General features: G+C 59.0%; 61 protein-coding genes (2 of these 61 cut by a window edge). 30 read left to right on the top strand and 31 right to left on the bottom strand.

The annotated features are described in order from the left end of the window. Together ACRZ9X_RS08975 and ACRZ9X_RS08970 are read left to right on the top strand one after the other, a co-directional pair. Positions 1-320: the end of an IclR family transcriptional regulator gene (locus ACRZ9X_RS08975; RefSeq protein WP_480517924.1), read on the top strand. 484 nt of this gene lie to the left of the window's left edge; the window shows 320 of its 804 coding nt (coding positions 485-804); the start codon falls outside the window, past its left edge; the stop codon is at positions 318-320. An 8-nt stretch (positions 321-328) separates the two neighbouring features. After that, positions 329-1681 (top strand): aminotransferase class III-fold pyridoxal phosphate-dependent enzyme, encoded by a 1353-nt coding sequence (locus ACRZ9X_RS08970; protein WP_480517922.1) that lies wholly within the window; start codon positions 329-331, stop codon positions 1679-1681. Positions 1682-2062: 381 nt separating this feature from the next. On the opposite strand, the gene ACRZ9X_RS08965 is transcribed toward ACRZ9X_RS08970, so the two are convergent. The 4 genes from ACRZ9X_RS08965 to acnA all read right to left on the bottom strand — a co-directional run bounded on the left by ACRZ9X_RS08965 (position 2063) and on the right by acnA (position 7947). After that, positions 2063-2884, bottom strand: coding sequence for a citryl-CoA lyase (locus ACRZ9X_RS08965; protein WP_480517920.1), 822 nt, complete (start codon positions 2882-2884; stop codon positions 2063-2065). Next, positions 2881-4074, bottom strand: coding sequence for a CaiB/BaiF CoA transferase family protein (locus ACRZ9X_RS08960; protein ID WP_480517918.1), 1194 nt, complete (start codon positions 4072-4074; stop codon positions 2881-2883). The genes ACRZ9X_RS08965 and ACRZ9X_RS08960 overlap by 4 nt, the downstream gene beginning before the upstream one ends. Before the next feature lie 142 nt (positions 4075-4216). Further along, positions 4217-5368 (bottom strand): PrpF domain-containing protein, encoded by a 1152-nt coding sequence (locus ACRZ9X_RS08955; RefSeq protein ID WP_480517916.1) that lies wholly within the window; start codon positions 5366-5368, stop codon positions 4217-4219. Continuing rightward, positions 5368-7947, bottom strand: coding sequence for an aconitate hydratase AcnA (acnA, locus tag ACRZ9X_RS08950; protein WP_480517914.1), 2580 nt, complete (start codon positions 7945-7947; stop codon positions 5368-5370). Before acnA ends, ACRZ9X_RS08955 begins: the two co-directional genes overlap by 1 nt. A gap of 89 nt (positions 7948-8036) precedes the next feature. Between acnA and ACRZ9X_RS08945 the strand changes: the two genes are divergently transcribed. Both ACRZ9X_RS08945 and ACRZ9X_RS08940 read left to right on the top strand, forming a co-directional pair. After that, positions 8037-8708 (top strand): IclR family transcriptional regulator, encoded by a 672-nt coding sequence (locus ACRZ9X_RS08945; RefSeq protein ID WP_480517912.1) that lies wholly within the window; start codon positions 8037-8039, stop codon positions 8706-8708. 102 nt (positions 8709-8810) lie between these two features. After that, the gene (locus ACRZ9X_RS08940) at positions 8811-9686 is read left to right on the top strand and encodes an isocitrate lyase/PEP mutase family protein (RefSeq protein WP_480517910.1); all 876 of its coding nucleotides are present in this window, start codon (positions 8811-8813) and stop codon (positions 9684-9686) included. Positions 9687-9815: 129 nt separating this feature from the next. Here the strand turns inward: ACRZ9X_RS08940 and ACRZ9X_RS08935 are convergent, their stop codons facing one another. Continuing rightward, on the bottom strand, positions 9816-10085 hold the full coding sequence (locus ACRZ9X_RS08935; RefSeq protein WP_480517908.1) for a DUF2312 domain-containing protein: 270 nt from the start codon (positions 10083-10085) through the stop codon (positions 9816-9818). A gap of 166 nt (positions 10086-10251) precedes the next feature. Between ACRZ9X_RS08935 and ACRZ9X_RS08930 the strand changes: the two genes are divergently transcribed. Beyond that, entirely contained in the window at positions 10252-10470 is a 219-nt protein-coding gene (locus ACRZ9X_RS08930) for a hypothetical protein (RefSeq protein ID WP_480517906.1), read from the top strand. Between the two features lie 9 nt (positions 10471-10479). Here ACRZ9X_RS08930 and ACRZ9X_RS08925 read toward each other — a convergent pair whose 3' ends face one another. Then, a complete protein-coding gene (locus tag ACRZ9X_RS08925; RefSeq protein WP_480517904.1) occupies positions 10480-10695 on the bottom strand; it encodes a hypothetical protein in 216 nt (71 codons plus the stop codon). Between the two features lie 241 nt (positions 10696-10936). Here ACRZ9X_RS08925 and ACRZ9X_RS08920 point away from each other — a divergent pair, with 241 nt between their 5' ends. From ACRZ9X_RS08920 to ACRZ9X_RS08905, 4 genes are read left to right on the top strand one after another with little or no spacing between them, the layout of a single operon-like run. Next, positions 10937-11800, top strand: a complete 864-nt coding sequence (locus ACRZ9X_RS08920; RefSeq protein WP_480517902.1) for an MBL fold metallo-hydrolase — start codon at positions 10937-10939, stop codon at positions 11798-11800. A 31-nt stretch (positions 11801-11831) separates the two neighbouring features. Beyond that, positions 11832-12260, top strand: coding sequence for a YeeE/YedE family protein (locus ACRZ9X_RS08915; protein ID WP_480517900.1), 429 nt, complete (start codon positions 11832-11834; stop codon positions 12258-12260). Beyond that, positions 12260-12691 carry a DUF6691 family protein gene (locus tag ACRZ9X_RS08910; RefSeq protein ID WP_480517898.1) on the top strand — a complete coding sequence of 144 codons (432 nt, stop codon included), beginning with the start codon at positions 12260-12262 and terminating at the stop codon, positions 12689-12691. Before ACRZ9X_RS08915 ends, ACRZ9X_RS08910 begins: the two co-directional genes overlap by 1 nt. A gap of 9 nt (positions 12692-12700) precedes the next feature. Beyond that, entirely contained in the window at positions 12701-13132 is a 432-nt protein-coding gene (locus ACRZ9X_RS08905) for a protein tyrosine phosphatase family protein (protein ID WP_480517896.1), read from the top strand. Here the strand turns inward: ACRZ9X_RS08905 and ACRZ9X_RS08900 are convergent. From ACRZ9X_RS08900 to ACRZ9X_RS08880, 5 genes are all read right to left on the bottom strand, one after another. After that, positions 13129-14217, bottom strand: coding sequence for a FliM/FliN family flagellar motor switch protein (locus tag ACRZ9X_RS08900; RefSeq protein ID WP_480517894.1), 1089 nt, complete (start codon positions 14215-14217; stop codon positions 13129-13131). The two genes, ACRZ9X_RS08905 and ACRZ9X_RS08900, sit on opposite strands and share 4 nt — an antisense overlap. 74 nt (positions 14218-14291) lie before the next feature. After that, positions 14292-16973: an ATP-binding protein gene (locus ACRZ9X_RS08895; protein WP_480517892.1), complete on the bottom strand. Its 2682-nt coding sequence runs from the start codon at positions 16971-16973 to the stop codon at positions 14292-14294. Further along, positions 16961-17281 carry a hypothetical protein gene (locus tag ACRZ9X_RS08890; protein WP_480517890.1) on the bottom strand — a complete coding sequence of 107 codons (321 nt, stop codon included), beginning with the start codon at positions 17279-17281 and terminating at the stop codon, positions 16961-16963. Before ACRZ9X_RS08890 ends, ACRZ9X_RS08895 begins: the two co-directional genes overlap by 13 nt. Further along, complete coding sequence (locus ACRZ9X_RS08885) at positions 17278-17658, bottom strand: response regulator transcription factor (protein WP_480517888.1); 381 nt, start codon at positions 17656-17658, stop codon at positions 17278-17280. Before ACRZ9X_RS08885 ends, ACRZ9X_RS08890 begins: the two co-directional genes overlap by 4 nt. Before the next feature lie 78 nt (positions 17659-17736). Beyond that, positions 17737-19032, bottom strand: a complete 1296-nt coding sequence (locus ACRZ9X_RS08880; RefSeq protein ID WP_480517886.1) for a helix-turn-helix domain-containing protein — start codon at positions 19030-19032, stop codon at positions 17737-17739. A gap of 182 nt (positions 19033-19214) precedes the next feature. Here ACRZ9X_RS08880 and ACRZ9X_RS08875 point away from each other — a divergent pair, with 182 nt between their 5' ends. The 4 genes from ACRZ9X_RS08875 (at position 19215) to aat (ending at position 22445) form a co-directional block, all read left to right on the top strand. Next, positions 19215-19751 carry a helix-turn-helix transcriptional regulator gene (locus ACRZ9X_RS08875; protein WP_480517884.1) on the top strand — a complete coding sequence of 179 codons (537 nt, stop codon included), beginning with the start codon at positions 19215-19217 and terminating at the stop codon, positions 19749-19751. 150 nt (positions 19752-19901) lie between these two features. Continuing rightward, entirely contained in the window at positions 19902-20405 is a 504-nt protein-coding gene (accB, locus tag ACRZ9X_RS08870; RefSeq protein WP_480517882.1) for an acetyl-CoA carboxylase biotin carboxyl carrier protein, read from the top strand. Between the two features lie 9 nt (positions 20406-20414). Further along, positions 20415-21764 (top strand): acetyl-CoA carboxylase biotin carboxylase subunit, encoded by a 1350-nt coding sequence (accC, locus tag ACRZ9X_RS08865; RefSeq protein WP_480517880.1) that lies wholly within the window; start codon positions 20415-20417, stop codon positions 21762-21764. A gap of 48 nt (positions 21765-21812) precedes the next feature. Further along, entirely contained in the window at positions 21813-22445 is a 633-nt protein-coding gene (gene aat / locus ACRZ9X_RS08860) for a leucyl/phenylalanyl-tRNA--protein transferase (RefSeq protein ID WP_480517878.1), read from the top strand. Here aat and ACRZ9X_RS08855 read toward each other — a convergent pair. From ACRZ9X_RS08855 to ACRZ9X_RS08830, 6 genes are all read right to left on the bottom strand, one after another. After that, entirely contained in the window at positions 22400-22768 is a 369-nt protein-coding gene (locus tag ACRZ9X_RS08855) for a DUF2155 domain-containing protein (protein ID WP_480517876.1), read from the bottom strand. The two genes, aat and ACRZ9X_RS08855, sit on opposite strands and share 46 nt — an antisense overlap. Beyond that, the gene (gene mlaD, locus ACRZ9X_RS08850; RefSeq protein ID WP_480517874.1) at positions 22765-23217 is read right to left on the bottom strand and encodes an outer membrane lipid asymmetry maintenance protein MlaD; all 453 of its coding nucleotides are present in this window, start codon (positions 23215-23217) and stop codon (positions 22765-22767) included. Before mlaD ends, ACRZ9X_RS08855 begins: the two co-directional genes overlap by 4 nt. Positions 23218-23229: 12 nt before the next feature. Next, positions 23230-23613, bottom strand: coding sequence for an NADH:ubiquinone oxidoreductase subunit NDUFA12 (locus tag ACRZ9X_RS08845; protein ID WP_480517872.1), 384 nt, complete (start codon positions 23611-23613; stop codon positions 23230-23232). Between the two features lie 79 nt (positions 23614-23692). Further along, positions 23693-24055: a RidA family protein gene (locus ACRZ9X_RS08840; RefSeq protein ID WP_480517870.1), complete on the bottom strand. Its 363-nt coding sequence runs from the start codon at positions 24053-24055 to the stop codon at positions 23693-23695. Positions 24056-24248: 193 nt separating this feature from the next. Further along, complete coding sequence (clpX, locus tag ACRZ9X_RS08835; protein ID WP_480517868.1) at positions 24249-25508, bottom strand: ATP-dependent Clp protease ATP-binding subunit ClpX; 1260 nt, start codon at positions 25506-25508, stop codon at positions 24249-24251. A 124-nt stretch (positions 25509-25632) separates the two neighbouring features. Then, positions 25633-26265 carry an ATP-dependent Clp protease proteolytic subunit gene (locus ACRZ9X_RS08830; protein WP_170426621.1) on the bottom strand — a complete coding sequence of 211 codons (633 nt, stop codon included), beginning with the start codon at positions 26263-26265 and terminating at the stop codon, positions 25633-25635. A gap of 310 nt (positions 26266-26575) precedes the next feature. On the opposite strand from ACRZ9X_RS08830, the gene ACRZ9X_RS08825 reads away from it, so the two are divergent. Both ACRZ9X_RS08825 and ACRZ9X_RS08820 read left to right on the top strand, forming a co-directional pair. Continuing rightward, the gene (locus ACRZ9X_RS08825) at positions 26576-26911 is read left to right on the top strand and encodes an ArsR/SmtB family transcription factor (protein WP_480517866.1); all 336 of its coding nucleotides are present in this window, start codon (positions 26576-26578) and stop codon (positions 26909-26911) included. Positions 26912-27127: 216 nt separating this feature from the next. Further along, the gene (locus ACRZ9X_RS08820) at positions 27128-27265 is read left to right on the top strand and encodes an entericidin A/B family lipoprotein (RefSeq protein ID WP_480517863.1); all 138 of its coding nucleotides are present in this window, start codon (positions 27128-27130) and stop codon (positions 27263-27265) included. Between the two features lie 201 nt (positions 27266-27466). On the opposite strand, the gene ACRZ9X_RS08815 is transcribed toward ACRZ9X_RS08820, so the two are convergent. The 3 genes from ACRZ9X_RS08815 to ACRZ9X_RS08805 form a co-directional block, all read right to left on the bottom strand. Next, positions 27467-27919, bottom strand: a complete 453-nt coding sequence (locus ACRZ9X_RS08815) for a hypothetical protein (RefSeq protein ID WP_480517861.1) — start codon at positions 27917-27919, stop codon at positions 27467-27469. Between the two features lie 128 nt (positions 27920-28047). After that, entirely contained in the window at positions 28048-28368 is a 321-nt protein-coding gene (locus ACRZ9X_RS08810) for a hypothetical protein (RefSeq protein ID WP_480517859.1), read from the bottom strand. A gap of 82 nt (positions 28369-28450) precedes the next feature. Continuing rightward, positions 28451-28804, bottom strand: a complete 354-nt coding sequence (locus ACRZ9X_RS08805) for a hypothetical protein (protein ID WP_480517857.1) — start codon at positions 28802-28804, stop codon at positions 28451-28453. A gap of 356 nt (positions 28805-29160) precedes the next feature. On the opposite strand from ACRZ9X_RS08805, the gene ACRZ9X_RS08800 reads away from it, so the two are divergent. After that, positions 29161-29676: a DUF488 domain-containing protein gene (locus ACRZ9X_RS08800; RefSeq protein WP_480517855.1), complete on the top strand. Its 516-nt coding sequence runs from the start codon at positions 29161-29163 to the stop codon at positions 29674-29676. Between the two features lie 118 nt (positions 29677-29794). Continuing rightward, entirely contained in the window at positions 29795-30382 is a 588-nt protein-coding gene (locus ACRZ9X_RS08795; RefSeq protein ID WP_480517853.1) for a hypothetical protein, read from the top strand. A gap of 22 nt (positions 30383-30404) precedes the next feature. Here the strand turns inward: ACRZ9X_RS08795 and lepA are convergent, their stop codons facing one another. Continuing rightward, the gene (gene lepA, locus ACRZ9X_RS08790; protein WP_480517851.1) at positions 30405-32219 is read right to left on the bottom strand and encodes a translation elongation factor 4; all 1815 of its coding nucleotides are present in this window, start codon (positions 32217-32219) and stop codon (positions 30405-30407) included. A 465-nt stretch (positions 32220-32684) separates the two neighbouring features. On the opposite strand from lepA, the gene ACRZ9X_RS08785 reads away from it, so the two are divergent. The 4 genes from ACRZ9X_RS08785 to ACRZ9X_RS08770 all read left to right on the top strand — a co-directional run bounded on the left by ACRZ9X_RS08785 (position 32685) and on the right by ACRZ9X_RS08770 (position 36615). Continuing rightward, positions 32685-33449 carry a DpnI domain-containing protein gene (locus tag ACRZ9X_RS08785; RefSeq protein WP_480517849.1) on the top strand — a complete coding sequence of 255 codons (765 nt, stop codon included), beginning with the start codon at positions 32685-32687 and terminating at the stop codon, positions 33447-33449. A 358-nt stretch (positions 33450-33807) separates the two neighbouring features. Next, complete coding sequence (locus ACRZ9X_RS08780) at positions 33808-34116, top strand: hypothetical protein (protein WP_480517847.1); 309 nt, start codon at positions 33808-33810, stop codon at positions 34114-34116. 66 nt (positions 34117-34182) lie between these two features. Then, the gene (locus ACRZ9X_RS08775) at positions 34183-35124 is read left to right on the top strand and encodes a LysR family transcriptional regulator (protein WP_480518005.1); all 942 of its coding nucleotides are present in this window, start codon (positions 34183-34185) and stop codon (positions 35122-35124) included. A gap of 198 nt (positions 35125-35322) precedes the next feature. Continuing rightward, entirely contained in the window at positions 35323-36615 is a 1293-nt protein-coding gene (locus ACRZ9X_RS08770) for an MFS transporter (protein ID WP_480518003.1), read from the top strand. Between the two features lie 77 nt (positions 36616-36692). Here the strand turns inward: ACRZ9X_RS08770 and ACRZ9X_RS08765 are convergent, their stop codons facing one another. Further along, positions 36693-37142, bottom strand: a complete 450-nt coding sequence (locus tag ACRZ9X_RS08765; protein ID WP_480517845.1) for a low molecular weight protein-tyrosine-phosphatase — start codon at positions 37140-37142, stop codon at positions 36693-36695. A 28-nt stretch (positions 37143-37170) separates the two neighbouring features. Between ACRZ9X_RS08765 and ACRZ9X_RS08760 the strand changes: the two genes are divergently transcribed. Both ACRZ9X_RS08760 and ACRZ9X_RS08755 read left to right on the top strand, forming a co-directional pair. After that, entirely contained in the window at positions 37171-37866 is a 696-nt protein-coding gene (locus ACRZ9X_RS08760) for an NAD-dependent deacylase (RefSeq protein ID WP_480518001.1), read from the top strand. A 61-nt stretch (positions 37867-37927) separates the two neighbouring features. After that, a complete protein-coding gene (locus ACRZ9X_RS08755) occupies positions 37928-38536 on the top strand; it encodes an HdeD family acid-resistance protein (RefSeq protein ID WP_480517843.1) in 609 nt (202 codons plus the stop codon). Between the two features lie 79 nt (positions 38537-38615). Here the strand turns inward: ACRZ9X_RS08755 and ACRZ9X_RS08750 are convergent, their stop codons facing one another. From ACRZ9X_RS08750 to meaB, 4 genes are all read right to left on the bottom strand, one after another. Beyond that, positions 38616-39089 (bottom strand): copper chaperone PCu(A)C, encoded by a 474-nt coding sequence (locus ACRZ9X_RS08750; protein WP_480517841.1) that lies wholly within the window; start codon positions 39087-39089, stop codon positions 38616-38618. 49 nt (positions 39090-39138) lie between these two features. Beyond that, entirely contained in the window at positions 39139-39459 is a 321-nt protein-coding gene (locus tag ACRZ9X_RS08745; RefSeq protein ID WP_480517839.1) for a hypothetical protein, read from the bottom strand. Positions 39460-39891: 432 nt separating this feature from the next. Beyond that, entirely contained in the window at positions 39892-40179 is a 288-nt protein-coding gene (gene rpmB, locus ACRZ9X_RS08740) for a 50S ribosomal protein L28 (protein WP_480517837.1), read from the bottom strand. Positions 40180-40412: 233 nt separating this feature from the next. Beyond that, complete coding sequence (meaB, locus tag ACRZ9X_RS08735) at positions 40413-41384, bottom strand: methylmalonyl Co-A mutase-associated GTPase MeaB (protein WP_480517835.1); 972 nt, start codon at positions 41382-41384, stop codon at positions 40413-40415. 84 nt (positions 41385-41468) lie between these two features. Between meaB and ACRZ9X_RS08730 the strand changes: the two genes are divergently transcribed. The 4 genes from ACRZ9X_RS08730 (at position 41469) to ACRZ9X_RS08715 (ending at position 46827) form a co-directional block, all read left to right on the top strand. Then, positions 41469-42176, top strand: a complete 708-nt coding sequence (locus ACRZ9X_RS08730) for a DUF3108 domain-containing protein (protein ID WP_480517833.1) — start codon at positions 41469-41471, stop codon at positions 42174-42176. Between the two features lie 41 nt (positions 42177-42217). After that, positions 42218-44650, top strand: a complete 2433-nt coding sequence (gene hrpB / locus ACRZ9X_RS08725; protein WP_480517831.1) for an ATP-dependent helicase HrpB — start codon at positions 42218-42220, stop codon at positions 44648-44650. A 150-nt stretch (positions 44651-44800) separates the two neighbouring features. Further along, positions 44801-45259, top strand: a complete 459-nt coding sequence (locus tag ACRZ9X_RS08720) for an NUDIX hydrolase (RefSeq protein ID WP_480517829.1) — start codon at positions 44801-44803, stop codon at positions 45257-45259. Between the two features lie 89 nt (positions 45260-45348). Next, positions 45349-46827 (top strand): inorganic phosphate transporter, encoded by a 1479-nt coding sequence (locus ACRZ9X_RS08715; RefSeq protein WP_480517827.1) that lies wholly within the window; start codon positions 45349-45351, stop codon positions 46825-46827. Positions 46828-46831: 4 nt separating this feature from the next. Here ACRZ9X_RS08715 and ACRZ9X_RS08710 read toward each other — a convergent pair whose 3' ends face one another. Beyond that, complete coding sequence (locus ACRZ9X_RS08710) at positions 46832-47797, bottom strand: 2-dehydropantoate 2-reductase (RefSeq protein WP_480517825.1); 966 nt, start codon at positions 47795-47797, stop codon at positions 46832-46834. A 65-nt stretch (positions 47798-47862) separates the two neighbouring features. Further along, the gene (locus ACRZ9X_RS08705) at positions 47863-48828 is read right to left on the bottom strand and encodes a pirin family protein (RefSeq protein WP_480517823.1); all 966 of its coding nucleotides are present in this window, start codon (positions 48826-48828) and stop codon (positions 47863-47865) included. A 248-nt stretch (positions 48829-49076) separates the two neighbouring features. On the opposite strand from ACRZ9X_RS08705, the gene ACRZ9X_RS08700 reads away from it, so the two are divergent. Beyond that, a complete protein-coding gene (locus tag ACRZ9X_RS08700; RefSeq protein WP_480517821.1) occupies positions 49077-49565 on the top strand; it encodes a twin-arginine translocation pathway signal in 489 nt (162 codons plus the stop codon). 6 nt (positions 49566-49571) lie between these two features. Continuing rightward, entirely contained in the window at positions 49572-50165 is a 594-nt protein-coding gene (locus ACRZ9X_RS08695; protein WP_480517819.1) for a ferric reductase-like transmembrane domain-containing protein, read from the top strand. Here ACRZ9X_RS08695 and argF read toward each other — a convergent pair. Next, positions 50162-51088 (bottom strand): ornithine carbamoyltransferase, encoded by a 927-nt coding sequence (gene argF, locus ACRZ9X_RS08690; RefSeq protein WP_480517817.1) that lies wholly within the window; start codon positions 51086-51088, stop codon positions 50162-50164. The two genes, ACRZ9X_RS08695 and argF, sit on opposite strands and share 4 nt — an antisense overlap. Before the next feature lie 76 nt (positions 51089-51164). Continuing rightward, the gene (locus ACRZ9X_RS08685) at positions 51165-52352 is read right to left on the bottom strand and encodes an acetylornithine transaminase (protein ID WP_480517815.1); all 1188 of its coding nucleotides are present in this window, start codon (positions 52350-52352) and stop codon (positions 51165-51167) included. 293 nt (positions 52353-52645) lie between these two features. Between ACRZ9X_RS08685 and ACRZ9X_RS08680 the strand changes: the two genes are divergently transcribed. After that, positions 52646-53536 (top strand): DMT family transporter, encoded by an 891-nt coding sequence (locus ACRZ9X_RS08680; RefSeq protein ID WP_480517813.1) that lies wholly within the window; start codon positions 52646-52648, stop codon positions 53534-53536. On the opposite strand, the gene ACRZ9X_RS08675 is transcribed toward ACRZ9X_RS08680, so the two are convergent. Then, a protein-coding gene (locus ACRZ9X_RS08675) for an ABC transporter permease (protein WP_480517811.1) crosses the window boundary here: on the bottom strand, positions 53518-53757 show its 3' end. 564 nt of this gene lie beyond the right edge of the window; only the last 240 of its 804 coding nucleotides appear in the window; its start codon lies off the right edge, out of view; it ends in the stop codon at positions 53518-53520. The genes ACRZ9X_RS08680 and ACRZ9X_RS08675 overlap by 19 nt on opposite strands.

Here is a 53757-nt window from a genome sequence, read left to right as displayed (position 1 = left end):
CCGACCAGACGATCTCGGACCCGATGCTTCTGAAAGACAAGCTGGATGCCGTGCGGCGCTATGGCGTTGTTACAGTTGTGGGGGCGTTTGACGAAGGCGTCAGCTCAGTCGGTGCTCCGCTTTTCGACGAAAGCGGGCGTGTGCTGGGGTCGCTGGCCGTTGCTGTCCCATCGGGACGCGCAAGGCCAGAAAAACTGCGCGACATCGCGCAGCTTCTATTGAAAGAGGCCGACCGCGCCTCGACCGCTCTGGGCGGTACATTCCCCCGGGATTTCGCAGAGCTGCCGCCGCAATGGGGGGCAGAACCTTTGGCCAAATAGGTGATCTCATGAAGGACAGCAATTTTCTGAAAGAAAACAACGCACGCCACCTGTGGCATCCGATGACGCATCCTGCCGACAGCCTTGCGAACCCGCCGGACATTATCGTCGGCGGCGAAGGTGTCTGCATTACGGATGTGGATGGACATACGGTTGTGGATGGCGTTGGCGGTCTGTGGAATGTCAACCTTGGCTATTCCTGCCAGCCTGTAAAAGACGCGATCTCGGCCCAGTTGGATCGCCTGCCCTATTATTCGATCTTTCGGGGCACGACCAATGATCTGGTCATCGAACTCAGCTGGATGCTGCGCGAGTTCTTTGCCCCGGATGGCCTGTCCCGCGCCTTTTTTACATCAGGTGGTTCGGACGGCATCGAAATCGCGCTGCGTCTGGCGCGGCAGTATCACAAAATCCGGGGGGAAGCTGGTCGGGTCAAGTTCCTGAGCCTCAAGAAAGGCTATCACGGCACGCATACTCTGGGCGCATCGGTCAATGGCAACCCCAATTTCCGCACGCAATACGAACCGCTGATGCCCGGATGCCATCACATCCCCTCGCCCTACACCTATCGCAATCCTTTTGGTGAAACCGACCCCGAGAAGCTGGCACAGCTTTGCCTAGCGGCGCTGGAAGACGAGATAAAGTTCCAGGACCCCTCGACCATCGCCGCCATGATCATGGAGCCCGTTCTGGGTGCAGGCGGCGTGATCCCGCCACATGAAAGCTTTATGCCCGGTGTGCGCGAGATCTGCTCAAGACACGGTATTCTGCTGGTCGCGGATGAGGTGATCACCGCCTATGGCCGCACCGGAGCCTGGAGCGGATCACGCAGGTTCGGCGTGCAGCCCGACATGGCTGTAACCGCCAAGGCGATCACCAATGGGTACTTCCCCTTTGGCGCGGTGATGATCAGCGATGGGATTTCCGAAGTGTTCGAATCGGACACCACCGGCAAAGGCAATATCGGTTCGGGCTATACCTATTCGGGGCACCCGGTTGGTGCGGCCGCCGCAATAGCCTGCCTTAAGGAAACCACCCGCCTGAACGTCCACGAGAATGCCGCCCAGCGCGGCGCTCAATTGTACAAAGGCTTGCAGGCCCTTGCCGCAAAACACGATGTGATCGGCGACGTGCGCGGCGGCTATGGCCTGATGTGCGCGGTCGAACTGGTCTCGGATCGGGGCACAAAAACGCCCATCGACAAGGGCACCATCGGCAAAGTGCAAAAAGTAGCCTATGACGCAGGCGCGATGGTTCGGGTGTCTGGCAACAACATCATTCTCTCTCCGCCCCTTGTCGTGGCCCAGACCGATATCGAAACGATCCTGACAGCGCTGGACGCAGGCTTCACGGCGATCTGAGCGTGACTGTTGCGGCATCTGTCGCCGCCTTGCCCGGCAGCACCTTTGGACAAGCTGTCACCGGTTTGGGCGGACGACCGATCAGGCGCAAGACCTGTAAGGTCGGCGAGCGTGCGATCGATGCGTCCAAAACCAAAAGCGTCGGGTGCTGCTGCGGGGCGGGAGCGAACTGTATGCGCGTCGCGCCGCTGCCTATCAGGCTCAGCGACGCTGTATCAACGGAGCACACTCCCCGTCCGGTCTGCGGTTCGAAACCATTTCAATCGGTGACCGGTATCTGTTCGTCTGCTCCCTCAATTGGGATGCGCGTTCGGTCTATGCATCCTGCCCATTGGCTTACAGCTAGAACGCCGAACAGAAAACGCATCTGCGAAAGGGTGCTCACTCTGGTGGCGGTATTGGATTGGGCCCACGATAGGCCCAGAGGTAGTCTGGCGGGGTCGGTCCTTTGTTCCGCCCGCCTTGTGTCATCTGTTCATAAGCATGGGACAAGATGCCCACTGAGCGCGACAGGCAAAACAAACCCCGCGCGAGCGGTCCGGGGAATCCAAGTTCCGCATAGATGACAGCGGTCGCGCCATCGATGTTCATCGGAACGGGTTTTCCTGTGCGAACAGCCAACATCGTTTCGAGCGCGCGCCCGTATCGGGCGAACCGTCCGTCAACCACCCCCGCGGATGCCGCCTGATCCACCTGTTGCAACAACCGGGGCGCGCGGGGGTCTGCAGGTGTGTGAAAACGGTGACCAAAACCAGGGAGGTACTTTGTCCGCTCGGCTTGCCATCGATCAATCGATTGCGCAGCGGCCTGCTCCATGCTCAGCCCGGATTTCACACCGGCATCGACCCAGCCGTAAAGTTCGACCGCCTGTTCGCCTGCACCGCCATGCACATCGTCCAGCATATTGACCGCAGATGCCATCGCGCCGTTCAGTCCAAGCCCACAGGTCACCGCCATGCGCGCCGTCGCGATCGAGGGGGCTTGCGGGCCATGATCGACGGCGGCAACCAGCGCGGATTCCAGCAGCTTCGCCTGCGCCTCGGTCGGAATCTCGGCGCGGGTCATCAGCCAGATCATCTGCGGAAAGGTCAGCGCTCCGATCAGTTTCTGAATGTCATGGCCGCGAACCCGGATTTGGCCGGGTTGCATGTCGATGATCTCGGTCGCCCACCAGTCCGTCACATCGTTTTGGTCGGGTCTCATATTACGCCCTCTTTCTGAAGGTCGTCCAACTCGTCTGTCGTGACCCCGAGCGCGCCCCAGATTTCCATGTTGTGCTGTCCCAATGTCGGGGGCGGTGTCTCGACCTCTGGCGGGTGCCCATCCATCTTGACCCCGGTGGTCAATACATCAATGTCGCGCCCGACGCCGGGTACGTCATTAAACCTGCGCAGAAACCCACGATCTGCGACCTGCGGCATGTTCAGCACTTCGGGAACCGTCAGAACCGCCCCCGACGGTACGCCGAGCTGATTGAGCTCCTGCGCCCACTCCTGCGCGGTTCGGGATATCAAAACGGTCTCAAGCGCGGCTTTCAGCGACACTCTGTTGCGCTTGCGGTCTTCCCGGGTGGCATATTCGGGCTGTTGCCGAAGCGCGGCCAGACCAAGATGATCTGTCAGGATCACCCATTGTTCGTCTTTGTTAGCCGCAATGTTGATCAACCCATCGCTTGCCTGAAACGCGCCGGATGGTGCCGAGGTCACGTTTTCATTGCCATTGGCCGAGGGCTCGACACCCGCAATCAGATAATTCGAAATAACCCAGCCCATCGTGGCCAGCACCGATTCCAGCATCGACACGTCGATAAAGGTTCCCCGCGGCCGGGCGTTAAGCGCAGCAGAAATTGCGAACGCCGCCGTAATGCCGCCGACCGTGTCGGCAACCGGATACCCCACACGCAGGGGGGCCGTTTCGGGGTCCCCCGTGATCGACATGACACCGGCAGCGCCCTGAATAATCTGGTCATAGGCCGGGCGATGTACCCAAGGCCCATCCTGCCCAAAGCCGGAAATGGCGCAATAGATCAACCGGGTATTCAGGGACCTCAACGTCTTATATCCCAACCCAAGGCGTTCCATGACGCCGGGGCGAAAATTCTCGACCACCACATCGGCTGTTTGTACCAGATCGGCAAACATCTTTTTACCGCGAGGATGCTTGAGGTTGACGGTCACCGATTTCTTGCCTGCGTTCTGCGCCAGAAAGGATACGCCCATTCCTTTTGCGTTCAGGTCCGGGTCCGCCCCCAGCTGACGCGCCAGATCGCCGCGCCCGACCGCTTCGACCTTAATCACCTCGGCCCCCAGATGGGCCAGATGATGACAGCAAAAAGGCCCGGCCAGAACGTTCGTCAGATCAAGAACCCGAATACCTGCAAGCGGCTGCGTCATCTGTATGCCCAGCCCGTCTGTGTTGTCGGGGTCAGTTTGACTTGCGCCAACACCGTCAGGCCGGTCATGCTGATCCAATGCGACAAGCTTGGGTCGGTGTACCGTCGCTCAGGCGCGACAAGGGCAGTCCGGGTGCGGTTTGTCATGTCCCCTCCAACATCTCGGGCGGGAACAGCACAGCGCCTTCCATAATCCGTCGTTGCGTGCGAAAGGTCCCGGCCGAAATCGCCTCTGGCCCGGTTGGATGCATCTGAACATCGGCAGTTGTCGGCAGAACGCCCGAGGGGTTGCCAATCCTCAAGTCGCAACCATCCGGCTGCGCAATTGCATGGACCAGACTGCCGGGTATCTGGGCAGCGACGGCGGTACACATTGCACCGGTCAGGGTAATGGCGCGATGAAAATTCCCCATCGAGACCAACCTGACATTCAGATCATGAGTGTCGGGCCCATAACGGCTGGCGTCCAGAGCCGCGAAATCCTGCGGACCGGACAGCATGGCAACCTTTGGGCTGGAGGGTCGCACAGCCTCCAAATTGTGCGCCATGCCCATCCTGACAGCACCCGCACGCCGGATCTGCTCCATCTGCTTCACCAACTCGGGATCGCTGTCCAGATCCTGCGGCGCCTCGACCGCTCGCTTTCCCAAATCAGACGCACGCACAAACACCACCGGGTTCGCCGCGTCGATAAGCGAGACCTCAACAATGCCCAGCCCGTCCACCTGAACCCGATCAATGGCGTTCCCAGTCGGCAGAAGATGTCCGGTCCCTGCCCCACCGGGTGCCAGAAAATCAAGCGTCACCCTGGCCCCGGTGCCCGAGACGCCGGGAATGGTGAAATCGCCCTGCTCGACCACGTTGCCCGCGTGCACTGGAAAGCGGGCATGATAGATACTTTGGGTGTTGGTGCTATAGATGCGGACAAGCGCCTCGGTCTGGTCGGGGCTGACCTCAATCATCCCCTCTTCCACCGCAAACGGCCCCACGCATGAAGACATGTTTCCGCAGGCCGACCCATAGTCCGCGAGGGCCTCGGTCACCCCGATCTGGACAAAGGTATAGGCGACATCGGCATCTTCGCGGTCTGAGGGCTCGACAATAACCACTTTGGACACCGAGGACAGGCCACCCCCCATTCCGTCCAGCTGCCGTCCGTACGGGTCGGGGCTGCCCAATACATGCAGAAAGATACGGTCTCGGATCGCCTGGTCAGCGGGCAGATCAGCCGCATTAAACACCACCGCTTTCGAGGTTCCGCCGCGATAGAACGCGGCGCGTAAACGCGCGGGCATCACGCAGCCCCCGCCAGAAAGCTGCGGAAGGCCCGCGGCAGCAGCCCGCCCTCGGCAAATGTTGCGCGCTCGCCATCATTATACAGCCGAACCTCCAACGGCGTGGTCTCGGACCCGCCATCCCGGCGATGAATGGTCAGGGCGGCACAGGTCAGAGCGTCGTCAAGCGCAATATCATAGGTCTCCGAGCCATCCAGTTGCAGGGTTTTGCGGGTCACGCCTGCGGGAAAACACAGCGGGGCAATGCCCATGTTCACCAGGTTAGAGCGATGAATCCGCTCAAAACTTTCGGCAATCACCGCCCGAACCCCCGCCAGCCAAGGCGCTTTTGCGGCGGTGTCCCGGGACGAGCCACAGCCATATTCCTTCCCCCCGATCACAACAAGCTTCTGACCACGCGCCAGATAGGTCTCGATGGCCTGGTACATGCTTACGATAGTGCTCTCAGGCTCGATCCGGGTCCACGACCCCTCATGATCCGGGGTCATTTCATTACGCAGCCTGTAGTTGGCAAAGGTCGAACGGATGACCACGTCGGAACAGCCGCGTCGCGTACCGAATGAATTGAAATCCCGCGGCGCAACCCCATTTGCCTGCAGGTACTGACCCGCCTCGGATTCGGGTGTGATGATGCCCGACGGCGAAATGTGGTCGGTCGTGACACTGTCGCCCAGAATCGCCAAAGGACGTAATCCTTTCAGCGGTGCAATCCCGTCATGAGAGGGTTCGATCTGTTTCACGAAGGGCGGAAAACTCACATAGGTCGACGGCCCCCAGTCATACCTACCTGTCCCGGCATCCAGCGTGTTCCACTGATCGTTCACATCGCCAATGGCCGAATACGTGCTGCGAAACCCGTCGGGCGTGACATGCGTTTCGACGATATTCGCGACTTCCTCGGCCGATGGCCACAGCTCTGACAGCATCACCGGGGCGCCCGTTCGGTCAACACCAAGCGGCTCGGTCGTGATGTCCTTCAGAATCGTGCCCATCAGGGCATAGGCAACAACCAAAGGAGGCGACGCGATCATGTTCCGCGATGCCAGCGGGTGAATACGCCCGGCGAAATTCCGGTTGCCCGACAGAACCGCAACGCCCTTGATTTTGTTGTCCGTGATGGCCTTTTCGTGGGCCGGATGCAGCGGCCCCGACATTCCGTTGCAGGTCGAGCAGGAAAACGCGGCCACTTCAAATCCCAGCGCATCAAGCGGGTCTTGCAGGCCACTGTCCGCCAGATATTTCGCAACCACCCGCGACCCCGGCGCCAATGAGGTTTTGACATGCGGTTTAACAGTCAATCCGCGCGCCACCGCATTGCGCGCCAGCAGGCCCGCCAGCACCATGTTGCGGGGGTTCGCCGTATTGGTGCAGCTGGTAATGGCCGCGATGATCACGTCTGCGTCGCCGATGTCATGGTCAGTCCCCGCGACAGGCACGCGCCGCTCTGTTTCCCCGTCCAAGGTCAGGCGATCCGTCGCTGCGGTCAGATCAATGCGCTGTTCCGGGCGGGACGGCCCGGCCACCGAACGGCCAATACGGCCGAGGTCCAGCGTTACGACCTTGTCGTATTCGATTGCAGTATCCGCTCCGTCAGCCCACAGGTTTTGCGCCCGGCAATACGCCTCGGTCCGTTGCAGGTCCTGCCCTCTGCCGGTCTGACGCAGGTAGCCCAGGGTGCGTTCGTCCACCGGGCAGAACACCATGGTCGAGCCGTATTCAGGCGCCATATTGGCAATGGTTGCCCGGTCAGCCACGCCAAGCGTGTTGTACCCTGCCCCAAACAGCTCGACAAACGTGTCGACCACTCCGATGCCCCGCAGTTTTTCCGCCACCACCAATGCGATATCCGTGGCTGTGACGTCATCGGACGGCCTGCCGAGCACTTCCAGACCGATAACCCGGGGAACGTTGACAGGCGTTGTTTCTCCGAACAGCTGAGCTTCGGCTTCCAGCCCGCCGATGCCCCAGCCCATGATGCCCAGCGCGTTGATCATCGGCGTATGGCTGTCCGTACCCAGACAGGAATCCGGGATCAAAAGTGTCGAATCCTCGTTTGACGGGAGCACTGTCTGCCCCAGATATTCAAGATTGACCTGATGGCAGATCCCGCCGCCGGGCGGAATGACCCTGAGCCGGGGAAATCGCGCCGCGCAGGCCTTGAGAAAGGCAAAGCGTTCGCGGTTGACCTCAAACTCACGCTCCATGTTTTTTGTCAGGGCCAATTTGTCCGCCCAGTGATTGATCGACATCGAATGATCGATCACCAAATCCACAGGCAGGCTCATATCCACCACGGATGGATCGCCGCCCTGCTCTTCCAGCTTGTTGCGCATCGCCATGATGTCGATCAGGGCGGGAATCCCCAACATGTCGTGCAGCAACAACCGTGCAGGGCGAAACGGAACCGCCTGACCATTCCGTGCCAGAACAATCAAGGCCGCCGCGCCATCTGCGGAATGGCGGGCCGCGTTCTCGGCCAGAACGCGCAATGCGTAGGGAAGTTTGCGATATCCGTCACCCAGCATTGCGCAGTAGTCGACGGCGCGAAAAGGTGTTCCGGCAAGGGTCTTGTACTGCACGTCGGTTCTCCTGAATTTTTCCAAAGCTAGACAGGGATACCCAATTGCAGCAAGATGTGGCGAATACGATTTCACCTGACAGAACAACGATGGCACCCAATCGCACCGAATCCGTTGAGCGCGCCATGTCGATCCTCAGCGCGTTTTCCACGCAAAGGCCAAGCATGTCCCTGGCCGAACTTGCCGAAGAAACAGGTCTGCACAAAAGCACGATCCTGCGCCTGACAAACTCGATGGCGATTTACGGGTTCATCCAGCGCGATCAGGACGGGCAATTCAGCGTCGGACCCAGCGTGTGGCGTCTGGGCCTGATTTTTCGCCGCGATTTCACCAAACGTGAGCATGTTGCCCCCTCCCTGAAAATCCTTGTCGAGGCGACGGGTGAGACGGCATCATTCTACGTAAGAAATGGCAATGAACGTATATGTTTATATCGCGAGAATTCGCCCAATCTGCTGCGTTTTCATGTCGAAGAAGGCATGCGTTTGCAACTGTCAACGGGCGCCTCGGGGTTGGTCCTCAGCCATTTCTCAGGCGAGCCCGTCGATGACCTGACACGGTTCAACAAGAATGGAACCGTAAGTTCGGTTGGTCATACCAACCCGAATATCTCATCACTTTCCACTCCGGTCTTTGACAGTTCCGGTGCGCTAATGGGTGCTCTGACAGTCTCTGGTCTGGCCAACAGATTTGACGACGAAGCCCGCGCCAATGCAACGCCGCTTCTGGAGAGTCTGGCCCGGGGGCTGTCCGCCCATTAGCCGCATGATTTCACCAGATAGAACGCCAATCAACCACGCTTGCCAGATACAGACCGCCCCCGTAGTCAGATTGACAACCATGCAAACCCGGAGCCCGCCACGATGCTGAATCACGAGATCACCAAGGCTTTTCGCCAACGCCTGAACACAGGCGGGGCGGTTTTGATGCCGGGGGCAGCCAATGCGCTGGCTGCGCGAATGATCGACCAGTTGGGGTTCGAAGCGCTGTATATCTCGGGCGCGGGCCTGACCAACAGCTATCTCGGCATGCCGGACCTCGGGTTTGTTTCCCTACCCGAGATTGCGCAGCACACATCGGCCATTCGCAATGTCACGGACCTGCCCATCGTAGTTGACGCAGATACCGGGTTCGGCAATGCACTGAACGTCCATCACACGGTACGTACGCTGGAACGTGCGGGGGCCAGCGCCATTCAACTGGAAGATCAGGTGAATCCCAAGCGCTGCGGCCATTTTTCCGGCAAAGACGTGGTCGATCTGCCCGAGGCGCGCAGCCGGGTCAAGGCCGCCGTGGATGCACGACAAGACCCCAACTTTATGATCGTCGCCCGCACCGATGCTTGCGCGTCCCAGGGCCTGACCGCTGCCCTGGATCGGGCCGAGGCGTTTATCGAGGACGGGGCCGACATCACCTTTGTCGAGGCCCCGCGCTCGGTCGACGATATTCGCAGTATTCCCACCCGCTTGAACACCACGCCACAGTTGATCAATCTGGTCGTGGGCGGGAAAACCCCAATCGTTGATCTGGCAACACTGGACCAGATGGGATTTGCGTTGGTTCTGTACGCAAACGTGGCCCTTCAAGGCGCGCTGAAGGGTATGCACGACGCCCTGTCCATGTTGAAATCCGATGGACAAATGGACGAAAGCGGCCCGGTGGCGCGGTTTGAAACTCGGCAGAGTGCCGTGGCAAAAGCGTATTACGACGAGATGGAAAAGCGATACTCAAACGACTAGAGCCGGACGTGGTCGGGCCGTATTTCAACGGCCCAAGCTGACCACTGTGCAGGCTACATCTGATCTGCTGCAGATGTGACAGCTGCGCGGTTCAGGAATTTTGCGTGCGGGTTTTAAAACCCACAAGCGTCAGGTCATACCCAGCGCCTCTTTATACATCTCGATCACCGCCTCTTGCTCGGCAATATCGTCCTTGTCCCGCTTTCGCAGAGAAATGATGCTGCGCAGGGCTTTCACATCGTAGCCACGGGATTTGCTTTCGGCATACACCTCTTTGATCTGATCGGCGATATCCTTCTTTTCCAGCTCCAGACGCTCGATCCGCTCTACAAACTGGCGCAATTCGCCAGAGGTCACGCGGTAGTTCGCGGCGGCCTGATCTTCGGTGATATCTTCCATATGCGTCTCTCCAAAAGGCTGAAAAACCGGTGCCGGGGCATCGGGCAATGATCCGGATACAGCGCCCCCGCCTCAACTGCAAGCGTCCTTTCGACCCCTTCGCCTTGTGCCGACGGCACTGATCCGCTAAGCGCGGAACGAGGTTTTCGAATGAGCGTGAGGGACCATGTTCGACATTATGGTTTGGTTTGGCGCAGCCCTTTCGCTGGCAGGGCTGTGCGGTCTGGTCTGGTGTATCCTGCGCGTGATGAAAGCACGGAAATCCGGGCTTTCTGATGATGACTTGCGTGCGGTTGTTCAGGCCGTGTTGCCGTGGAACATGGCCTCGCTTTTTCTGTCTGTCATCGGATTGATGCTGGTCATCCTCGGTATCTCCTTCGGATGACCGCAGCCTTCAGATCGGCATATTGTCGAACCGGGCTTCCAGCGCATCTTCGCACAGTGCCGCATCCAACCTGCGCAGTCGGGAAGGGATATGCATACCCTGCGCCCGCATCCGGTCCAAAACCTGACTAACGCTGGGCTGCAATGCCAAACGCGTATCCAGACAAGCACCTTTCAGCTTTTGCTCTAGTTGTTCCGCTTCTGAATATAAATCCTGAGTAGTCATCTGCGTCCTCCCAAACGGTGCCTGTATCGACGATATATGTAACGAAAATAAGATCACCATGAGACTCGCTGAACTCTCTTCAATTTCCTGCCAACATGGCATGAAAATCGGCAATTCACCGCGAGTCGGTTAACTCTTACGCGAAAAGCCACCGAATTGCCTTGATGGACATCAATTCGTGATTTGGAAATTTCGTCACATTCCGCTATCAATATGTGAAAGCAACTTGTGGGAGGATCGGATGACGCCCGAAATAACAGCTTTTTTTGACGCGCAGACAAACACCGTTTCCTACATTGCCCAGGAGCCTCAGGGACGCGCATGTGCAATCATCGACAGTGTTCTGGATTTCGATCACGCGTCGGGCCGGACCGATACCACATCGGCCGATCAGATCATCGACCATGTCACCAAACACGAATTGAGGGTCGAATGGATACTGGAAAGTCACGTGCATGCGGATCACTTGTCCGCAGCCCCCTATCTGCAGCAGAAACTGGGCGGCAAAATCGGTATCGGTGAAAAGATCGTCGTCGTTCAGGACACCTTTGGCAAAGTCTTCAACGAAGGGACCGAGTTCCAGCGCGACGGCAGCCAGTTCGACGCGCTGTTTTCCGAGGGCGACAGTTTCCACATCGGCCAGATGCGTGCCGATGTGCTGCACACTCCGGGCCATACCCCGGCCTGCATGACTTATGTCATCGGTGATGCGGCTTTTGTGGGCGACACGCTTTTCATGCCCGATTTCGGAACCGCCAGATGCGATTTTCCCGGCGGGTCATCGGCCGATCTTTATAACTCAATCCAGAAAATCCTGTCGCTGCCGGACCAGACACGCATCTTCGTCGGGCATGATTACAAGGCACCCGGTCGCGACGAATATGCCTGGGAAACCACCGTGGGCGAGCAGAAAGCGCTGAATGTCCATATCGGTCAGGGCCGCAGCATCGAAGAATTTGTCGAGATGCGCGATGCCCGCGATGCAACGCTGGCCATGCCACGTCTGATCCTGCCTTCGCTGCAGGTGAATATGCGCGCGGGCCAAATGCCTCCGGCGGACGAAAAGGGCGATGTTTTCATGAAATTACCTGTGAACAAACTGTGACATCGGGCCAGACGACAAGAGGGTAACACAGATGAATATTGAATGGGTTTGGGGCCTGGTTGGCGGGCTGCTGATCGGGCTGGCTGGCGCGGTTTATCTGCTCGGAAACGGGCGCATTATGGGTGCCAGTGGCATTCTGAGTGATCTGCTCGCACCCCAGAGCAATTCGGGTCGCGGTGAGCGGATTGCATTTGTTACCGGTCTGATCGGGATGCCTTTGCTTTTGCGCCCCCTGATATCCCCGCACGCCGAAACACATCTGACCGGCGATTTCGCCGTTATCATCATCGCCGGACTTTTGGTGGGCGTCGGGACGCGGATCGCCAACGGATGCACCTCGGGGCACGGAGTATGCGGCATCTCGCGTTTGTCGCTGCGCGGTATCGTGGCAACCGTGTTTTACATTCTGGCCGGGGGTGTGACCCTGGTCCTGTTCCGGCACATGTTGGGGGTGATCTGATGCGCGGTATATTGGCCTTTATCGCCGGCTCTTTGTTCGGAACCGGACTTCTGGTTTCCGGCATGACGGATACCACCAAAGTACAAGGGTGGCTGGATGTCTTCGGGGCCTGGGACCCAACCCTTGCATTCGTGATGGGCGGCGCAATCATTCCCATGGCGATTGCCTGGCAAATGACCCGGAGCCGCACGCCTCTGGTCGGCGGGCAGTTTCCGTCCGCACCGCGGGTTGAGCTGGATCGGCGGCTGATCGTCGGCTCGGTCCTGTTTGGTATGGGATGGGGGTTGGCCGGTCTGTGCCCCGGACCCGCAATGGCCTCGCTCAGCTATGGCGGTTCAGGTGGCGTCGTTTTTCTGGCGGCCATGATTGCAGGTATGTTTGCGGCACCGAAACTGGGCGCACAACTGGACAGGATGGCCAGCGCGGCCTAATCAATTGTCATGGAGATTCGCCCGATTACCCCCCGCTATGCCGTCTCGCCGCAGATTACGGTCGAGGACGTGCCAGCCATCGCCGAGGCAGGATTTGTCAAGGTGATCTGCAACCGCCCGAACAGTGAAGTTCCGCCCGACATTCAATCTGATGCCATCGGTCAGGCGGTGCGCGCTGCCGGAATGGAATATGAAGTTCTGGAACTGACCCACCAGACTATGACGCCCGAAAATGTGTCCCTTCAGCGTGATCTGGCTGAAAGCTGCAGCGGCCCGGTCTTGGCCTATTGCGCTTCGGGCACACGCTGCTCGGTCGTGTGGGCGCTGGGACAATGTGACCGGCTGAGCACGGATGAAATCCTCGACGCCACTGGCAAGGCCGGGTATGCGCTGGATCAATTGCGCCCGACGCTGGATCAGCTGCGCGGCAACGGCAGTTAGTCGGCATGCTCCGGGCCATTCAGGCCCGCAAGTTGAGTAATTTCAGCCAGCATGTTTTCCGGCTTGTCCGCAAGCACAACATCATGTGGTGCATCCGATGCGGCAATACCGTCCTTGGGTCCGTCACTTGCGGGCTCGGCTATCGCTTGCACGGTCTTTTCAGGCAAAGGCCGCGATGGTTTGCTGGCCATGAAACCAGCCTGTTCCGGTTCAGGCAACGGCGTCAACGATGCAAGTTCGTTCACCCGGACTGCGCGCCAGCCGCGGCATTGACCAAGACGCCCGACGGACGCGCAAGAGCGATCAATCGCCAGAACCTCGATCCCGTCCAGCCTGGCATTGGGAAGCGGCAGCACATCCCCGGCCTTTAGCCCTGTCAGCGTTGCAAAGGGCAAGGGCAGGCGACTGATCACTGCGTTCAGATCCGCCCTAATCATACCGGTGGCCTGCTCCAGACGCATGGCGGCAACCCCGTCCGCTTCATCCTCGTGATCCTCTGGTCGTTCGGGCAGCATCACGCAAAGTTGCCCCTGCCGGACGCCACCGGCCAGTTCGAATGTCAGGTCAAAGACGCGGTACGCGTCCGCAACCAAAGCTAGCGTCAGGGCGCGCATGTTTTCCGGGCGGGCAACAAACTCCATCCCTGACAGGCTGGCCTGATCCGATGGTGCCTCAACCAGATTTAACGCGCGTTCCAGCATATTCTCGATCAGCGGGGCGACCATCGCGGCATCTGTGTCAGTAAATGGTCGAGGCTGTGGTGGAGCGTTCAGAACTGTGGAAATCGTCTGTTGCTGCACAATCGCGGACACGCAACTCGGGTCGAGACAGACAGCCGCAACATGATTTTCCGCCGCCGAAAGCAACAGCATCAGCCACCCGTCTTGGACCACTGCGGCAAGGTCGTCCTGAACCCTGCGCGTGTGCTTGACGCCGATGACGGACAGGGGCAACCCGATCCCCTCGCCCGCCGCGCGAGCAAGACCTAAACGCAAGGCCCTGAGGATCGGGCGGGACGCTTCATCAACACTGTCATGGATGACAGAGAGTTTGCGCGCCAACGCCGGGTTGACCTGTTTCGACATTCGGTGGAACCGCCAGTGAAATCCGTTTCTCGGACCTGTTTACCCCAGCGAAGGTTACAATTGTCTTTATGCGCTCACTGCGCGGCTTGCTGATACGCAAGCGGCAGGCTGACACGGAAGGCGGCCCCGCCCTGACCCGGCAGATAGGTGACCTCACCCCCAAGACGCTGCATAATCTCGCGGCAGATCGCCAGTCCCAGCCCGGCACCGCCCGCCTTGTCCGACCCCACGCGGGCAAATTTCTCGAAGATCATCGACTGCGCATCCGCCGGGATACCACTGCCATTGTCGACGAAATCAACCACCGCCTGCCCGCCCACGTCGTGCGCCGAGATCGTCAGGCATGCGTCATCCGAATCACAGTATTTCTGGGCGTTCGAAATGAGATTGATGAACACCTGCCCTAACCGGTCCAGATCGGTATGGAGCGGGATACGTTCCGCAGGCCGGACCCGGCGTACGGAAAGTTGCCTGTCCCCCCCCGCCAGCGCACTCGAAACCGCCCGATCCAGAACCGCGCTGAGGGTACCGTCGCCCATATTCAGGCTGACCTGCCCGCTTTCCAGAACGCTCAGATCAAGCAGATCGTCCAGCAGGCGCGTCAGGCGCAAAGCCTCGTCGTAAATGATGGCCGCGTACCGCGTCTGTTCGACCGGGTCCAGGCCGTCCGTGTCGCGCAGAATCTCGGAAAACGCACGGATCGAGGTCATTGGCGTGCGCAGTTCATGGCTGACCTGACTGAGGAAGGCGTCCTTCTGCATGGAAACCTGCGTCAGTTTCCCGTTCGCCTCGCGCAGTTGACGCGCGGTCCGGCTCAGCTCGGCGGATTTCGCTTCGAGCTGGCTTGAATATTCCAGCAATTGCGCGGATTCGTCGGCCACGGCCAGCAGGTCTTCGACCGAAACGGACGAACCGCCAACAATCTGACCAATCATCGCATGGGCCGCCGCCGCCCCGACCGAGCCACTCAGTTCCCGTTCCAGACGCTCCAGAAATGCAGGCGTGGGTTCCGGCAAGCGCCCCGGCCTTCCACCTTGTCGGCTGGCTTCGGCTTGAAAGAAATCCTGCGCTGGGGCGGCGCCAAGAATCCGCTGCGTCATGATCATCAGGTCTTCGCTTTGCGCCACCGAACCGGTCCATCCCCGGGGGGCAGCAGAATGATCGAACACGTTGACGAACTGCGCCCCTTGCAGACGCTCCAACGGGCTGGGAAAACTCAGCAGCGAGGCAACGCAGAAAGCAATTGTGTTCAAAGACAAAGACCACATGACCGTGTGCACCAACGGATCGATGCCTTCGATCCCAAACAACGCCTGTGGCCGCAACCATCCCCATCCGAACAGGCCGTGTTCAATAATCGGCTGCGCAAGCAGACCCCCGCCCACCCCAGGCAGCAACAGCGTGTATATCCAGATGCCGAAACCGACGCTCAACCCGACCAGCGCCCCCGTACGCGTCGCCCCACGCCAGAACAAACCACCGACCAGAGCCGGCAGAATTTGCGATATCCCGGCAAACGCAACCAATCCGATCGAGGCCAGCGCCGCACCGCCGCCCGACAGACGGTAGTAGTAATAACCCAGTGCCATGATCACCGCGATGGATACCCGCCGCGCCAGCAGAACGATGTTGCGCACGTCGCCCGACACCGACCCTGACCCTTCCTGCGTGTTCAGCCAGATCGGCATGACAACATGATTCGACACCATCGTCGACAGCGCCATGGCCGTGACGATCACCATGGACGTGGCCGAGGAAAAGCCCCCGATAAAGGACAGCATCGCCAGCCAGTCATTGCCTTGTGACAGCGGGACCGTCAGCACGAACAGGTCCGGGTTCGAACCTGGGGGCAACAGATCAAGACCGACAACCGCAATCGGGACGACAAACAGGCTCATCAACAACAGGTACAGCGGAAAGGCCCAGGCGGCGGTGCGCAAGTGGCTTTCGTCATCATTCTCGACGACCATGACCTGAAACATCCGGGGCAGGCAGACAAATGCGGCAGCAGACAGAAAGATCAGCGTCGTCCAGCGTCCGGTATCCACGTGCCATTGACCAATTTCCGAGGCGTCAATGCGCTCCATCATGGGTCCAAATCCGCCCGCGACCCCCCAGACGACAAAAATCCCGACGGCCAGAAGCGCAACCAGCTTGACCACCGATTCCAGCGCAATGGCCGTGACGACGCCATGGTGCCGTTCATTCGCATCCAGATTGCGTGTACCAAACAGAATGGCAAAGATAGCAAGCCCGGCGGCGACCCAGAACACGCTCGACCCTTCGCGATAGAGGCCGGTCGGATCCGCTTCGGCGAAGATCGAAAAAGACAACGTGATCGATTGCAGTTGCAGCGCAATGTAAGGCGTGCCGCCGAGGACCGCCAGAATCGTGACACAGATTGCAAGTGTGTTCGACTTGCCGTAGCGCGAGGAAATCAGGTCAGCGATTGAGGTCACGCGCTGGCTCCGTCCGATGCGAACCAGTTTCCGCAATCCCCACCACCAACTGAGCATCACCAGTGTCGGGCCCAGATAGATCGTCACGAACTCCAGCCCCGAGCGCGCAGCGTTTCCAACTGCGCCATAAAACGTCCAGGCAGTGCAATAGATCGACAGGGACAAGGTGTAGATCAAAGGGGATCGCAACCATTTTCCCCGTCCGGCAGCGGCCATGCGATCTGCAATGAAGGCCACGCCAAACAACAGCACAACATATCCCAGACACACCAGGATCAGGATGTTCAGCGTCGCCATGACCCGTTCTCCGACTCGGCGGTGTCCGTCGCGGACAATCGTCTGGCGGCAATTCCAAAGACAAGGCTGATCAAGATCATCGCGCCCCAGCAGGCGAAAATGTAGAATATGGCCGATGAAAGTGGAAGCGCAGACGCCCCGTCATCAGCATCCGGCCAGAGCAACGGCAGAGCAATCATCCCCGCCCCCAGAAACGGCAACAACCGGGCCGCGTCCGCAAGTCTGCGCCTGCGATAACTTTGCCGCTCCAGAAACAACGAAGGGCGGGCCGGCGACGGGCGTTCGGCTTCGTCCCGATGTTGTGTCATGACCTGGACGCCTGCGCGTGCAGATCGCGCACTGCGGTCAGAACTTCGGTATTGGAAAAGGGCTTGGTCATGAACCGGCTGACCCCGGCCTGCTCGGCCATCTCGCGGTCGCGCAATTGGCCGCGGGCCGTCAGCATCAGGACGGGGAGGTCCTGCATATCTTGGATTTCCCGCAAGTCACGCAAAATGTCCATTCCACTTTTGCCCGGCAACATCACGTCCAGAATCACCAAATCAGGCTGCGTCGCCAGAATGACTTTAACCGCATCGCTGCCTTCGGCATGAGTTTCGACCAGCCACCCCTCACGGGTCAGCAAAAACCGAATGGCCTCGGTGATGTTCGGCTCATCCTCAATCAGCAGAACCTTTCGGCTCATATGTTCAGTTCCTCCCCATGACCGGCCCCTCGTTCGGTCATCCGTTATGCCCAGACTAATCACGCCACCCGGAAACTGTCAAAAACCTTCGCTTAGAATCGACGGTTCGCGACGCGACGCGCAATCGTTTTTGGGACAAATCCGGCAACTGGCCCCGGCATGGGTCGTTGTTGGATTCGGAGGGATGCTCTCTTCAACGGGCATTACCAGCATCACCGAACGATATACCGGCTCGGCATCGAACCCGGTTGCCGCCTCGGGCAAGGCAATGGCGAAACACTCAAATTCCGCCGTGCTGCGCCCCACCTGCACGATGCGCTTCCGAATCGGCACCAGAGGGCGGTTCAGCGCCGTGAAGGCAGGCCATAACGGGCAGGTTTCCCCGTGGCGCGGCAATGCAAACCCCGCTGTTGGCTTGAAAAACAGAATGCTTCCCGAGGCATCGCACACCACCAGACCCGCCGGGCGCGGCAACATCCCTTCGGGCAAACAGGCAAGCCGACGCAGCACCCTGGCCAGACTGACCGAGAACACCGAAGCCAGAGCCAGAGGGTCAAGCGGCCCGTCTTCCAACGCCGCCTGAACCCGCGCCAGAGGCATCGCCCGCGCGTCCGACGCGTAGATCGCCAGCAATTCTTCGGCTAATGTGCGCGCAGCCCCGGTGCCCAACGCGGTCAGCGCGATGTCCTCCGGGGTTCCATCCGCCTCAAGCTGAGGGAAGTGATAGCTGTGATCGGCAAAAAACGCCTCGACCTCATCAGTCGGAACACCGCGCTGCTCACCGCTGCCTCCGGTATCGTCCAAATACGCTACCAGCGCCTTCGAGCTTTCAGCCAGACGTTCCGCATCCTGATTGAGGTTGCGATGGAACCGGTCGCGCCATTCGGCTTCGATCTCGCCGGGCTCTGCCAGAATCGCCGCCGTCGAGCGGATTGCCGCCGCCGTTGACAGAACCTCGTGCATCGAGGCTGCCAAATGAGGGTCATGCGTCAGGCGATCGGACAAAATCTCGACCGTGCGTTCCAGCGAAACCACACGACGGTGCATTTGCGCCAAGACACCCGCCCAACCGGGAAACCGTCCGGCAAATTCGTCCATCCCGTTCAGTTCGGCCTGATGGCCAACCGCCTCCGCGGCGGCTTCGCGCAGCGCGGAAAGAAGCGTTTCCTCAACACCTTGCGTCAGCAGTGAAGGTTCAACCGACAATGCGCCCGCGATGTCGATCAACAGCTTTCCCCCGATACGGCGCTTATTGTGCTCGATCAGGTTCAGATAGGACGCGGATATCCCGACCTGTCGCGCCAGTTGTGCCTGCCGCAGCCCCGAGATCTGGCGTCTTTCGCGAATACGGCTTCCGGTCAATGTGCTCCGCATGAATTTGGAACCCCAAGATAACCTGTTTTCAGAATAACCAAATAACTATCGCGGTTTGCCACGTAATTTTCAAACACCTTTTACATCATTTACAATACACTCGATTTCGTCACGTGCGCGAAATCGGATAATACGCCGCGCTGCCCCTTCTCAATCCAGGCAATACGCGTCACCATAGGTATATGAGCGATCCTGCTTTCGAATATGCGCCAATCGGGCTTGTCGAGCTTGAAAACCGGATCATCCGCCGCTGCAATCTGCAATTTGCACGCACCTTTGGCGGCGATGAGGCCGAGTATCGCAATATGCCTTTGCTGCATCTGTACCCGTCGGTTGCAGATTGGGAACGGATCGGTGCGCGCAGCCTGCAGATCATGCGGGACACCGGGTATTACACGGACGAGCGGGTCATGCGGCGACGCACCGGGGACCTGTTCTGGTGCCGTGCACGCGGGCGGTCACTGACCCCGGACGACCCTTTCCGCCATGGGATCTGGAGCTTTTCCGACATCTCGGAAGAGAGGCCACTGGTCGAATTGACGACGCGCGAACGCGAAGTGGCGATCCTGTCCTGTCGGGGGTTGTCGGCCAAGGAGATCGGCGTCGAACTGGGCCTGAGTTATCGAACCATTGAGGCCTATCGCGCACGGTTGCTAGAGAAATTCGGGGCACGGAAGCTGCCTGAACTGGTGGCGAAACTCTCGGGAATGCCCTTATGAGGCTTCCAGCCCAGGAATCTTGTGCAAAAACCACTATCAGACCCGTTCAGACCTGCTTTTCATGGCCGGGCGCATGGCTTATAACGCTGCGTAATCAGACCAGAGCCCGCTTCGCATAGACGGGCCTAAGGGGAACCTTCGAGGATACTCATGACAGATACCAAACACGAAGCGGATGTGGCGTTCATCAAAGCCTTGGCCGAACTGCTGCGCGAAAACGATCTGACCGAATTGCAGGTCAAGCGTGAGTATGGCGAAGAAGACAGCCTGAATGTGCGGGTCAGCCGTGCCATGCAGGCCGCCCCCGCGCCGGTTCAGGTTGCGGTGCCTGCCGCCGCCCCGGCCGCAGCGCCCGCCATTGCTGCGGCCCCCGCAGCCCCTGCCGAGGCTGCAGCCGCATCCGAGGATCCGGCCAGCCACCCCGGTGCCGTTACCTCGCCGATGGTGGGCACCGTTTATATGCAGCCCGAACCCGGCGCTCCTGCGTTCATCTCGGTCGGTGCCTCGGTGTCCGAAGGCGACACCCTGCTGATCGTTGAAGCGATGAAAACCATGAACCACATTCATGCGCCCAAGTCGGGCACCGTCAAACGCGTTCTGGTGGCGGATGGCGATGCCGTGGAATTCGGCACGCCTCTGGTCATCGTTGAGTAAGGCGGGACCATGTTCGACAAAATCCTGATTGCCAACCGAGGCGAGATCGCCCTGCGCGTGATCCGTGCCGCGCGCGAGATGGGGATTGCGACGGTCGCCGTGCACTCCACCGCCGACAGCGACGCGATGCATGTGCGTATGGCTGACGAGTCGGTGTGTATCGGCCCCCCGCCCAGCCCGCAAAGCTATCTGTCGGTGCCCGCGATTATTTCGGCCTGCGAGATCACCGGCGCGCAGGCGATCCATCCCGGCTATGGCTTCTTGTCCGAGAATGCCGAGTTCGTGCAGATCGTCGAAGATCACGGCATCACGTTCATCGGCCCCACCGCCGAGCATATCCGGGTGATGGGCGACAAGATCACTGCCAAGGACACCATGAAAGCGCTTGGCGTTCCTTGCGTGCCCGGCTCGGACGGCGGGGTTCCAACGCTGGCTGATGCCAAGCGGATCGGTGAGGAATTCGGCTATCCCGTCATCATCAAGGCCACCGCCGGCGGTGGCGGGCGCGGCATGAAAGTCGCGCAAAGCGCTGATGAGATGGAAAGCGCCTTCATGACCGCGCGGGCCGAGGGCAAAGCCGCCTTTGGCAATGACGAGGTCTATATCGAGAAATACCTCACCACACCGCGCCATATCGAGATCCAGGTTTTTGGCGACGGCAAGGGCAAAGCGGTGCACTTGGGCGAGCGTGACTGTTCGCTGCAACGTCGCCACCAGAAGGTGTTCGAAGAGGCTCCCGGCCCCGCGATCAGCCCGGAAGAGCGGGCCAAGATCGGCAAAATCTGTGCCGACGCCGTGGCCAAGATCAACTATATCGGCGCGGGCACCATCGAGTTTCTGTACGAAAACGGTGAGTTCTATTTCATCGAAATGAACACCCGCCTGCAGGTCGAACACCCTGTCACCGAAGGCATCTTCGGCGTCGATCTGGTGCGCGAACAAATCCGCGTCGCCGCTGGCGAAGAGATGTCGTTCGGCCAGGACGACCTTGAGATCAACGGCCACGCCATCGAGGTTCGGATCAACGCCGAGAAACTGCCCAACTTCTCGCCCTGCCCCGGCAAGATCACCGCGTATCACGCTCCGGGCGGTCTGGGTGTTCGGATGGATTCGGCGCTTTATGACGGATACTCGATCCCACCCTATTACGACTCGCTGATCGCGAAACTGATCGTGCAGGGCCGCGACCGGGACGAGGCGCTGGCGCGTTTGAACCGCGCCCTGGGTGAGTTGATCGTCGACGGCATCGATACCACCGTGCCGTTGTTCCATGCGCTGCTGCAGGAAAAGGACATCCACAGTGGTGATTACAATATCCACTGGCTGGAACGCTGGCTTGCGGAGAATATGGCCCAATGATTTTGCGGGGTCGGAGAGCAAAGGCTTTCCGACCCTAGGTTTGCCCGAATGCGCCTGACCTCCGACCTTCTTCTGCACGGCTACTCGATCGGTATTTTTCCGATGGCCGAACACCGCGAAGCGTCCGAGCTGTTCTGGGTCGACCCCAAACTTCGCGGCGTCTTTCCTCTGGATGGGTTCCACATCTCGCGCAGTCTTGCGCGGCGCATTCGCAACTGCAGCTTCACTGTCGATATCAATCGGGACTTTGCCGCAGTCGTTGACGGGTGTGCAGACCGGACCGACACGTGGATCAACGAAGAACTACGTGAATTGTACCAAGAACTGCACCGTTCAGGCCACGCGCACTCGCTGGAAATCCGCGATCATGAGAGGCTTGTCGGCGGTGTGTACGGCGTGGCGCTCGGGGCCGCGTTTTTTGGTGAAAGCATGTTCTCGCGCAAAACTGACGCCTCAAAGATCGCGCTGGCCTATTTGGTGGATCGCCTACGTCAGACAGGGTTCCATTTGTTCGACACCCAATTTCTGACCGCGCATCTGGCTTCGCTGGGAGCAATCGAAATCCCCCGCACACAATACCGGCTTGAGCTGGAGGACGCATTAAACGCAAGTGCGGACTTCAACGCCGAAATATGTCAGTCGCCGGAAGGGGTTATACAGCGGATCACCCAAACGTCATAACGGGAATGATCCAACGCGTTCAATGCCGGAGACGTGGCAATCATCCACCCGTCAAACAGTTGATCCGACTTGCCATTTTCCCAAATCGTCAGATAGGCAAAAGCATCGCCGGTCGGGTTGTCAACGGGGTACCGGCAATCGCCCAAAGCCACATCCAGGCCAAACACCGGTTGGGTCTGACCATTTTGCATTTCAATGTCGATGGTCTGTCCGCTGACCTTGTCCAAACCCCGCAGCATAGCGCCGGGACCCGACTGAACCTTTTGCTGGGCTGACACACCCGTGGCCGCGAAGAACGCGACCATCACGGCAAAACGCATCATTCGCCGCCATCTCCGGCCACGAATTTGACCAATAGCGAGATCAGGCTGACCGCGCCTTGAGTGTCTTCGACCTGATCACCGGCTTCGAAATAGAACGGAGATCCTCCGGGCATCACCTCGACAAAGTTACCGCCAAGCAGCCCCTCGGAGGAGATCACAATCGCGCTGTCATCTGGCACCAGAATCCCGTCCGAGATCGTGAATGTCGTATCCGCCCGATAGGTGTCAGAGTTCAGCGTAACCCCGGTAACGGTGCCAATCTTGACCCCCGCAAGACGCACATCAGTCCCCACGCCGACACCTTCAAGCGAGCGGAACGAGGCGCCAAGCTCATATCCGCCACTGCTTTGCGACAGACCGGTGGATTGGCTGGCGTAAACACCAAAAGCTACGGCACATGCCAAAACGGCGCCACCAACAAGGACTTCGGTTACGTTATAAGTCGACATCGCGCGCCTCGTCTATTCCGGGCTCCAGGCCTCATAATCCGTGCGTTCAAGCGGATCAGGACGACGCAACGATCCTGCCGGCGCATATGCCAGCGCCGTGCCCGTCAGATTCTCCTGATGCGGTTTTTCCCAGGATTTGTGTTGCAAGGGCTTGTCCGTTGGTGGTTCATCCCAAGTCCGGTGCAGCCAGCCATGCCAATCAGGGTCGATCCGGCTTGCCTCGGCCTCGCCATTGAAGATTACCCAGCGTTTGCTGTCATCTTCCGTACGATAGAACACATTGCCTTCATTGTCTTCGCCGACCTTGACGCCGTTTCGCCTGGTATAGATCTGAGTATTCAAAGTGGCCCCGTTCCACCAGGTCACGGCCCGCAACAAACTGTTCACAATACCCATCAGGTGCCTCCGGCAATTCTGTTCCCGCAGATATGGACTAAAGGCTGTCTGAGGTCCAGTCCCACAACAGTCACATGCCCTATTCCGGCAACTTTGCCGTCACTTCAATTTCAATCCGGTATTTCGGGTCGATCAATCCGCATTCGATCATCGTAGCGGCAGGCGGACTGGCCCCGAAAACCTCAGAAAGTATCGGCCAGCAGATCTCGAATTCTCGACGGTCCGGCAGCATGTAGGTCACGCGCACCACATCGGAAAAGCTTGCGCCTGCCTCTGTCAAAGCCGCGCCAATGGTTTCCAACGCAGACCGGCATTGAGCAACAACAGTCTCACCCTGCCCAACAGTACCAGCAACGTGAACCCAACCACCGGCAACCACTGCACGACAATATCCGGCTTTCGCCTCAAACTCGCCCCCGGAAGATATGCGCTTGATCGCCATGGCTTTAATGAAATCTTCGTTCTGATGGACAATCAATTTGCGAGGCTCTGCCTCGCGCTCCGGGATATTTATAGCCAGATGAAGAACGGATCCCCAGCTTCATCTTTTTCGAAGTACTCCGGGGGAGTCGCGGCTTGCCGCGGCGGGGGCAGAGCCCCCAACAGCTTATCCGATCTCACCACAGTCAGTAGCTTCAAGCGGACTCCTGGCTCGCATCGGCATAGATGATCAGCGGTTGAGAATCCGAGGTCACCGCTTCCTCATTCACGACGACCTCGGTTACGTTTTTCATACCCGGCAGTTCGAACATTGTATCCAGAAGAATGTCTTCCAGAATTGACCTCAACCCGCGCGCGCCGGTCTTGCGTTCAATCGCTTTTTTGGCAATGGCTTTCAGGGCATCGTCTGTAAACGCCAGTTCCGCATCTTCCAGCTCAAATAACCTCTGGTATTGCTTTACCAGCGCGTTTTTGGGTTTCGTCAGGATCGTGACCAGAGCATCCTCATCCAGATCTTCCAGTGTCGCAAGAACCGGCAGGCGACCAACAAATTCAGGGATCAGGCCGAATTTCAGCAGGTCTTCGGGCTCAAGTTCCTTGAAGATTTCGCCCACGCCGCGGTCATCGTTGTCACGCACATCGGCGCCAAACCCCATGGCCGAGCCCTTGCCCCGCTGCGCGATGATTTTGTCCAGACCGGCAAATGCACCGCCACAGATGAACAGGATGTTTGTCGTGTCCACCTGCAGAAACTCCTGCTGGGGATGCTTGCGGCCGCCTTGTGGCGGGACACTGGCTACGGTGCCCTCCATCAGTTTCAGCAAGGCCTGCTGCACGCCCTCACCGGAAACATCCCGGGTGATCGACGGGTTTTCAGATTTACGAGTGATCTTGTCGACCTCGTCAATATAGACGATGCCTCGTTGCGCGCGTTCAACGTTGTATTCGCTGGCCTGCAACAGCTTGAGAATGATGTTCTCGACATCTTCACCCACATAACCGGCCTCGGTCAGGGTGGTTGCATCGGCCATCGTGAACGGTACATCCAGAATCCGAGCCAGCGTTTGCGCCAGCAATGTTTTGCCACAACCAGTGGGGCCGATCAGCAGGATGTTCGACTTTGCCAGTTCAATATCGCTGCCCGCTTTCTGGGCGTGGTTCAGACGCTTATAATGGTTGTGGACTGCAACGGACAAAACCCGCTTGGCAGTGGCCTGACCGATCACGTAATCGTCCAGAACCTCGCAGATATCTTTTGGGGTCGGAACACCATCGCTGGATTTCAGGCCGCTGGCCTTCGTCTCTTCGCGGATGATGTCCATACACAGCTCAACGCATTCGTCACAGATAAACACTGTGGGACCGGCAATCAGCTTGCGCACCTCATGCTGGCTTTTGCCACAGAAGCTGCAATAGAGCGTGTTTTTGCCGTCTCCGCCTGAATTCGTCGCCATGTTTTACCTTTCGGGCTTCGTCCCAGCGCCCCGTTCAGAAAGCGCACTTGCCGCAGCTTAGGCCACCGCCGGGGCGGCCACAATCTCAAAATGTGCCCCGCAGGAAACGCGCGGCACCTTAGTCTCACGCGTCATCGCCATCCATCTTGGCACGGTTTTCGACGATTTCGTCGATATGCCCCCAGTCTTTTGCTTCTTCCGGGCTCATGAAATTGTCACGATCCAGCGCTTTTTCAACCGCCTTTTTGGTCTGACCCGTATGACGCACGTAAATGTCATACAGGCGATCCTTCAGCTTTTGCGTCTCGGCCGCGTGGATCATGATATCGCTCGCCTGACCCTGATAGCCGCCGCTGGGCTGGTGCACCATGATGCGGCTGTTGGGCAGCGAGAACCGCATACCTTTTTCGCCCCCGGCCAGCAGCACCGATCCCATTGACGCTGCCTGACCGATTACCAAAGTTGAACATTTCGGCTTGATGTACTGCATTGTGTCATAGATCGAGAGGCCACTGGTCACCACGCCACCCGGCGAGTTGATATAGATCGAAATTTCCTTGTTCGGGTTCTCCGCCTCAAGATGCAGCAGCTGCGCCACAACAAGGTGGCTCATCCCATCATGAATCGGGCCGTTGATGAAAATGATCCGCTCTTTCAACAGGCGCGAAAAGATGTCGTAGGCCCGCTCACCCCGGCTGGTCTGTTCGACCACCATGGGAACGAGCGTATTCATATAGGTGTCTACTGGATCGAACATTCTGAACCTGCCTGCTTTGCTGTGGATCGGGACCTTACCCGAAGAACTGTTACCCGAGTCTTAGTGCCGCCACCGAGGGGCTGCAAGGGGTGCTGCGCGATCCGCCTTTTCTTGGTGCAGCCTGTGCCATTTGCTGTGACGCAACCCGACCCGATCAGCCAGAGCACGCCCGCGTCAGCTCCCCGGCACCCACGAACCCATCACGCTATTTTGATCCGTGCATATGGTTACAGATGCTCAGAATATGTTTGAATGCACTGTACCACTTTCGAAACTTACAGCGATCAAAGAACGAGCAAGGAACTGCAAGATGGCGCTTTCAAATCTGTCTGGGGAGGGGACCTCGGGCACATACGATCTGATGGCCGACAACGCGACACGGGCATCGAATTTTCTCAAGGCGATAAGCCACGAAGGCCGCCTAATGATCCTGTGCCACCTGGTATCCGGGGAAAAATCCGTCACCGAGCTGGAAGAGCTTCTGGCCGCCCGTCAGGCTGCGGTGTCGCAGCAATTGTCCCGCCTCAGGCTTGAAGGACTTGTGATTCCGCGCCGCGAAGGCAAGGCGATCTTCTATCGGCTTGCGGATGACCGACCCTTGCGCATCCTCGAAGTGGTTTATGATCTGTTTTGCGAAAGCAAATAGCCCCACCCCATTCAATCGGAACCGCATTGCAGACTGTATTTGCGCAACTCGTGCGGTATTCAGCAAAGCCAAGAGCGGATCACATCCCCGATTGTCGCTTTGCGGCCCTGACCGCCCGCTGATCCCGAATGCAACGGATAGAAGGGCTGGACAAAACCTGCAGCCCTACGGCAAAACTGCAGACAAATCGGAACCAAACACTTGATGGAGCACTCAATGATCCGCGCATTCCTGATTGGCCTGGCCCTGTTCACCCTGACCGCCTGTGAAACGGCAAAAGGGGCCGGAAAAGATATCGAAAAAGCTGGCGATGCCATTCAGGACGCTGCAACGGACGTGCAGGAAAGCTTCTGATCCGATCCGGGTCGGGCGGCGCCAAAGCTGTCTCTGGCAATACCGCGCTGAAGGTCCACGACCGCCCGACCCGTCTCCTCCCTGCGGAGAGGCGGTGATGAGAAGCGCTCCGACCCAGGTGGTACTTCGTAACACGCTCTGCCGCGTTCAAGTGTCAGCGGCAGAGATACCCCCTCACTTTCCAGCCGGACCGAAGACGCTTCAGTTCACCTGACGCTCAAGAACGGTGCTGTAGGCCGTTCCCCGACGCAGGCTACGGAAATCCGCGTAAATCTTGCCGTCCTTGTAATAGGCATCCACGATGGCGTTGACGCCCACATCCGGATCGGCCGAGCTTTCGACCAGCCCGATCTTGCCCGAGCCATCCAGACTGATGGTGCCGGTGGCATCAAAGACGCGCCAGTCGGCATCGGCATTCGGGCGCCACTTGCTGGGCCCCCAGAACAGGTTGTCCTGCTGCTGCTGGATGTCCAGCAGCCACTCACCCTGATGAAAGCGCGGCGCATCCCCGGTGGCGGTGCGCGAGGGCGAGACCTTGGTATAGGTCCCCGTCCATGCACCGCGCAGGTCCGGCGTGGTGTCGGCCATCGCGGCCGTGGCGAGGGTGAGGCTCGTGGCCAGAGCGGCTGCTCCGGCAGTCATGTATCTGGTCATGGTCTCTCCTCCTGAATGCGACCTTTTGGAGTTCAAATGCGAACATCCGTGTTGTGGGATACAGATTGGGAGGAGGTGCGGGGCTTACAAGTTTTCTGAAGGATTGTTCATGTGGGGTTAATGTGGCCTCAGGCCCATGCCAGAGCGGTGCCGAGGATGACCAGACCGATGCCGATCGCCTCGCGATACGAGAAGTTCTCGCCGAACAGAAAGAACGAGGCGATGGCGATCAGAACAACCTCGGCCCCCAGAATGCCGGTATAGATGATGCCCAACCGTTCCTCGCGCAGCGCGGCGAGTTCCAGTGTGGCCCCAGCCAGCAGGGTCGCGACGATCAGCAGGCCAAGACCCACGCCGGGGAGCTTCCACCAGAACTTCATCGCGATCATGGCCACGGAATAGAGACCCGCCGACCCGAGGGCGATGATGGGGATCATGGATGCGGACATCTGCGCCTCCTGCTGAGGGTACCGTTGGGTGAATCTTAGCAGGTAGGTGAGCTTGAAGCTGTGAGATGGGTCACAGACCCGATCAGATCACAATCGCAATGAGCTCCACCAATGCAATAAGGCACAGCAGAGCGTTTGATGTCATGATCAACCCCTTGAGATTGCGCGCCTTCAGCCCTCGGGCAAAACTGGTCTGCGCAAACTCCTCGGTCATGTCGCTACGCAGGTTTTCGACGTCTTCAAGGGCTGTCTTACCCGCCAGAACGCCATAGGCTGTGACCACAAGCACCAGAACAATCAGCGGCAGGGCAACCCCTTCAGAGCCGAACCCAATGATCGCGGCGATGGCGACATAAGCAAGGATCGAGGTGCGCATGATGTCGTAATAATGGTCAAGACGGCGCATCGAAATTTCGGAACGCAATTGCGGGTCCATAACACTTCTCCCTTTGAAAAATCTGTTTGGAATGAGGCGAGTGTAGCACTTCTTGCGGGATTTCAGAAATTTGGACATTCCCGCCCTACGGTCAATCAAGAGAATTAAGGGCAGCGCCGGCCCGAGGGGGTGAGGCCCGTCTCGGAAACGGTCCAATGGACCGTTTCCGGGCCGAACGGGCGGAGCCCCGGGACGCATGCTGGGTGTGAACTCCCACCGATGGGGGCCGCCGGGCGGGAGGGTTCCGCGCAAAGTAAATTGCAACCACGCATCACTCTGTGTTTTCAAGCAAAGAAAAACCTAATATTGGCACAATTTCGTTTATCGTTCTACAAACAAAATAATATGAGGGCACAATGAAGGAACTATATACCATCGGATATGAAGGTTCCTCAGTCGAGAACCTTGTCGAAACGCTTGTCGCATTGCAGATCAAGGTGCTGGCAGACGTTCGTGAGTTACCGATTTCGAGAAAAAAAGGGCTTTCGAAGAACAGGCTTGCAGAACGTTTGGGTGAAGTAGGCATTAGATATATACACTTCAGAGCATTGGGAGACCCCAAGGAAGGTCGGGAGGCAGCCAAGTCCGGTAACTTTACTAAATTCGAATCCATTTTTCTTAACCATTTTGAAACTCAAAATGCGCAAGATGCATTCAGTGAGCTTCTCATGATTGCTGCCGACGAAAAAACTTGCATGATGTGCTTTGAAAGATGCGCAACCCATTGCCATCGCTCCTACATTGCGGATGCGGCTGCATCGGAAAATTTTGAAGTTTTTAATTTAGTCGCAGACAGACCAGAGCAGTATCAAAAAGATGGAATTGAAATCCCGCGTTACCATCCTCGTCAAAGCCTCGCCGCAGCCGAGTAAGAAACACTCAGAAACAGTTTGCTGTGCGGGGTTGCGCGAAGACGGAACTTGGAAGAGACTTTTTCCCATTCGCTTTAGGCGTCTAGCTGGCAGTCAAGCTTTTTCGCGGTGGGACATCGTGGACTTCACCTATAGCCCTCCCAGAGATGACAAACGGGCCGAAAGTTGCAGGGTGCACGAAGAAAGCATCAGAATTGTAGGCAAGTGCAAACGATCAGAAGAAAAGTCTAGCCTCATTGAACGAGCTATCCAGCCTTCGGAAAAGTCGGCGATTGAGAGCGGTCATTCGTTAGCGCTCATTCGGCCTACCGATGTTTCTTTATCTTGGGAGCGCTTATCTAAATCTGAAATTGAAGCTGACCGGCAGAAGTTTGCAGATCAAGCTAATCAGTTATCGCTTTTAGAAGAGGAGCTTGCAGCCTACGAACCTTGCCCTTTCAAGTTTAAACTTCGGTACAAAGATGCTGGTGGTGAACATACCAAGACCTGTGCAGACTGGGAGACATCAGCCGCGTACTTTAGCCTTCGCCACTCTTACTCTGAACCCGAAGTTCTCCAGCATTTACAACAAACCTATTGCGATGATTATGTCGAGACCGGATTGGTGTTGGCACTCGGTAACATGAAAAGACGCCCCCAAACGTGGCAACTTCTTGGAGTGTTTCCAGTCATGGAACCGACTCAAAAGGATCTGTTTGACCTCTGAGCGCTCATGCGGTCAGAAAGCCTTAGCTATCCATCTTAAGCGCAGAAATAAACGCCTCCTGCGGGATATCAACCTTCCCGAACTGACGCATCTTCTTCTTCCCCGCCTTCTGCTTGTCCAGCAGTTTGCGTTTCCGTGTGGCGTCGCCTCCGTAGCATTTGGCGGTCACGTCCTTGCGCAGGGCCGAGAGGGTCTCGCGGGCGATGACCTTGCCTCCGATAGCGGCCTGGATCGGGATTTTGAACATGTGGCGCGGGATCAGGTCTTTGAGCTTTTCGCACATCGCCCGGCCCCGCATCTCGGCCCGGTCGCGGTGAACCATGGTTGACAGGGCGTCCACGGGTTCGTCATTCACCAGCACCGACATCTTGACCAGATTATCCTCGGTATACCCGGTCATCTGATAGTCAAAGCTGGCGTAACCTTTTGTTACCGATTTCAGGCGATCATAGAAATCGAACACCACTTCGTTGAGGGGAAGGTCGTACACAACCATTGCCCGCGACCCCGCGTAGGTCAGGTCCAGCTGGATACCACGGCGGTCCTGGCACAGTTTCAGCACGTCGCCCAGATATTCGTCGGGCACCAGAATGGTCGCCTTGATGCGCGGCTCTTCGATATGGTCAACCTTGGACGGGTCGGGCATGTCGGCGGGGTTGTGCAGCTCGATCATCTCCCCCTCTGAACCTTCTTTGGCTTTCATGTAGACGTGATAGATCACCGACGGCGCGGTGGTGATGAGCTCGATATCATATTCGCGTTCGATCCGGTCGCGGATGACCTCAAGGTGCAGCAACCCAAGGAAACCGCAGCGGAAACCAAAGCCCAGCGCGGCCGAGGTTTCCATTTCGAACGAGAATGAGGCGTCGTTCAGCGCCAATTTGTCGATCGCATCGCGCAGGTCTTCGAATTCGGAACTGTCGACGGGGAAGAGACCACAGAACACCACCGGCTGCGCGGGTTTGAACCCGTCCAGAGCGTCCTCAGTCCCGTTGCGGTCATTGGTGATCGTGTCCCCGACGCGGGTGTCGCGGACCTGCTTGATGGATGCGGTGAGAAAGCCGATCTCACCGGGGCCAAGCGAGTCGACCATCTCCATCTCAGGCCGGAAAACGCCGACGCGGTCGACATGGTGCAGGGTGTTGTTCGACATGAACTTGACCCGCATCCCCTTTTTCAGCGTGCCGTCCATGATGCGGACCAGAACGATGACGCCCAGATAGGCGTCGTACCACGAATCCACCAGCATCGCCTTGAGCGGCGCGTCGAGATTGCCCTGCGGCGCGGGTAGTTGCTGTACGATGGCTTCGAGCGTTTCGTGAATGCCCTGCCCAGTCTTGGCGCTGACCTGAATGGCGTCGGTCGCGTCGATGCCGATCACATCCTCGATCTGTTCGGCCACGCGGTCACAGTCGGACGCGGGCAGGTCGATCTTGTTCAGCACCGGCACGATCTCATGATCCGCATCGATGGCCTGATAGACATTCGCCAGCGTCTGCGCCTCAACCCCTTGGGTCGAATCCACGACCAGCAGAGAACCCTCGACCGCACGCATCGACCGACTGACCTCATAGGCGAAGTCCACGTGACCGGGGGTGTCGATCAGGTTCAGCACATATGCCTCGCCATTGTCGGCGGTATAGTCGATGCGAACCGTGTTGGCCTTGATGGTAATGCCGCGCTCACGCTCGATATCCATGCTGTCGAGCAGCTGTTCCTTCATGTCGCGATCCTTGACCGTTCCGGTCTCTTGGATGAGCCGGTCAGCAAGGGTGGATTTGCCATGGTCGATATGCGCGACGATGGAGAAATTGCGGATATGAGCGAGGTCTGTCATGGGTTGGGGATATGCGTCGGAAATGCGCTGTGGTCAATGGCCAACGAACGAACGACTCCGACAATACTACCGTCGCCAAAGAGCCTATTGCGACTAGCAAAAGCTGCCGATCCGATGCTAATTCTGTGGTTACTGATGGAGCAAACAATTACCGAAAAAGGTGGTTTCGAAAATGGCTTGGTTTCGCAATCGATACGTCTGCCCAGAATGCAATGAGTTTTGGGAAGATGAGTGGTCTAGCAAGTGCGATGATCGCTGTGGAGACTGCGACATAAAGGGTATAACACCAATTGATAGTGAAGACTTGAGCGTCATCGTCGAACGCCTAGGACCGGATCAGTTTGTAGTTCTAGTTTCTAGCGAAGATGCCGGAGAATCCGCCGACTACATCAGGGCGATGTCCTTTGAGATTAAAAAGTGGCCGACGAGCAAACGACAGAAAGCTAAGATAATCAAGGAATATCGTTGAGAACAGGATTTGAAGAAACACAAACAGCGTTCAAAAGCGCCAGTCAAACTGCTCGCGTTGTCACCGAACGCTGGGCGAAAACCTGGATGTTCTGTCCGAATTGCGGCAACGCTCAACTCTCACAATTTAGCGCGAACCAGCCCGTCGCTGACTTCTTTTGTGATCAATGTGGTGATGAGTTTGAACTAAAGAGCCAAAGTCGCGCCTTTGGCAAGAAAGTGGCAGATGGTGCATATTCGGCTAAAATTGAACGTCTTAGCTCTGACACTTCGCCAAATCTGATTCTGCTGCAATATAACTTGCGCGAGCAAGAAGTCATCAATCTGAATATTGTTCCACGGCACTTGTTCACCTTATTCGCGATTGAGAAACGAGCCCCATTGAAGCCCACGGCACGAAGAGCGGGCTGGGTTGGATCCAATATCCTTCTCAACAAGATTCCATCGTACGGAATGATCGGCATAGTAAAGAATGGATTTGTGCGAGAACGGAGCAAGGTATTGCAAGACTGGAAGCGATTGGAATTTTTGAGGCATCAGAGCCTGCAAGCCCGTGGCTGGCTTTTGGATGTGTTGAACTGTGTGGATCAGATTGGGCAAAAGAGTTTTTCTTTGTCAGATATTTATGCCCTCGAAGGCGCGCTCCAAGCAAAATACCCAAACAACAACAATGTTAGAGCCAAGGTGCGCCAGCAACTACAGAAGCTAAGAGACCACGGGCACATAGAATTTTTGGGGAAAGGTGACTACCGCCTCAAATGAAACCCTATGAGCAATGTTACATCACCGAACAATACTGCTTTGGCGAGCAAATAGAAGTTTTTGCAAGAGGGCCGCGTAATGGTTGGACCGTCTGGGGGAACCAGTCAGAAGAGTACACCCCAGATTGGGCAACTTACTCGAACCACTCTCAAAGCAATGTGGTGAAACTGGCGCGCAAGAAACATGCTTGAATGACCACTGTCGGGCTGAAGCCCGGCCTACGGGATGGGGCGTTTCTGACTCGTGCTATCACTTTTTCGAACCGCCCGATTGATCCCGATTCCACTTTGATTCATAATCCCGCGCAGACCGAGAGGGGCAGAAGACCCGTCCGGGCAGGCAAAAACGAGGCTCGAGTATGAAACAGTTCCTCCTAATCGCATGTTGTGCGGCGTCGCTGACGGCGGTTGCTCCGGTTGCAGAAGCGGCCAAGATCAAGCAGGCGTGTTTGGCATCAGATCGTGAGGCGGCGACGCGGGCGCGGTGTTCTTGCATTCAGCGCGTGGCGGATCAGGCGTTGACGCGCAGCGATCAGAAGACCGTCTCGAAGTGGTTCGAAGACCCCCATCAGGCGCAGCAGTTGAAGATGTCGCAGACCGCGCGCGATGATGCGCTGTGGGATCGGTATCAGAACTTTGGCCAGATGGCGCAGGCGATCTGCAGCTAGCCTACGGCAAATCCTTGACCTGATGCCCGCTGCGCCTCAGAAATGGCGCAGCGAAAGGTGTATCTGATGGTGATGAAAGGGCTGACCCTGCGGGGCCTAGAGGTGTTCGAGGCGCTGGCACGGACCGGATCGGTGGCGCAGGCGGCCGAGATCACGGGGCTCAGCCAGCCCTCGGTATCGCAGCAGTTGCGCAATCTGGAAAAGGCGTTGGGCACCGATCTGGTGGATCACGGGCGGCGGCCGATGCGGCTGACGCAGGCGGGGCGCAGCTTTCTGGCGCGCACGCAGGCGGTTTTGGGTGAGTTGCAGGTGGCCCAGAGCGAGCTTGCGGTGATGGATCTGGGGCATCTGACCACGCTGTCCATCGGGCTGATCGACGATTTCGACAATGACCTGACGCCGCGGCTGGCCACATTGCTGGCCGACAGTCTGACCCGATCGAAATTCAAGCTGACCACGTTGCCCAGCCTCGAGATTTTCGAGGCGCTGGTGGAACAGCGCCTGCATCTGGCGGTCTCGGCCCATAGCGGCGAGGTGCTGGAGGGGGTGGTCGAATACCCTCTGGTTCAGGATCCGTTCATTCTGGTTGCGCCCAAGGGGGCCGAGCAGCCGATGCAGCACCTGCCCTTTCTGCGCTATGCCCGTGAGCAGCTGATCAGCCGTCAGATCGAAGGCCATCTGGCGCGGCAACAGATGGAGTTCGAGGAACGGTTCGAGATCGGCTCGCACCTCGCGTTGATGGCGATGGTGGCGCGGGGGCTGGGCTGGGCGATCACCACGCCGCTGGGCTATATGCGCGCGGCACGGTTCCATGACGGGATGGAGGCGCACCCTGCCCCGTTCGGCGCGTTCGCACGCACGATTTCCCTGTTCACCCGCACCGACTGGTCCGATCAGGTCCCGCAGGAGGTCGCGGGAATGATCCGGCGGCTGATGCAGAGCCAGATCGTTGATCCGGCGGTGGCGCAGTTGCCGTGGCTGGGCGGGCAGTTGAAGATTATGGGCTAAACCGGGCTTGAACCCGTGTCGGACCGTTGAGATTTCCGGATTTTTCGAGCCCGGTTTGCAGATTGAGTGTGGCCAAAATGCGCGTTGCAGGACGAACCGGGTTTTCGCCGCGCCCGTACAAGCGACCGCCCGCACGCAGGATAGACCTCGGTTCAGCGAGGTCTTGTGCACGTTGCCTGCAAAGCCGAAGGTGCGATCATGACAACGGAACTAGAATTCTCCTTCGCTGCGCTGACCAGTCCGGCGAGGCGGCACATCCGGGTGTTTCAGGTTCACCAGTTTCTCGATCGTTTCGCGATGGGTTTGACGGCTGCCGTTGTAGCCTTGGCGCTGACCGATCGGGGCATGGACCTGTTCCAGATATCGCTGCTTTTCGGCGTCTATTCCCTTACGACCATGGCGATGGAGCTCCCCTTTGGTGGATTGGCCGACACCATTGGGCGCAAGCCGGTCTTTCTGGCGGCGGTCGTCGCCAGCGTGATCTCACTGGTACTTTTCCTCTCCACACGCGATTTCTATGTTCTCGCGCTCTCATTTGCCTTCATCGGTTTAGGACGAGCATTGCGGTCGGGCACGCTCGACGCCTGGTTCGTTGAAACCTTCAAAACCGCAGCACCAAATGTGGATGTTCAACCCGCACTTGCCAAAGCACAATGGGCCAATGCCATGGGCTTGGCCACGGGGGCTGTTCTGGGAGGCCTTTTGCCCGATCTCTTCAGCACGACGGCAGAGCGGCTGGGCGTCAGTGTCTACGATGTGTCCTATGTGGCGAGCTTGGCAGTGATGCTTGGGGTTCTCGTTTATACCCTGCGTTTCATCGTGGAAAAACCGCGCCCGCTGGACCCTCAAGCTCTGAAACAGGGGTTCGCAACTGTACCGATGGTGATCAAAGACGCAGGTTTGCTTGCCCTGAAACATCCGGCGTTATCGGTGCTTTTGGCCGCACTGGCGTTTTTCCTGATGGCGACAAACCCGGTCGAAGTGATCTGGCCGACCCATGCAAAACCTATGCTCGAGGCAGAGTATGCGACCACCATCATCGGTGTCTTGACTGCAACCTATTTCTTCTCAATCGCATTTGGCGCGTGGCTGTCACCTCGCATCAGTCGCATTTTCAAGAGAAGGCACGCGATGACACTCACGGCGGCATTCGCCTGCACGGCGGTCGTTCAGGTCGCGTTGGCTTTGCAGAGCGGCATCGTCGGATTTGCGTTGGTATTCATCGTATTTTCTGTTGTCCTTGGCATTTCAGAGACGCCAGCCAGCAGTTTTCTGCATAGATGCGTAGAAGACCGCCAGCGATCCACGATGCTGTCTTTGAGATCGCTGATACAGCAACTCGGGGCTGCATTGGGCCTGATTTTGGCGGGAGCCATTGCCGATATTTACTCAACACCCACGGCATGGCTTGTCGGCGCAGCGTTTCTTGTCATTGCCGCGTTCCTGACCGGAGTCTTGGCAAAACGGCTTGGTGCGGAGACCGATGGCTGACATTGATGCACGGCGCAGCTTTGATTGTAGAGAGCTCCCGGCAGCCGCCGGACAACATCCAATCTGACCCTCTGCGCCTATACATTTGTCCGCAAATGCGTCTCCAATCCCGCAACTGCCTCTTCGATCAAATCCAGCGCGCCGTCGAAATCGCGGGTGTAATACGGGTCGGGGACGTGATCCGCACCCGTATGGGGCGCGAAATCGGTCAACACGCGGACCGGGGTGTCGTTGCCTTCGGGGCGCAGGTCCTCGATTGCGGCGATGTTGTCGGAATCCATGCCGATGATCAGGTCGAAGCGGTTGAAATCCTCGGCCACGAATTGACGCGCACGCAGGTCGCCAAGGTCGATGTCGCGGGCGCGGGCAGCCTTTTGCATGGGGTCATAGGGCGGGTCTCCGATATGCCAGCCCGAGGTTCCGGCACTGTCGGTCTTGTACTCCGGGGCACGGGCGCGGAAGGCACCCTCAGCCGCGGGTGAGCGGCAGATATTGCCGAGGCAGACGAATAGGATACGGTGTGTCATGGCAAAGGGTGTAGCGCGTGAGGCGGGTATGGGAAAGATCGTCATTCTGACCGGGGCCGGGATTTCCGCCGAAAGCGGGCTGGGCACCTTCCGCGACGAAGGGGGCCTGTGGGCACAGCACCGGATCGAGGATGTGGCGACGCCCGAAGGGTTCGCCCGCAACCCGGCGCTGGTGCATGGGTTTTACAATGCCCGCCGGGTGCAGGCGGCAAAGGCGCAGCCCAACGCGGCGCATCGGGCATTGGCGCGCTTGCAAAGGGACTGGGTGGGAGAGGTGATCATCGTCACCCAGAATGTCGACAGCCTGCACGAGGCCGGAGGGGCCGCGCGCGTGATCCATATGCACGGCACGCTGGCCGGGGCTTTGTGTGCGGCTTGCGGGCATCGCTGGACCTCACCGCCCGAGATGGAGGTGGGCGAGCCCTGCCCGGCCTGTCAGCAGCCCTCGGCCCGGCCCGATGTGGTGTGGTTTGGCGAGATGCCCTATTTCATGGAAGAAATATACGAGCATCTGGCCGAGACGACGATTTTTGCATCCATCGGGACCTCTGGGCAGGTCTATCCTGCAGCGGCCTTTGTGCACGAGGCCGCGCTATCCGGTGCCCGAACGGTTGAGTTGAACCTGGAACCGTCATCCGGCGCGGCGCGCTTTGATCGGGTCATTCTTGGCCCAGCTTCGGAAACCGTTCCGCGTTGGGTCGATCTGCTTCTCGGTCAACAATAATGCGCAGGCGCGCATCTGGGGAATCGTGTAATCTTAAACCTCAACCGAACCGGAGACCAAAATGACAGATCCTGAGCCCCAACGCGGAGAAATTCTTGGCGATCACAGCATGGATGGACGCGATGCCTTGGGCGATCAGTTGGCGAACCTGTGGTGGACCTTTCTGCTGCGAGGGATTTTTGCCGGTCTCTTGGGCGTCGCGGCACTGTTCTGGCCGACCGGCAGCATCTCATTGCTGCTGCGACTTGTCGGCGTGATGCTCTTACTGGACGGCGGGTTGACCTTGTTAGGTTTTGGTCGGCGCGGGCTGATCGGCGGTGTGGGGATCGGTGCCCTTGTCATCGGGGTGGTCCTGCTGGTCTGGCCAGAAGGGGTTGCGCGGCTGACGTTCTTCCTGCTGGGTGCATGGGCGCTTATTGTCGGCATTGGCGCTTTAATGTCGTGGAAACAAATGTCCGCCCACCACCCCGACGCCACAACAATGCGCAACTCGGGCTTTTTAGCATTGGTCATTGGTTTGATATTGCTGTTCTGGCCCGGCAGCGGGATGGTTGCACTGGGTTGGGCCATTGCCTTCTCGGCCCTCGCCTTTGCTGCCGTGATGTTTTTGCTGGCTGCGCGTTTCAAACAAGCCCGGGATCGTGTGGCGATTCGAGTCGTCAACCGCTAGAGTGCAACGGAAACAGGCCGGGTATGACCCGGCCTGACGCATGGATGACGGCCGCAACGCGGCCTGAAGACGGGCGTTTTCAGTTCGAATGCCCGCCGTGTCCGCCGGCATCCTGACGCTCCAGATCAACCGGAACGTCGATCACGACTTCACCGGCCTTCTCGAAGATCAGGGTCACAGGCACGGTTGCGCCCTGTTCAAAGGGCGCTTTCAGGCCCATGAACATGACATGGTCGCCTCCGCGTTTCAGCATGTGAACCGTACCCGCCGGGATCTCCATCCCGTCTTCGACATGAACCATCCGGGCAACGCCGTTGCTGTCTATTTCGTGCGTGTGCAACTCGACCCGGGCGGCCGCATCTGATGTGGCCCCGATCAACCGATCTGCCGTGTCGCCCTGATTTTCGATCATCATGAATGCCGCCCCGGCCTTGGCCGCTTTTCCGGCCGAGCGGGCATAGGCGTCTTCGACGACGATAGTGCCTCCGGCAAAGGCCGCCGGGGCCAGAAGGCAGGTTAACAGAGATGCCAGTAGAGTGGATTTGAGTGGCATATCGCCTCTCCTTTAGAACTGTTTGATTTTCAAAGTGAGTTAATGGGCATCAAACAGGAGGAGGCGACCGGGCTGGCGCATTCGGGACAGCTGCGGCAATCAGGTGCAGCGCAAGCTCGCACGGCGCGATGCGGATTGGCGCAGGTGCCGCCGGCAAGTGCTGCGCAGGTTCGTGAACGGCCCCCAACAATGACAGGGCGTAATCGGGGCAGTAATGCGGTGCCTTGGTGGGCTGGCCATCCTTGTCCATGTAGACAACCACCGGACCCGTGCCGGTGCACAGAACCATCTGACCCACCGCGCGATCCAACCCGCGGGACATGGCAAGGCCCTGTCCGGTCAGAACAACCAGCAGGGACATTGCGATCATAAGGGGTGTTCGAACAGAGACCGACATCCTGCCCTGGATATACGCCTAGCGGAAAGCCCGCTTCAAGCGCCAAGGCAGGACTGGGACAAATCGCCCTTTTCAGGACTCGGTGTTTTTCACTGCCTCGGAGTTCAATCCGGTATGCAGCCGATTGACCCGACGCTGCATGCGCGTACACCGCGCGACAGCCGCTGCAATCGAAGTGGGAATAAACATAATGTAATCAGTAACTTTGAAAGGCATGGGGAACCCTCCACAATGAGAATAAGTATAAACATATTCAATATTCAGCGAATCGTATGTGAACAAGATCACGAAAGAGGCTGAATTGTTGCGGTTACCTCAACAAAGCACTGAACGCTCACAAGCGTTCGGCAAAGAAAAAGCCCCGCACCCGAAGGTGCGAGGCTGAATTTCGGTCGCGAAGTGGTGTTACGCCGCAGCTTGCGCCTTGGCGATTTCTTTCTTCACTTTCAGCGCGTTATCGGACAGGTCCTCGTCCTTGGCCTTGGCCAGGAACGCGTCCAGGCCCCCACGGTGGTCTACCGAACGCAGCGCAGCCGCCGAGATGCGCAGCTTGACGCCACGGCCCAGGGTTTCCGACTGCAGGGTGACGTCATTCAGGTTGGGCAGAAAACGGCGACGAGTTCTGTTTTTGGCGTGGCTGACATTGTTGCCAGTCATCGGGCCTTTTCCGGTCAGTTCGCAACGGCGCGACATGGTTTCTTCCTTTGTTTCTGGAGGCCGGGCGTATGCCCGCGGCCAAATCACAAGAGGCGCAACCCGAAGTCGCGCCCGAAAACTGGTTGGATGCGTGTAGTGGGAATCGCCGGAAGGGTCAAGACGCAACACAGGAAATCTTTGAGACATGCGAGGGGTGCACAAATGGCCCTGACGGGCCATGCCTCCGGTGGGAGTATTTTGGAAAAGATGAAGCGGCGGGCGCGCTGTTTTCAAGTCAGTTTTGACAGGAATTGTTCGGAGGCGGCCGTCGGGCTGAGGAGGCCTTGTGCCACTTTCTGGTTGAGTGCGGCGATCTCCGCCTTTGCCTGGGGTGTTTCCAGCTTTGCCAGAAGTGCATGGCGGAGTTCCTGGTCAAACCAATAGCGGGCCTGAGCGGCGCGATTGACCTGCCACTGCCCGGATTCGCGACGCCATTGAGTCAGCGCCTGCATTTCGCCCCATGCGTCACTCAGCCCATGTTCCGCAACAGCCGATACGGTCATGGCTTTGGGAAACCCTTCGGGGTCCTGCGGTCGCTTGCGCAACAAGCGCAGAGCGCCTGCGTAATCGGCACAGGTGCGGGTCGCGGCGGCCTTGAGGTCTCCGTCGGCCTTGTTGATCAGGATCATGTCGGCCATCTCCATGATGCCGCGTTTCACACCTTGCAGTTCGTCACCGCCTGCGGGGGCCAGAAGCAGAAGGAACAGGTCCGACATTTCGGAGACTACGGTTTCCGATTGTCCGACGCCCACGGTTTCGATCAGAACAATGTCAAACCCCGCCGCCTCGCACAGGGCAATCGCTTCGCGGGTTCGGCGGGCGACGCCACCAAGGTGCGATTGACTGGGGGACGGACGGATGAAGGCGCCTTTCTCGCGGCTCAGACGTTCCATACGGGTCTTGTCGCCCAGGATTGATCCGCCTGAACGGGCCGAACTTGGATCGACCGCCAGGACGGCCACACGCAGTCCTTGCCCGATCAGCATCATGCCGAAGCTTTCGATAAAGGTGGATTTGCCGACCCCCGGCGTGCCCGAAAGACCGATCCGCAGGGCCTGGCGCCCGGCCCCGGCGAGACGCGTCAGTAGCTCGGTGGCCTGTGCGCGATGATCGGCGCGACCACTTTCGACCAGGGTGATCGCCCGGGCCAGAGCTCGCCGATCTGCGTTCAAAATTCTGTCAGCCAGGCTGTCTTTTTCCATTATTACCCCGATCTTTTGCGGCAAGACTACTTGCCGCCCCAAAGGGGGATTTGTCCAGACCGGACTGTTTGGGAAATCGATCACATGCCATCTGTTCGCACCTTTCTGTTGCTTTGGGTCTTTTGCTTCCTGCCCGAAATGGGGATCGCCGATCAAAGCCGGTATGCGCTTCGCGCTCTGGGGGTCAAAATGGGTGAGATGGTGCTGGATGCCCGGCTAAGCGAGGGTCGCTATGCGGTCTCAAGCCAATTGTGGACGACAGGTCTGGCTGGCGCGATCAAACGGGTGCGGTTTGTGATCGAGGCGGAGGGGCATCAGGATGGCACACGCTTTGCCCCATCCCTTTATGTCGAGGATCTGGACACCGGGCAACGGGAATCGCGTGTGCGGCTTGAGTATCAGAATGGTCTCGCCCAGGCGAGTGGCCCCAAGATCAGGAAGCGCAAGCGATATGCCGTGACCGATGCGCAACAGCGCGGTGCCGTGGACCCTCTGACTGCGATTTACATGGTTCTGCGCGATCAGGATCCAAGGACGATGTGCAGCTTGCGTCAGAAGATATTTGACGGCGAGCGCCTGACCGAAATTGCCCTGACCCGTCGCGAGGACAAGCGTGATGAAGTGCGGTGCAGTGGGACGTTCACACGGTTGGCCGGATACCGTCCGAATGACCTGCGAACAGGCAGCCAGTTTGCCGTCACGGTGACTTATGTGCCCGATGGAAAGGTCATGCGGACCAAGCGGGTTGAGGCTCAGACGATCTATGGCGCAGCAGTTGTGGTGCGCAAATAGCGGAACTGGACGTTGCGCCGCCATTGACGGATAAAGACCGCATGACTCGCCTGCCTATCGATGATGCCATTCCCGACCTGCTTGCGGCTTTGAAGGCCTCAGGGAGGGCGGTTTTACAAGCGCCACCGGGTGCGGGCAAGACAACAAGAGTGCCCCTGGCCATGCTGGAGGCCAGCCTGTGCGCCGGTCGGATCGTGGTGCTGGAACCGCGCCGTCTGGCTGCGCGCGCCGCCGCCGAGCGGATGGCGGAAACGCTGGGTCAACCTGTGGGCCAGACGGTTGGCTACCGGGTCCGCGGCGCGGCAAAGGTTTCGAATTCAACGCGGATCGAGGTCGTCACCGAAGGTATCCTGACCCGGATGTTGCAATCCGACCCGGATTTGCCGGGCATCGGGGCAGTGATTTTTGACGAGTTTCACGAACGCTCTTTGAACGCCGATCTGGGGCTGGCTTTTTGTCTAGAGGTCGCCGGTGCGCTGCGTGAAGATTTGATCTTGCTGGCCATGTCAGCCACGCTGGATACGGAGCCTCTGGGTCGATTGATGAATGCGCCGCTGGTGACCTCCGAGGGGCGCAGCTTTCCCGTTGATATCCGCTGGTTGGACCAGCCTTTGGGCCTCCAAAAGCGGCGGTTGGACGCCTTGATCGATCTGGTTGTCCAGGCCGAGCGCGAAACCTCGGGTGGCATGTTGGTGTTCTTGCCCGGTGAGGGCGAGATCCGCCGGGTCGAAACCGCGCTGGCAGGGCGCGTGCGCGATGGGTGTCAGGTGCGCCCTTTGTTTGGCGCGATGCCTTTTGCGGCGCAGCAACAGGCGATTGCACCCGTTCAGAAAGGCCGCAAGATCGTTCTGGCGACATCGATTGCCGAAACATCCCTGACCATCCCCGATATTCGGGTGGTTGTCGATATGGGGCAAGCGCGACGGGCGCGGTTCGATCCGGGCTCGGGCATGTCGCGGTTGGTGACCGAACGGGTGACACGCGCCGAGGCGACGCAACGGGCCGGGCGTGCAGGTCGCGTGGCCGAGGGGGTTTGCTATCGCCTGTGGTCCAAGGGCGAAGAAGGGGCGCTGGCCGCTTACCCGCCTGCCGAGATCGAAGCCGCCGATCTGACCGATCTGGCGCTGGAACTCGCTGTGTGGGGAGCCGCCCCGGATGATTTGGATTTCCTGACAACGCCACCCGAGGGCGCGATGTCCGAGGCGCGGGCGCTGCTGCGCATGCTGGGCGCGTTGGGGCCAGAGGATCGGATCACCGAGCATGGCCGCGCTTTGGCTGCTTTGCCCTTGCATCCACGTTTGGGCCATATGGTACAGCTTGCAGGCCCAGATGCGGCCCCGTTGGCAGCCCTGATGGCCGAGCGCGATCCCCTGCGCGGCGCCCCGGCTGACCTTCTTTTGCGGCTCGAGGCCCTGCGCGATCTCCGTGCGTTTCAGCGCAACCGTGTTTGGCAGGTCAACGCGGGCGCGCTTGATCGCGTCAGGGCCGAAGCCAAGCGACTGCGCCGCAACAGTGCGTCTTCGGGCCTGAGCCCAGCTGCGATGGCGGCTCTGGCTTATCCCGATCGCATCGGTCAGCGTCGCAAGGGGGACACTCCGCGTTATGTTCTGTCGGGCGGCAAAGGTGTTGTGCTGGACAGCGACGACACGCTGGCAGCAGCCCCTTTTCTTGTGGTCTTGGATACTGATGGAAACCCTCGGGAAGCGCGGGTCCGGATGGCTGCACAAATCACCGAGCGCGAAATCCGCGACCTGTTTTCCGATCGGATTAACTGGGTCGAGGTCTGCGAATGGTCCCGACGCGATCGCCGCGTTTTGGCCCGCAAGCAAGAGCGGCTTGGCGCGATCACGCTGGACGACCGCATCTGGAAGGACGCCCCGGATGACGTCATTGCCCGGGCTATGCTGGACGGCGTGCGCGATCTTGGTATTCGGCTGGACGGGGCCGCCGCGCGTCTGGCTGCACGTGTCGAGCTGGTTCGGGCAGAGGGGCTGGACTTGCCGGATTTCTCTGCTGAAGGGTTGATGGAAGCCGTTGAGGGTTGGTTGTTGCCTATGTTGTCCGGCGTACGCAGCGCCGAGGACTGGAAGCGTTTCGACATTCTGCCTGCTCTGCGCGCGAGGTTGGAGTGGTCGCAGATGCAGGAGCTGGACCACCGCGCGCCGGGGTCATTCGAAACGCCTTTGGGGCGCAAGGTGCCGATTGATTATGGGGGGGCCGTGCCTGAAATCTCGGTTCGATTGCAGGAACTGTTCGGCGTCACCCATCACCCGGTCGTTGGCGGCACGCCGTTGAAGATCACCCTGTTGTCACCGGCACAACGTCCGATCCAGATCACCCGCGACCTGCCGGGGTTTTGGGCGGGCTCTTACGCCGATGTACGCAAGGATATGCGCGCGCAGTATCCGAAACACCCCTGGCCCGAAGACCCAACGCAAGCCGATCCCACGCTGCGGGCCAAACGACGCAGCTGAGACCGGCCTTGACCGTTTGTTTAGAATTTTCGACGAAAATTCTCGCGCGGCGGCAATGGAAGATGCCGCAACAGGGGTTTCATTGAAGAAAAGACCGTTCGTTGATATGTCTTTATATGTTGAAATGCGCGCCTCAATAGTCTGGTAAGAATGTCCAAATGGCTGAAAAACATGTGGGAAGAGGCTGTCCGCCCCCTGTTTCTGCGCCCCCGCCGGGTGCAGTTTGCAGCCCTGTGCACACGCGACACAGACAACGGGCCCGAGGTTTTGCTGATCACCAGCCGAGACACCGGACGCTGGATCATCCCCAAGGGTTGGCCGATGGATGGCAAGGACGGCGCCGAAACTGCCCTTCAGGAAGCCTGGGAAGAAGCAGGCGTGCGCGCCAGGCACCTGAACCACAAGGCTGTGGGCACATACACTTATGACAAACGGTTGGATGACGGCTCATCCCTGCCAGTGTTGACCAGCGTGTATCGGATCGAGGTTGATGAACTGATTGACCAATTTCCGGAAGCAGGACAGCGCACACGATGCTGGGTGACCCCGACCGAAGCCGCAGCACGTGTCGACGAACCGGAACTGAGCGCGCTGTTCCTCCGCATGTAATCCAGTTGCAACATATGTCGGGCCATACACTTGAACAGTCCGCCGCAACCCGATATCCGCGTATGTCATCCCAAGCGACCCTGAAACCCATGTCTGAAACACGAACCAATAGCCGATGGAAGGCGCTGGACAGCGACCTGCACCGCATTTCGCGCGTCGAACACGCGAATGCGTTTGTTGCGCGCCCATTGCTTGCACCCGGTATCGCACTGGCGTTTCTGGTGCTGGCGGGGCTTATGGCTGCTGTTTTGTTTGGTCAGGCCGATGGACGTCTGGTGGTCGTCGCGGCGGCCGTTTTCGGCGCTTATATGGCGATCAACGTCGGTGCCAATGATGTTGCCAACAACATGGGCCCCGCAGTCGGGGCGAAGGCTCTGCCCATGGGCGTGGCCATCGCCATAGCAGCGGTGGCCGAAGCGGCGGGTGCCTTGCTGGCGGGCGGGGATGTGGTGTCAACCATTTCGACTGAGATCATCCGTCCGGCCTCGGTCACCACCGAGGCACAATATGTCTGGGCCATGCTTGCGGCGCTGATGTCTGCCGCGCTGTGGGTCAATCTGTCGACTTGGATCCGGGCACCCGTCTCGACGACCCACTCGATCGTCGGAGGGGTTGTTGGCGCAGGGCTTGCCGCCGCCGGGTTCAGCGCGGTGAACTGGGATACGGTTGGCACAATCGCGCTCAGCTGGATGGTATCGCCGGTGGTCGGTGGCGTCATCGCCGCCGGGATTCTGGCGCTGGTCAGATCCAAGATTCAGGACCAGGATGATCGCCTTGAAGCTGCGCGGCGGTGGGTCCCAATCCTTGTTGGCGTGATGGCAGGTGCCTTTGCCGCATATATGGCCGTCAAAGGCCTCGCCCGTGTGGCACATATCGCGCCACCGACGTCGTTTATGATCGGTGCGGTCTGTGGCCTTGCCATCTGGCGGGTCACAATCCCATGGGTCCATCGCCGCACGCGCGACATGAACAACAGTCGGAAAGCGACGAAACCGCTCTTTCGGTTGCCGTTGATCGTCGCCGCAGTGTTTCTGAGTTTTGCGCATGGCGCAAATGATGTGGCGAACGCAATCGGACCATTGGCAGGGATCGTGTACGCGACCGAGTTCCACGATGTCACCGACCTGGTTGCGGTGCCGCAATGGGTGATGCTGATCGGCGCGTTCGGTATCTCTTTCGGGTTGTGCCTGTTCGGGCCGCGACTGATCCGCATGGTCGGCACGCAGATCACCAAGCTGAACCCGGTACGGGCCTATTGTGTCGCGCTTTCCACCGCAATCACCGTCATTCTGGCCAGTTGGTTCGGCCTGCCCGTCAGCACAACTCATATCGCTGTTGGAGCCGTCTTCGGGGTCGGCTTCTTTCGCGAATGGGAAACCAACCGACGCTGGAAACACCCAATCCGCCCGCGCCCGCCTGAGCGACGTTTAGCTCAGGAGGAACGCCAGCGCCGCAAACTTGTCCGGCGGTCGCATTTCATGACAGTCGTTGGCGCTTGGATCGTCACGGTCCCGGCGGCGGCGGCGATGTCAGCACTGATTTTCACACTTCTGACCGCATTTCACTAAAGGATCAGCCAGCGATCTGGTCTACCGCCACCGGCCCTGTCGGTCCCTTCAAGATCAAATCACGGACGCGCGCGCATAGGGGCGTCGGGACACCGTTCTGCGCCCCCAGACGGATAATCTCACCCTGCAGGCTGTCAATCTCGGTCGCGCGGCCCGCCATCAGGTCATAAGCCATCGAAGTCCGCGCCGTGGGATCGATCGTCAACATTTGGGCCGCAATTGCGGAAAACAGTACCGTCGGCATTCGCAGAATATGCGGAGTCATCCATGTGGGCAGCGGGGTGGTCGAGGCCACAGGGATCTCGGCCGCCCTCAGGACCGACAACGCCTCAGCCATCTGATCGGCCATCAGGCATCGCCAGGCGCGATCCATGAGTTGTTGCTTTAGTGTCAGCCCCGACAGAGCGTTCAGCGCATTGTTGAGATTGATCACCAGCTTGCCCCATTGCACCGCCTCGATCTGCTCGCTTTCGGTCACGGGCAACTCGGGCGTGCTGAGCATTCGACCCAACTCACCAGCGCCGGATTGCATCACAATTTCGCCGGACGTGGCCCGGTGGAAACTACCAGGTTCAGTGGGCACCACGTTGAACGGGATCATACCGGCACGAACGTCGTGCTCGGGCAAAGCGGCGCGCAGAATCCGGGCGTTATCCATTCCGTTTTGCCAGGACAGGATCGGGGCCGGCTGAACGTGATCCGCAATCAGTGTGCCCATTTCCGCGGTGGCGCCAGACTTGACCGTTACAATCACCATCTCGGCTCCGGCCAGACGGTCCGGGCTTTCGGCCAGAGTCAGGCCTTTGATGTGATGGCGCAGACCCGCGAAATCGGTGACCGTCAGACCCTTGGCCCGGATAGGCTCCAGCACGCGGGCGCGTCCCAGCAAGGTCACGTCATGCCCACCGCGTGCCAGCAACCCACCGCAATAGCAACCGATGCTTCCCGCGCCTGCAATGACGATCTTCATGACGACCCTCCGCTTTGGCGCGCAGGATCGCCGGGATGCGTGCCCGAGGCCAGCGTAACGTCAGGTCAGACACGCGCTAGCCTTGGGCGGGTGCGCTCCAGCTCTTCCGAGATCGGGATAAACTCCTGATCGTCGCCGGGCGGCAGATGAAAGGCGCCGTTCGCCCAGTCTGCGGTTTTCCATTCGCGGGTGGCAGTTTCGATCTTCTCCTTCGAAGAGGAGACAAAATTCCACCAGATATAGCGATCCTCGCTCAACGTTGCGCCGCCCAGCAGCATCAGACGCGCGCCTTGTGGCCCAGCCTTGACCGAGAGACGATCGCCCGGCCGGAATACCATCATGCGGCCTGCCTCAAAACTGTCGCCTGCAATCTCGACCGAGCCCTGAGTGACATAGACGCCGCGGTCCTCGTGATCGTCCGGCAGCGGGAACGCGGCACCGGGGTCAAGCTGGACGTCGAGATAGAAGGTCTCGGACAGCATCGTAACGGGGCTGGTCTCGCCATAAGCCGAACCGAGGATCAGCCGGGCACTGACGCCTTGATCGGCGATATGCGGCAGCGCGGCCTGTTTGTGGTGTTCAAAATCGGGGGCCATGTCTTCGTGCGCTTCTGGCAGGGCAATCCAGGTCTGGATGCCGAAAAGGCTGTGTTTTTGGCTGCGGGTTGCGTCACTGGTTCGTTCGGAATGGGTGACACCGCGCCCGGCGACCATCCAGTTCACCTCGCCCGGATAGATCATCTGATGGGTGCCAAGGCTGTCGCGATGCTCGAATTCGCCCTGATACAGGTAGGTCACGGTGCCCAGCCCGATATGGGGGTGCGGCCGCACGTCAATGCCGCCCTGCGTTATGAACTCGGCCGGACCCATCTGATCAAAGAAAATAAACGGGCCGACAAGCTGACGTTTGACCGACGGCAGGGCGCGGCGCACCTCGAACCCACCCAAATCGCGGGCGCGCGGAATGATCAGCGCATCAAGGGCGGGGTTTTCAGATGGGCAATCGGGGCTATGGGTGGGGTTCCAACTCATTACTGCGCTCCCTTTGTAAATGGGTTTATGTTCACAAATACAGATATAGGTCAGACTTCACGAAATCTATTCGCACAATCGCACATAAGCCGTGCGGCGTGAGTGCCGAGCCCCACTAACACTGCGCGCCAAATGCGCTGGAGGTTCGGTTCACAATTGATCTGCCGGTCTCGGAATGACAGCCAATCGTGCTATCTTTGTCGGACAGGCGTCCCGGATTGGGATATGATTTCGGCAAAGAGGTTGGCATGACACGTAATTCATACTCTCGTCGCACTTTGATGGCCGCCGGAGGCGCATTGCTGGCCACCGGCACATCCGGTCTTTTGATCCCCGCGCGGGCCAAAAGCGTGGCTCCGACACCTTCAATGCGCGGTGGGTCGAACAATTACCGGCCCGGTGCGCCGATTGTCGAACGGATCGGTGGTGGCGGTTTCTGGATGACCGGCACCGTACGGCGCGCGGGTGACGGAGCCCCCCTGCCCGGTCAGCGCATTCAGATCTGGGCGCATACGACTGAAGGGCACGAACGCGACCAGCGCAGCCACGGGGCGACACTGACCGATGCCAATGGAGAATTCCGGCTTGAAATGCCGCAGATCGTACCCGCCTTTGGGCAGGCACATGGGCATCTGGCCTATGACAGCGGAGCATTCGAAACAGTGTTCCTGCGTCCCGTCATGGCGAGTTCAAAAGACAAGACGCTGGCCGCCCATTTCGTGCTGCAGCCTGCCTGATATTCCGTGCTACGATCCGTGATCCCATGGACGGCGCTGGCCGTCGCAATCGTCGTGCCGGTTATCGCGGCGGCGTTCAGCCCCCTGTTGGCGTGGCGGCAGCCGGTTTACATCGTTGCGGGTTTCTCGGGGATCATAGCCATGTGTCTGTTGTTGATGCAGCCGCTGCTGGCCGGTCGGTGGTTGCCCGGCCTGTCGCCCGTGGCCAGTCGTCTATGGCACCGGTGGTGCGGGATCGCGCTGGCGGTGGCCATCGTGGTGCATGTGGCGGGACTGTGGGTCACCAGCCCGCCGGATGTAGTGGACGCCTTGCTGTTCGTCTCACCCACCCCGTTTTCTGTTTGGGGCGTGACGGCCATGTGGGCAGCGTTTGCGGCGGCCTTACTGGGGTTATACCGGCAAAGGCTGGGGGTGCCGTTCCGGGTGTGGCGACTGGGTCATACAGCGCTGGCGGTCGTGACGATCACAGGCAGCGTCGTGCACGCATTGCTAATAGAGGGCACGATGGAGATCATGTCCAAGATTGCCCTTTGCGCGCTGGTTATGTTGGCGAGCGCCGCGACGCTCGCCAGACTGCGGGTTTGGCAAATCAGGCGTTAAACGCCCAGACACCAACGCATCACTGCCTTTTGCGCGTGCAGACGATTTTCCGCTTCATCGAAGATCACCGAGTTCGGTCCATCCATGACCTCGGACGTGGCCTCTTCTTCGCGATGCGCGGGCAGGCAATGCATAAACAGCGCGTCCGGTTTGGCATGGGACATGAGTTCGGCGTTGACTTGGTAGGGACGCAGCATGTTGTGACGGCGTTCCTTGGCGGACTGGCTGTCATGCATTGAAACCCATGTATCCGCGACGACCAGATCGGCCCCCTCGACGGCTTTGAATGGGTCGCGCTCGACGGTGATGGTCGAGCCTTTTTGGCGGGCGAAGCCCATGAATTCTTCCTCGGGGTCCAGTTGCGCCGGGCCGGTGAAGGTCAGGTCAAAGCCGAACTGGCCCGCGGCGTGCAGGAACGAGGCGCAGACGTTGTTACCGTCACCGGTCCAGACCACTTTTTTACCCGCGATGGGGCCGCGATGTTCTTCAAAGGTTTGGACGTCGGCCATGATTTGGCAGGGATGGGTGCGGTCGGTCAGACCGTTGATGACAGGCACGTCCGAGTATTCAGCCATCTCGGTCAGGATGGTTTCATCGAAGGTGCGGATCATGATCATGTCAACATAGCGTGACAGCACGCGGGCGGTGTCCGCAATCGTCTCGCCGTGGCCCAGTTGCATGTCCTTGCCCGACAGAACCATGGTTTCGCCTCCCATCTGGCGCACGCCGACGTCGAAGGAAACGCGGGTCCGGGTCGAGGGTTTTTCGAAGATCAGCGCCACCATGCGGCCTGCCAGTGGCTGCTCGTCGTCCGGGGCAGCTTTGGGGCGGCCAAGGCGCGCCTGTTTCATGGAACTGGCCTGGTCGATCATGGCCCTCAGAGCGGTGGCGTCGGTTTTGTGGATATCAAGGAAATGGTTCATATCATGTCGCTTTTGGCTGTCGATGGCCGGGGGCTCTGCCCCCGGACCCCCGAGGTATTTTTGAACAGAAGAAGGGTTAGGCGGTGGCGAGTTGCCCTTCGACCTGGGTTGCGGCTTTGTCGAGGCGGATCAGGGCTTGAACGATGTCGTCCTCGGTCAGCGTCAGGGGTGGCAGCAGGCGGATCACGTTGTCGGCGGCGGGGACGGTGATGACCTCGTTATCGTAGCCCGCGTTGACCACGTCGATATTGACGGGCTTGCATTTCAGGCCGAGCATCAGGCCCGCGCCACGCACCTCTTCGAACACATCGGGGTGGTCGGCGATCAGGCCTTCGAGTTTCTGGCGCAGCAAGCCCGCCTTGCGGTTGACCCCTTCGAGGAAGGCAGGTGTGGCGACCTGATCAAGCACCGCGCAGCCTACCGCGCAACCCAGCGGGTTGCCGCCATAGGTCGAGCCGTGGGTGCCCGCGGTCATGCCCGAGGCGGCCTCTTCGGTGGCCAGCACCGCGCCCAGCGGGAAGCCGCCGCCGATGCCCTTGGCGACCATCATGATGTCGGGTGTGATGCCTGCCCATTCATGGGCAAACAGCTTGCCGGTGCGGCCGACGCCGCATTGCACCTCATCAAGGATCAGAAGCAGGCCGTGTTCATCGCAGATCTGGCGCAGGGCTTTGAGTTCAGCGTCAGGGACGGGGCGGATGCCGCCTTCGCCCTGCACCGGCTCTATCAGGATGGCCGCCGTTTGGTCGGTGATGGCGTTGGTGACGCCGTCGAGGTCTCCGAATGTCAGGTGCACGAAGCCCGGTAGCAGCGGGCCGAAACCTTTGGTCATTTTCTCGGACCCGGCGGCGGCGATGCCTGCGGACGAGCGGCCATGGAAGGAGCCGTCGAAGGTGATGATTTCGACCCGTTCGGGCTGGCCTTTGTCATAGAAATATTTACGGGCCATTTTCACAGCCAGTTCGCAGGACTCGGTGCCTGAATTGGTGAAGAACACCGTGTCGGCGAAAGTGTGTTCCACCAGCTTGTCGGCCAGCGCCTGTTGCTGCGGGATGTGGTAGAGGTTCGAGACATGCCACAACGCATGCGCCTGTTCGGTCAGCGCCGCGACCAGTGCCGGGTGCGCGTGGCCAAGCGCGTTCACCGCGATCCCTGCGCCGAGGTCCAGAAAACGTCGGCCATCCGCCTCGGTCAGCCAGGCGCCTTCGCCCTTCACGAAAGTCAGGGGCGCGCGGTTATAAGTCGGCAGAACGGACGGGATCATCGGATCATCCTTTTTCGTAGCTTGAGCCCAAGTGAGTGAAACACCGGTGCCGGGTTCGTCAACTGATTTGGTGGAGAATGCGCGGATTTCATCAGCGCAATAGATCAAACGGGCCGGTTACGCGGTCAGGCGTCGGCGTCGGAGGCGCAGGATATGTGCATGTTTGATCATGCGGGCCGTATAGCCGGGTGTGGACGTTCTGGGAACCCTGTTTTTCAAAGGCGGATAAAAAATCATTCTGAGACCGGGATTTGCCGCTTGCCATTTGGACCGCGCTGACGCACGGGTGAGCCATGACCCCGATCCGCCAGAACCCTGCCCTTGCAGCCCTTTTGATCCTTGCTGCCAGCGCGTTGCTGGCCGGGACGACCCTGCTGGCCAAGGCGCTGGGGACGGATATACTGGGCCCCGCCCTGCATCCGATGCAGATCAGCCACGGGCGGTTTCTGTTTGCCTTTGTGGTGATCGTGACGGCGGTGGGCATCCTTCGCCCACGCCTCAGCCGCCCGCATTGGGGACTTCACATCGGGCGGACGAGCTTTGGCTGGCTGGGAATTACACTGATGTTTGCCTCGGTCGCGTTCATCCCCATAGCAGATGCAACGGCGATCTCGTTCCTGAACCCCGTTTTTGCAATGGTGCTGGCGATCCCACTGCTTAAAGAAGGCGTCGGCCCGTGGCGCTGGCTGGCCGCCATCGTGGCGCTGATCGGCGCGCTGGTTCTGTTGCGTCCAACGCCTGCCAGCTTTCAGCCTGCAGCGCTGTTGGCGTTGACAGCGGCGGCCGTGATCGGGATGGAGTTGATCTTCATTAAGAAACTCGCGGGTCGGGAAATTCCAATCCAGATATTACTTATTAACAATGCTATGGGCCTGACCATTGCCTCGGTCGCGGTCAGCTTCGTGTTCCAGGTTCCGACACCCCAACAATGGGCGGCTTTGGCGGGGATCGGCGTTTTGATGGCATGCGCGCAGGCGTGTTTCGTCAACGGTATGGCCCGGGCAGATGCATCATTCGTGGCACCGATCAGTTATGCCACACTGGTCTTCGCAGCTTTCTACGACTTCGCGGTTTTCCATGTCATCCCCGATGGCGTCAGCATGATTGGCTCTGCCATCATCCTGACCGGAGGATTGATTCTTGTCTGGCGCGAGGCGCGGCAACGTCAGGCCTTGAGGCGATAGCCTGTTCGCAACATCTGCCAGGTCAATGCGCCCAATAGAAATGTTCCCCCCGCGCATACCAACATGCCCAGCCAGGGAGAGCTGTCCGAGACACCGATCATGCCATAGCGCAGCCCATCGATCAGATAGAACACAGGGTTCAGGTGGCTAAGACGGTTCAGCAATGGTGGCAGGGCCTCGACCGAGTAAAATGTGCCCGACAGGAACGACAACGGGATGAC

This window comes from Ruegeria sp. AL1, assembly GCF_056540905.1.
The sequence above is the reverse complement of the archived record's forward strand: the minus strand, read 5'-3'. Positions and strand labels throughout refer to the sequence as shown.

What these genes read in the sequence shown, in the direction of transcription:
- ACRZ9X_RS08970 (WP_480517922.1), top strand. Translation starts at nt 329, where the DNA reads ATGAAGGACAGCAATTTTCTGAAAGAAAACAACGCACGCCACCTGTGG.
- ACRZ9X_RS08965 (WP_480517920.1), bottom strand. Translation starts at nt 2,884, where the DNA reads ATGAGACCCGACCAAAACGATGTGACGGACTGGTGGGCGACCGAGATC.
- ACRZ9X_RS08960 (WP_480517918.1), bottom strand. Translation starts at nt 4,074, where the DNA reads ATGACGCAGCCGCTTGCAGGTATTCGGGTTCTTGATCTGACGAACGTT.
- ACRZ9X_RS08955 (WP_480517916.1), bottom strand. Translation starts at nt 5,368, where the DNA reads ATGCCCGCGCGTTTACGCGCCGCGTTCTATCGCGGCGGAACCTCGAAA.
- ACRZ9X_RS08945 (WP_480517912.1), top strand. Translation starts at nt 8,037, where the DNA reads ATGGCACCCAATCGCACCGAATCCGTTGAGCGCGCCATGTCGATCCTC.
- ACRZ9X_RS08940 (WP_480517910.1), top strand. Translation starts at nt 8,811, where the DNA reads ATGCTGAATCACGAGATCACCAAGGCTTTTCGCCAACGCCTGAACACA.
- ACRZ9X_RS08935 (WP_480517908.1), bottom strand. Translation starts at nt 10,085, where the DNA reads ATGGAAGATATCACCGAAGATCAGGCCGCCGCGAACTACCGCGTGACC.
- ACRZ9X_RS08930 (WP_480517906.1), top strand. Translation starts at nt 10,252, where the DNA reads ATGTTCGACATTATGGTTTGGTTTGGCGCAGCCCTTTCGCTGGCAGGG.
- ACRZ9X_RS08925 (WP_480517904.1), bottom strand. Translation starts at nt 10,695, where the DNA reads ATGACTACTCAGGATTTATATTCAGAAGCGGAACAACTAGAGCAAAAG.
- ACRZ9X_RS08920 (WP_480517902.1), top strand. Translation starts at nt 10,937, where the DNA reads ATGACGCCCGAAATAACAGCTTTTTTTGACGCGCAGACAAACACCGTT.
- ACRZ9X_RS08915 (WP_480517900.1), top strand. Translation starts at nt 11,832, where the DNA reads ATGAATATTGAATGGGTTTGGGGCCTGGTTGGCGGGCTGCTGATCGGG.
- ACRZ9X_RS08910 (WP_480517898.1), top strand. Translation starts at nt 12,260, where the DNA reads ATGCGCGGTATATTGGCCTTTATCGCCGGCTCTTTGTTCGGAACCGGA.
- ACRZ9X_RS08905 (WP_480517896.1), top strand. Translation starts at nt 12,701, where the DNA reads ATGGAGATTCGCCCGATTACCCCCCGCTATGCCGTCTCGCCGCAGATT.
- ACRZ9X_RS08900 (WP_480517894.1), bottom strand. Translation starts at nt 14,217, where the DNA reads ATGTCGAAACAGGTCAACCCGGCGTTGGCGCGCAAACTCTCTGTCATC.
- ACRZ9X_RS08895 (WP_480517892.1), bottom strand. Translation starts at nt 16,973, where the DNA reads ATGGCGACGCTGAACATCCTGATCCTGGTGTGTCTGGGATATGTTGTG.
- ACRZ9X_RS08890 (WP_480517890.1), bottom strand. Translation starts at nt 17,281, where the DNA reads ATGACACAACATCGGGACGAAGCCGAACGCCCGTCGCCGGCCCGCCCT.
- ACRZ9X_RS08885 (WP_480517888.1), bottom strand. Translation starts at nt 17,658, where the DNA reads ATGAGCCGAAAGGTTCTGCTGATTGAGGATGAGCCGAACATCACCGAG.
- ACRZ9X_RS08880 (WP_480517886.1), bottom strand. Translation starts at nt 19,032, where the DNA reads ATGCGGAGCACATTGACCGGAAGCCGTATTCGCGAAAGACGCCAGATC.
- ACRZ9X_RS08875 (WP_480517884.1), top strand. Translation starts at nt 19,215, where the DNA reads ATGAGCGATCCTGCTTTCGAATATGCGCCAATCGGGCTTGTCGAGCTT.
- accB (WP_480517882.1), top strand. Translation starts at nt 19,902, where the DNA reads ATGACAGATACCAAACACGAAGCGGATGTGGCGTTCATCAAAGCCTTG.
- accC (WP_480517880.1), top strand. Translation starts at nt 20,415, where the DNA reads ATGTTCGACAAAATCCTGATTGCCAACCGAGGCGAGATCGCCCTGCGC.
- aat (WP_480517878.1), top strand. Translation starts at nt 21,813, where the DNA reads ATGCGCCTGACCTCCGACCTTCTTCTGCACGGCTACTCGATCGGTATT.
- ACRZ9X_RS08855 (WP_480517876.1), bottom strand. Translation starts at nt 22,768, where the DNA reads ATGATGCGTTTTGCCGTGATGGTCGCGTTCTTCGCGGCCACGGGTGTG.
- mlaD (WP_480517874.1), bottom strand. Translation starts at nt 23,217, where the DNA reads ATGTCGACTTATAACGTAACCGAAGTCCTTGTTGGTGGCGCCGTTTTG.
- ACRZ9X_RS08845 (WP_480517872.1), bottom strand. Translation starts at nt 23,613, where the DNA reads ATGGGTATTGTGAACAGTTTGTTGCGGGCCGTGACCTGGTGGAACGGG.
- ACRZ9X_RS08840 (WP_480517870.1), bottom strand. Translation starts at nt 24,055, where the DNA reads ATGGCGATCAAGCGCATATCTTCCGGGGGCGAGTTTGAGGCGAAAGCC.
- clpX (WP_480517868.1), bottom strand. Translation starts at nt 25,508, where the DNA reads ATGGCGACGAATTCAGGCGGAGACGGCAAAAACACGCTCTATTGCAGC.
- ACRZ9X_RS08830 (WP_170426621.1), bottom strand. Translation starts at nt 26,265, where the DNA reads ATGTTCGATCCAGTAGACACCTATATGAATACGCTCGTTCCCATGGTG.
- ACRZ9X_RS08825 (WP_480517866.1), top strand. Translation starts at nt 26,576, where the DNA reads ATGGCGCTTTCAAATCTGTCTGGGGAGGGGACCTCGGGCACATACGAT.
- ACRZ9X_RS08820 (WP_480517863.1), top strand. Translation starts at nt 27,128, where the DNA reads ATGATCCGCGCATTCCTGATTGGCCTGGCCCTGTTCACCCTGACCGCC.
- ACRZ9X_RS08815 (WP_480517861.1), bottom strand. Translation starts at nt 27,919, where the DNA reads ATGACCAGATACATGACTGCCGGAGCAGCCGCTCTGGCCACGAGCCTC.
- ACRZ9X_RS08810 (WP_480517859.1), bottom strand. Translation starts at nt 28,368, where the DNA reads ATGTCCGCATCCATGATCCCCATCATCGCCCTCGGGTCGGCGGGTCTC.
- ACRZ9X_RS08805 (WP_480517857.1), bottom strand. Translation starts at nt 28,804, where the DNA reads ATGGACCCGCAATTGCGTTCCGAAATTTCGATGCGCCGTCTTGACCAT.
- ACRZ9X_RS08800 (WP_480517855.1), top strand. Translation starts at nt 29,161, where the DNA reads ATGAAGGAACTATATACCATCGGATATGAAGGTTCCTCAGTCGAGAAC.
- lepA (WP_480517851.1), bottom strand. Translation starts at nt 32,219, where the DNA reads ATGACAGACCTCGCTCATATCCGCAATTTCTCCATCGTCGCGCATATC.
- ACRZ9X_RS08780 (WP_480517847.1), top strand. Translation starts at nt 33,808, where the DNA reads ATGAAACAGTTCCTCCTAATCGCATGTTGTGCGGCGTCGCTGACGGCG.
- ACRZ9X_RS08775 (WP_480518005.1), top strand. Translation starts at nt 34,183, where the DNA reads ATGGTGATGAAAGGGCTGACCCTGCGGGGCCTAGAGGTGTTCGAGGCG.
- ACRZ9X_RS08770 (WP_480518003.1), top strand. Translation starts at nt 35,323, where the DNA reads ATGACAACGGAACTAGAATTCTCCTTCGCTGCGCTGACCAGTCCGGCG.
- ACRZ9X_RS08765 (WP_480517845.1), bottom strand. Translation starts at nt 37,142, where the DNA reads ATGACACACCGTATCCTATTCGTCTGCCTCGGCAATATCTGCCGCTCA.
- ACRZ9X_RS08760 (WP_480518001.1), top strand. Translation starts at nt 37,171, where the DNA reads ATGGGAAAGATCGTCATTCTGACCGGGGCCGGGATTTCCGCCGAAAGC.
- ACRZ9X_RS08755 (WP_480517843.1), top strand. Translation starts at nt 37,928, where the DNA reads ATGACAGATCCTGAGCCCCAACGCGGAGAAATTCTTGGCGATCACAGC.
- ACRZ9X_RS08750 (WP_480517841.1), bottom strand. Translation starts at nt 39,089, where the DNA reads ATGCCACTCAAATCCACTCTACTGGCATCTCTGTTAACCTGCCTTCTG.
- ACRZ9X_RS08745 (WP_480517839.1), bottom strand. Translation starts at nt 39,459, where the DNA reads ATGATCGCAATGTCCCTGCTGGTTGTTCTGACCGGACAGGGCCTTGCC.
- rpmB (WP_480517837.1), bottom strand. Translation starts at nt 40,179, where the DNA reads ATGTCGCGCCGTTGCGAACTGACCGGAAAAGGCCCGATGACTGGCAAC.
- meaB (WP_480517835.1), bottom strand. Translation starts at nt 41,384, where the DNA reads ATGGAAAAAGACAGCCTGGCTGACAGAATTTTGAACGCAGATCGGCGA.
- ACRZ9X_RS08730 (WP_480517833.1), top strand. Translation starts at nt 41,469, where the DNA reads ATGCCATCTGTTCGCACCTTTCTGTTGCTTTGGGTCTTTTGCTTCCTG.
- hrpB (WP_480517831.1), top strand. Translation starts at nt 42,218, where the DNA reads ATGACTCGCCTGCCTATCGATGATGCCATTCCCGACCTGCTTGCGGCT.
- ACRZ9X_RS08720 (WP_480517829.1), top strand. Translation starts at nt 44,801, where the DNA reads ATGTCCAAATGGCTGAAAAACATGTGGGAAGAGGCTGTCCGCCCCCTG.
- ACRZ9X_RS08715 (WP_480517827.1), top strand. Translation starts at nt 45,349, where the DNA reads ATGTCTGAAACACGAACCAATAGCCGATGGAAGGCGCTGGACAGCGAC.
- ACRZ9X_RS08710 (WP_480517825.1), bottom strand. Translation starts at nt 47,797, where the DNA reads ATGAAGATCGTCATTGCAGGCGCGGGAAGCATCGGTTGCTATTGCGGT.
- ACRZ9X_RS08705 (WP_480517823.1), bottom strand. Translation starts at nt 48,828, where the DNA reads ATGAGTTGGAACCCCACCCATAGCCCCGATTGCCCATCTGAAAACCCC.
- ACRZ9X_RS08700 (WP_480517821.1), top strand. Translation starts at nt 49,077, where the DNA reads ATGACACGTAATTCATACTCTCGTCGCACTTTGATGGCCGCCGGAGGC.
- argF (WP_480517817.1), bottom strand. Translation starts at nt 51,088, where the DNA reads ATGAACCATTTCCTTGATATCCACAAAACCGACGCCACCGCTCTGAGG.
- ACRZ9X_RS08685 (WP_480517815.1), bottom strand. Translation starts at nt 52,352, where the DNA reads ATGATCCCGTCCGTTCTGCCGACTTATAACCGCGCGCCCCTGACTTTC.
- ACRZ9X_RS08680 (WP_480517813.1), top strand. Translation starts at nt 52,646, where the DNA reads ATGACCCCGATCCGCCAGAACCCTGCCCTTGCAGCCCTTTTGATCCTT.